This window comes from Marinisporobacter balticus (assembly GCF_004345705.1).
GTDB lineage: Bacteria > Bacillota > Clostridia > Peptostreptococcales > Thermotaleaceae > Marinisporobacter > Marinisporobacter balticus.
Map to the genome: position 1 here is coordinate 1 of NZ_SLWV01000033.1, position 40,703 is coordinate 40,703.

The 40,703-nt window shown below is 32.9% G+C and carries 44 protein-coding genes, 3 pseudogenes and 1 riboswitch; of the genes and pseudogenes, 30 read left to right on the forward strand and 17 right to left on the reverse strand.

The features are described 5' to 3' along the window. Nucleotides 1-371 precede the first annotated feature (371 nt). Nucleotides 372-794: a DUF6998 domain-containing protein gene (locus EV214_RS16215; RefSeq protein ID WP_132247647.1), complete on the reverse strand. Its 423-nt coding sequence runs from the start codon at nt 792-794 to the stop codon at nt 372-374. A 398-nt stretch (nt 795-1,192) separates the two neighbouring features. On the opposite strand from EV214_RS16215, the gene EV214_RS16220 reads away from it, so the two are divergent. The 4 genes from EV214_RS16220 to EV214_RS16235 all read left to right on the forward strand — a co-directional run bounded on the left by EV214_RS16220 (nt 1,193) and on the right by EV214_RS16235 (nt 3,816). Beyond that, entirely contained in the window at nt 1,193-1,744 is a 552-nt protein-coding gene (locus tag EV214_RS16220) for a CD3072 family TudS-related putative desulfidase (RefSeq protein WP_132247649.1), read from the forward strand. 478 nt (nt 1,745-2,222) lie between these two features. Continuing rightward, a complete protein-coding gene (locus EV214_RS16225) occupies nt 2,223-2,999 on the forward strand; it encodes an AraC family transcriptional regulator (protein WP_132247651.1) in 777 nt (258 codons plus the stop codon). A 32-nt stretch (nt 3,000-3,031) separates the two neighbouring features. Beyond that, nucleotides 3,032-3,298 carry a hypothetical protein gene (locus tag EV214_RS16230; protein ID WP_132247653.1) on the forward strand — a complete coding sequence of 89 codons (267 nt, stop codon included), beginning with the start codon at nt 3,032-3,034 and terminating at the stop codon, nt 3,296-3,298. Between the two features lie 110 nt (nt 3,299-3,408). Further along, nucleotides 3,409-3,816 carry a DUF2000 domain-containing protein gene (locus EV214_RS16235; RefSeq protein WP_132247655.1) on the forward strand — a complete coding sequence of 136 codons (408 nt, stop codon included), beginning with the start codon at nt 3,409-3,411 and terminating at the stop codon, nt 3,814-3,816. Between the two features lie 464 nt (nt 3,817-4,280). Here the strand turns inward: EV214_RS16235 and EV214_RS16240 are convergent, their stop codons facing one another. From EV214_RS16240 to EV214_RS16250, 3 genes are read right to left on the reverse strand one after another with little or no spacing between them, the layout of a single operon-like run. Further along, nucleotides 4,281-4,496 carry a DUF2922 domain-containing protein gene (locus EV214_RS16240; RefSeq protein ID WP_132247657.1) on the reverse strand — a complete coding sequence of 72 codons (216 nt, stop codon included), beginning with the start codon at nt 4,494-4,496 and terminating at the stop codon, nt 4,281-4,283. Nucleotides 4,497-4,533: 37 nt separating this feature from the next. Next, complete coding sequence (locus tag EV214_RS16245) at nt 4,534-4,758, reverse strand: DUF1659 domain-containing protein (RefSeq protein ID WP_132247659.1); 225 nt, start codon at nt 4,756-4,758, stop codon at nt 4,534-4,536. Further along, on the reverse strand, nt 4,758-4,982 hold the full coding sequence (locus EV214_RS16250; protein WP_132247661.1) for a Mor transcription activator family protein: 225 nt from the start codon (nt 4,980-4,982) through the stop codon (nt 4,758-4,760). The genes EV214_RS16245 and EV214_RS16250 overlap by 1 nt, the downstream gene beginning before the upstream one ends. 404 nt (nt 4,983-5,386) lie before the next feature. Here EV214_RS16250 and EV214_RS16255 point away from each other — a divergent pair, with 404 nt between their 5' ends. After that, the gene (locus EV214_RS16255) at nt 5,387-6,232 is read left to right on the forward strand and encodes a pentapeptide repeat-containing protein (protein ID WP_132247663.1); all 846 of its coding nucleotides are present in this window, start codon (nt 5,387-5,389) and stop codon (nt 6,230-6,232) included. Between the two features lie 267 nt (nt 6,233-6,499). On the opposite strand, the gene EV214_RS16260 is transcribed toward EV214_RS16255, so the two are convergent. Further along, nucleotides 6,500-6,838 carry a hypothetical protein gene (locus EV214_RS16260; RefSeq protein ID WP_132247665.1) on the reverse strand — a complete coding sequence of 113 codons (339 nt, stop codon included), beginning with the start codon at nt 6,836-6,838 and terminating at the stop codon, nt 6,500-6,502. Between the two features lie 42 nt (nt 6,839-6,880). Between EV214_RS16260 and EV214_RS19745 the strand changes: the two genes are divergently transcribed. Beyond that, nucleotides 6,881-7,054 (forward strand): helix-turn-helix domain-containing protein, encoded by a 174-nt coding sequence (locus EV214_RS19745; RefSeq protein WP_132247729.1) that lies wholly within the window; start codon nt 6,881-6,883, stop codon nt 7,052-7,054. A 90-nt stretch (nt 7,055-7,144) separates the two neighbouring features. Here EV214_RS19745 and EV214_RS16270 read toward each other — a convergent pair whose 3' ends face one another. After that, nucleotides 7,145-8,518 carry an MATE family efflux transporter gene (locus EV214_RS16270; RefSeq protein WP_132247667.1) on the reverse strand — a complete coding sequence of 458 codons (1,374 nt, stop codon included), beginning with the start codon at nt 8,516-8,518 and terminating at the stop codon, nt 7,145-7,147. Nucleotides 8,519-8,767: 249 nt separating this feature from the next. Here EV214_RS16270 and EV214_RS16275 point away from each other — a divergent pair, with 249 nt between their 5' ends. Further along, complete coding sequence (locus EV214_RS16275; RefSeq protein ID WP_132247669.1) at nt 8,768-9,745, forward strand: helix-turn-helix transcriptional regulator; 978 nt, start codon at nt 8,768-8,770, stop codon at nt 9,743-9,745. 34 nt (nt 9,746-9,779) lie between these two features. Here EV214_RS16275 and EV214_RS19750 read toward each other — a convergent pair whose 3' ends face one another. The 4 genes and pseudogenes from EV214_RS19750 to EV214_RS19225 form a co-directional block, all read right to left on the reverse strand. Beyond that, a complete protein-coding gene (locus EV214_RS19750) occupies nt 9,780-9,971 on the reverse strand; it encodes a transposase (protein ID WP_132247671.1) in 192 nt (63 codons plus the stop codon). A gap of 355 nt (nt 9,972-10,326) precedes the next feature. Further along, entirely contained in the window at nt 10,327-10,749 is a 423-nt protein-coding gene (locus EV214_RS19215; RefSeq protein WP_330571330.1) for a transposase, read from the reverse strand. Then, a pseudogene (locus EV214_RS19220) lies at nt 10,750-11,460 on the reverse strand (IS4 family transposase); the annotation flags it as partial. Between the two features lie 21 nt (nt 11,461-11,481). Beyond that, entirely contained in the window at nt 11,482-11,778 is a 297-nt protein-coding gene (locus tag EV214_RS19225; protein WP_243116699.1) for a hypothetical protein, read from the reverse strand. A gap of 261 nt (nt 11,779-12,039) precedes the next feature. Between EV214_RS19225 and EV214_RS16290 the strand changes: the two genes are divergently transcribed. From EV214_RS16290 to EV214_RS16330, 8 genes are all read left to right on the forward strand, one after another. Continuing rightward, on the forward strand, nt 12,040-14,034 hold the full coding sequence (locus EV214_RS16290; RefSeq protein WP_132247673.1) for a methyl-accepting chemotaxis protein: 1,995 nt from the start codon (nt 12,040-12,042) through the stop codon (nt 14,032-14,034). 286 nt (nt 14,035-14,320) lie between these two features. Further along, nucleotides 14,321-14,581: a hypothetical protein gene (locus EV214_RS16295; RefSeq protein ID WP_132247675.1), complete on the forward strand. Its 261-nt coding sequence runs from the start codon at nt 14,321-14,323 to the stop codon at nt 14,579-14,581. A gap of 508 nt (nt 14,582-15,089) precedes the next feature. Further along, nucleotides 15,090-15,185, forward strand: a riboswitch (guanidine-I (ykkC/yxkD leader). A gap of 83 nt (nt 15,186-15,268) precedes the next feature. Then, the gene (locus EV214_RS16305; protein WP_279233147.1) at nt 15,269-15,697 is read left to right on the forward strand and encodes an EamA family transporter; all 429 of its coding nucleotides are present in this window, start codon (nt 15,269-15,271) and stop codon (nt 15,695-15,697) included. 54 nt (nt 15,698-15,751) lie between these two features. After that, complete coding sequence (locus tag EV214_RS16310; RefSeq protein ID WP_132247679.1) at nt 15,752-16,462, forward strand: B3/B4 domain-containing protein; 711 nt, start codon at nt 15,752-15,754, stop codon at nt 16,460-16,462. Nucleotides 16,463-16,519: 57 nt separating this feature from the next. Further along, the gene (locus EV214_RS16315; RefSeq protein ID WP_132247681.1) at nt 16,520-17,209 is read left to right on the forward strand and encodes a radical SAM protein; all 690 of its coding nucleotides are present in this window, start codon (nt 16,520-16,522) and stop codon (nt 17,207-17,209) included. Between the two features lie 56 nt (nt 17,210-17,265). Then, on the forward strand, nt 17,266-17,592 hold the full coding sequence (locus tag EV214_RS16320) for a pyridoxamine 5'-phosphate oxidase family protein (protein WP_330571329.1): 327 nt from the start codon (nt 17,266-17,268) through the stop codon (nt 17,590-17,592). Nucleotides 17,593-18,019: 427 nt separating this feature from the next. Beyond that, a complete protein-coding gene (locus EV214_RS16325; protein WP_132247683.1) occupies nt 18,020-19,243 on the forward strand; it encodes a trans-sulfuration enzyme family protein in 1,224 nt (407 codons plus the stop codon). Nucleotides 19,244-19,273: 30 nt separating this feature from the next. Next, a complete protein-coding gene (locus EV214_RS16330) occupies nt 19,274-19,654 on the forward strand; it encodes a RidA family protein (protein WP_132247685.1) in 381 nt (126 codons plus the stop codon). 76 nt (nt 19,655-19,730) lie between these two features. Here the strand turns inward: EV214_RS16330 and EV214_RS16335 are convergent, their stop codons facing one another. Together EV214_RS16335 and EV214_RS16340 are read right to left on the reverse strand one after the other, a co-directional pair. Then, entirely contained in the window at nt 19,731-20,609 is an 879-nt protein-coding gene (locus tag EV214_RS16335; RefSeq protein ID WP_132247687.1) for a LysR family transcriptional regulator, read from the reverse strand. A 48-nt stretch (nt 20,610-20,657) separates the two neighbouring features. Next, on the reverse strand, nt 20,658-22,079 hold the full coding sequence (locus tag EV214_RS16340) for a sigma 54-interacting transcriptional regulator (RefSeq protein ID WP_132247689.1): 1,422 nt from the start codon (nt 22,077-22,079) through the stop codon (nt 20,658-20,660). Nucleotides 22,080-22,328: 249 nt separating this feature from the next. Here EV214_RS16340 and EV214_RS16345 point away from each other — a divergent pair, with 249 nt between their 5' ends. The 4 genes from EV214_RS16345 to EV214_RS16360 are packed head-to-tail and all read left to right on the forward strand — an operon-like array spanning nt 22,329 to nt 25,371. After that, the gene (locus EV214_RS16345) at nt 22,329-22,907 is read left to right on the forward strand and encodes a 2-oxoacid:acceptor oxidoreductase family protein (protein WP_132247691.1); all 579 of its coding nucleotides are present in this window, start codon (nt 22,329-22,331) and stop codon (nt 22,905-22,907) included. Continuing rightward, nucleotides 22,904-23,212, forward strand: coding sequence for a 4Fe-4S binding protein (locus EV214_RS16350; RefSeq protein WP_132247693.1), 309 nt, complete (start codon nt 22,904-22,906; stop codon nt 23,210-23,212). Before EV214_RS16345 ends, EV214_RS16350 begins: the two co-directional genes overlap by 4 nt. Before the next feature lie 14 nt (nt 23,213-23,226). Beyond that, nucleotides 23,227-24,408 (forward strand): pyruvate ferredoxin oxidoreductase, encoded by a 1,182-nt coding sequence (locus EV214_RS16355; RefSeq protein ID WP_132247695.1) that lies wholly within the window; start codon nt 23,227-23,229, stop codon nt 24,406-24,408. Between the two features lie 12 nt (nt 24,409-24,420). Further along, complete coding sequence (locus EV214_RS16360) at nt 24,421-25,371, forward strand: thiamine pyrophosphate-dependent enzyme (protein WP_132247697.1); 951 nt, start codon at nt 24,421-24,423, stop codon at nt 25,369-25,371. A gap of 802 nt (nt 25,372-26,173) precedes the next feature. Here EV214_RS16360 and EV214_RS16365 read toward each other — a convergent pair. Further along, nucleotides 26,174-27,253, reverse strand: coding sequence for a stalk domain-containing protein (locus EV214_RS16365; protein WP_132247699.1), 1,080 nt, complete (start codon nt 27,251-27,253; stop codon nt 26,174-26,176). A gap of 397 nt (nt 27,254-27,650) precedes the next feature. Between EV214_RS16365 and EV214_RS16370 the strand changes: the two genes are divergently transcribed. The 4 genes from EV214_RS16370 (at nt 27,651) to EV214_RS16385 (ending at nt 32,103) form a co-directional block, all read left to right on the forward strand. Further along, nucleotides 27,651-27,971: a helix-turn-helix domain-containing protein gene (locus tag EV214_RS16370; protein ID WP_132247701.1), complete on the forward strand. Its 321-nt coding sequence runs from the start codon at nt 27,651-27,653 to the stop codon at nt 27,969-27,971. A gap of 264 nt (nt 27,972-28,235) precedes the next feature. After that, nucleotides 28,236-28,640, forward strand: coding sequence for a VOC family protein (locus EV214_RS16375; RefSeq protein WP_132247703.1), 405 nt, complete (start codon nt 28,236-28,238; stop codon nt 28,638-28,640). Nucleotides 28,641-29,410: 770 nt separating this feature from the next. Further along, entirely contained in the window at nt 29,411-31,309 is a 1,899-nt protein-coding gene (locus tag EV214_RS16380; protein ID WP_132247705.1) for an endonuclease MutS2, read from the forward strand. Nucleotides 31,310-31,497: 188 nt separating this feature from the next. Then, nucleotides 31,498-32,103, forward strand: a complete 606-nt coding sequence (locus tag EV214_RS16385; RefSeq protein WP_132247707.1) for a GNAT family N-acetyltransferase — start codon at nt 31,498-31,500, stop codon at nt 32,101-32,103. 222 nt (nt 32,104-32,325) lie between these two features. On the opposite strand, the gene EV214_RS16390 is transcribed toward EV214_RS16385, so the two are convergent. The 3 genes from EV214_RS16390 to EV214_RS16400 all read right to left on the reverse strand — a co-directional run bounded on the left by EV214_RS16390 (nt 32,326) and on the right by EV214_RS16400 (nt 34,614). After that, a complete protein-coding gene (locus EV214_RS16390; RefSeq protein ID WP_132247709.1) occupies nt 32,326-33,069 on the reverse strand; it encodes an ABC transporter permease in 744 nt (247 codons plus the stop codon). Further along, entirely contained in the window at nt 33,056-33,787 is a 732-nt protein-coding gene (locus EV214_RS16395) for an ABC transporter ATP-binding protein (RefSeq protein WP_132247711.1), read from the reverse strand. The genes EV214_RS16390 and EV214_RS16395 overlap by 14 nt, the downstream gene beginning before the upstream one ends. Nucleotides 33,788-33,849: 62 nt before the next feature. Continuing rightward, nucleotides 33,850-34,614, reverse strand: a complete 765-nt coding sequence (locus EV214_RS16400) for a MerR family transcriptional regulator (RefSeq protein ID WP_132247713.1) — start codon at nt 34,612-34,614, stop codon at nt 33,850-33,852. A 522-nt stretch (nt 34,615-35,136) separates the two neighbouring features. Between EV214_RS16400 and EV214_RS16405 the strand changes: the two genes are divergently transcribed. The 4 genes and pseudogenes from EV214_RS16405 (at nt 35,137) to EV214_RS16425 (ending at nt 36,262) form a co-directional block, all read left to right on the forward strand. Continuing rightward, nucleotides 35,137-35,376, forward strand: a complete 240-nt coding sequence (locus EV214_RS16405) for an RNA polymerase sigma factor sigma-70 region 4 domain-containing protein (RefSeq protein ID WP_165916429.1) — start codon at nt 35,137-35,139, stop codon at nt 35,374-35,376. Nucleotides 35,377-35,451: 75 nt separating this feature from the next. Beyond that, nucleotides 35,452-35,667 (forward strand): annotated as a pseudogene (locus tag EV214_RS19755) (peptidoglycan recognition protein family protein); the annotation flags it as partial. Between the two features lie 135 nt (nt 35,668-35,802). Continuing rightward, nucleotides 35,803-36,033, forward strand: coding sequence for a hypothetical protein (locus EV214_RS16420; RefSeq protein ID WP_132247717.1), 231 nt, complete (start codon nt 35,803-35,805; stop codon nt 36,031-36,033). Further along, nucleotides 36,011-36,262 (forward strand): hypothetical protein, encoded by a 252-nt coding sequence (locus EV214_RS16425; RefSeq protein ID WP_132247719.1) that lies wholly within the window; start codon nt 36,011-36,013, stop codon nt 36,260-36,262. Before EV214_RS16420 ends, EV214_RS16425 begins: the two co-directional genes overlap by 23 nt. Before the next feature lie 385 nt (nt 36,263-36,647). On the opposite strand, the gene EV214_RS16430 is transcribed toward EV214_RS16425, so the two are convergent. After that, nucleotides 36,648-37,613, reverse strand: a complete 966-nt coding sequence (locus EV214_RS16430; protein ID WP_132247721.1) for a DUF6273 domain-containing protein — start codon at nt 37,611-37,613, stop codon at nt 36,648-36,650. Between the two features lie 988 nt (nt 37,614-38,601). On the opposite strand from EV214_RS16430, the pseudogene EV214_RS16435 reads away from it, so the two are divergent. The 3 genes and pseudogenes from EV214_RS16435 to EV214_RS16450 form a co-directional block, all read left to right on the forward strand. Then, nucleotides 38,602-38,876 (forward strand): annotated as a pseudogene (locus EV214_RS16435) (peptidoglycan recognition protein family protein); the annotation flags it as partial. Nucleotides 38,877-38,966: 90 nt separating this feature from the next. Further along, on the forward strand, nt 38,967-39,140 hold the full coding sequence (locus EV214_RS16445) for a LysM peptidoglycan-binding domain-containing protein (protein ID WP_132247725.1): 174 nt from the start codon (nt 38,967-38,969) through the stop codon (nt 39,138-39,140). 34 nt (nt 39,141-39,174) lie between these two features. After that, entirely contained in the window at nt 39,175-40,458 is a 1,284-nt protein-coding gene (locus EV214_RS16450; RefSeq protein ID WP_132247727.1) for a hypothetical protein, read from the forward strand. The last annotated feature ends 245 nt before the right edge of the window (nt 40,459-40,703 follow it).

Consider the following 40,703-nt stretch of genomic DNA (forward strand, 5'->3'; position numbering starts at 1 on the left):
TTTTATATTACAGCAACATGAAATATTTTACAATTCTAAATAATAATTAAGATCCTTGATCATCAGGAACTTTGTTATGTAACTGATTGTTATTTTTGTTGCATAGCAGTAGCAATTTATATTTTTTATAAAAAAAATGTTTTCAGAAAATTCTGTTGGGTATATATAAAACATACAAACGAAAAGGGGATGATTAAAAGAACTAAAATTTCTATAGTCTTAAAAATCAAACAGCTTAAAGAAATTTAGATAAAAGGGGTGAGTCCACCAAAATATGAATGATCCAAAATTAAATACAGAGTAAAAAAGACAACTCTACTAAGATCAGTAAAAGAGTTGTCTTTTTATGTACATATTTAAAAATATATAGTCTACAAGGATACATGAGGTAGGCGGTTACTTAAACAAATACTTTTCATTAGTTGAGTAAGTTTTGAAGTAGAAATGTTTTTTTGACCATTTTTCTGCATATTTCCAGAATTATTCCAAGCTATTTTCCCAGGGCCATTATAAAGTTCAGTAGTAGTACCATCTTTTAATATTTTTAAGACAATAAGATGCTCTGGTTCACTTCTAATACCAACACTTTTACCTTGAGTTACTTTAATCTGAACCATTTTTCCATCACATGCAACTGCATCATGTGTTTCTATTGAAGCAGGTAATAATTTCAAGTTATAATGTGCTGCTGCAAGAACTTCACCAATACTTCCAACTAGATGACCATCTGTAGTAAAATGACGTCCTGGAAAGTAAGATTCTAACTCATCCACAATAGCATAAAGCTGTTGTATTAACGGAGTTTGTCAAGAAAATCGTGGTTCTTTCCATACTTAGTTGAAACTGTTGGAGTTATAGCATATTTTTGAGTAACAATTACTATTTAAATATAATATAAATTAAAACTCACTTTATCTTGTCCTAATTATATTCTAGCACTAACATCATATAATCCTCATTTTGGCTATGACAAAGGCATTACAATATATCGTTTTGTAGACAATAAGTATTCTGCTTGTTATTCTAACAGCGTCATTGGGGTACAGCTCATTGTAACAATTTACGTATACATTCTATGTTAGTAGATTGCATATGTTTGTAAAAATGGTATAATATTGATAAATAGTAAGTCCTATAGGTAAAATATTATGTATGAAAAGTTAGTTGATCGTTAGAGAAGGGAGGGATTTCTATGTTTTCTGATGCTAGAAGTAAAAAAATCATATTAGTATCACATTGTATTTTAAATCAAAATTCAATTTCAGATGGTACAGCCGACTACCCAGGTACAAATGAAAGTATTTTAAAACTACTTATTCAATCAAACGTGGGGATAATTCAAATGCCATGTCCTGAAATATTATCTCTAGGACTTGATAGAGGTGATATTCATGGTGCAGAAAGAGAGATTGTTACAGAAAATACAAGAATTAGACATGCTTTGGAGGATCCAAATTCTATTGAAATAATTAATAATCTTGTGAAGCAAATCATATTTCAAATAGAAGAATATATCCGAAATGGATTCACGATATTAGGAATTATAGGAATTAATCGCTCTCCAAGCTGTGGCGTTAATACAACTTCAAAAAACAATCAAGAAGTTGATGGGGGAGGCATTTTTATTGAAATATTTAAAAAAGAGTTAGAAAAGAAACGTATTATTATAGATATGATTGGTATAAAAGCAACAGAAACCGATAAAGCACTAAAATCCATACAAAGATTGATAGATAAATATTAAAGTATGTCACCCGGAATGTTACTATCGAAACAAGAAGAGCCACATGTTGAAATTATTATCCAGCATGTGGTTCATTTTTGTACGTATGTCGGCTGTACGCCTTAGTACAGACGCAAACAAAAAGCAGCGTGATGGGGGGCGTATCAGCAAAGCTATCACTAAGGACAAAGTAAATAGTAAAAGCTATAAGTATGTATTGAAATGACTTTGTTTCATATAATTTATACCAAAGTAACAGAATCCTCTTTTTGATATTCCAGTTTTCTGTTCCGTTACGCTACACATACCCCTAAACTCAAAATCCTGCAATAATATACTATATGCTCTTTAAGGTTAAAATGTATAATTGATGATAATACTTTGAAAGGAGCTTGCTTCATGAATATTACATCTTTTTTACTATACTTATGGCAGCATTTTTAGTTTATTCAGCAATAATGGTATTGGGGGTAGTTGAACTAATTAAGAGGTGATTTATATGAACAAATTTATATATAAAAAATCAGCAGGTATTACTGCATTGTCAGCAAGCTTTACTGATTTTAAATATAAAAAACACGCTCACAAGGAATATGCATTAGGTGTAACATTGCGAGGTATTCAGCAATATAACTTGGATGGCAGCTTGCAGTCGTCATATCAAAATGGTGTTATGCTTTTTAATCCAGAACAGCCACATGACGGTATGGCATATGATAAGTCAGGTATTGATTATGTTATGCTATATATTGAGCCAATATTGTTTTTGGAGATTCTTGAAAAAAAGGATATACTCTGTTTTTCTTCTCCTATCGTGTATAATTACAGACTTGAACAAAGAATATTAAGTCTTTCTAATGCAATATTAAGAGGAAACGATGAAGCATTGTGCAGTGAATTACTTTTATCTCTTACCGATAGCTTTATTCAAACGAATCTTTGTATAAGTTACAAGAAAGATTGTGCGCTAATCAGAAAAGCAAAGGATATAATTCATTGTAACTTAGAAAATATACTAAGACTTGATGACATTTGTAAAGAACTGGATCTTTCAAAATTTCAGTTTATAAGATTATTTAAAGCGAATACTGGAATTTCACCATATCAATATTTTCTTAACTGTAAGGTAGAACTTGCAAAGCAGTTAATAGAAAAAAACAAAGATATTTATTCGGCAGTAGCCAAATATGGTTTTGTTGATTTAACACATTTAAATAAGCACTTTAAAAGTATATATGGAATAACAGCATTTGAATATATGTCACACTTAAATTAAGTAAAATAATTACAATTTTTTGTATTATCGTAATGTATGTTATATTACATATTACACCCACTATAGCATTAAGAACACATTTATTTATGACTGGACATCCTATTGTATCACTTAGTACAGGAATAGGCCCGGATGAATTTCATAATAAGATTGATAAGCAACTTCTTGAAAGTCAAAATGCGAAGTGCTATACACTAACAAAACCAGCATTTGAGAAAGCAACACAAGGTGAATTGAGAAATTATAAAGTAACTAAAAAAAGCTTCCTATTTTTTGCAGAATACTATGGTGAAGCATAACAGTCTTAAAAATATGTACGCCCTAACCTATACAAATTAAATAATAGACTACATTAATTATATATAGTCTATGCGTTAACGTAGTAAAATAAGAAGGAGGAATTTTCAAAATGGAATTTGATACTAAGATTGTCGTTATACTTAGAGATGACCTTTTAACATGGCAAAAACTAAATATTACAGCATTTTTAATGAGTGGGATTGGTGGCACTCAAAACATTATCGGCGAGCCTTATGTTGATGGTGATGGCGTAGCCTATTTGCCAATGTCGCAGCAACCGATTATGATTTATTCTGCCAGTGGTGAAGCGCTGAAAGAGATACTGAAAAAGGCTCTTACTAAAGAGGCCAACATGACTATCTACACCGAAGAAATTTTCAAGACCTATCATGATGTGGACAATCGTGCAAAGGTTGCAGAGTATAAAACGAATGACTTAAACCTTGTAGGTATTGGTATGATAGGCAAGAAAAATCATATTAATAGACTTACAAAAGGACTTAGCCTACACGATTAGATAAATATAAAATGTGATAGGTATTAAATCGCATCTTTCTTATATTATGTGGAAATGTACTAAGGGCAATCTATATTTTTATAAAAAAACTGTTTCAATCAAATTTCTATGGGTATATATAAAATATACAAAAGAAAGGGAGATGATAAAAAATTAGAACTTCTATAATTTTAGTTATCAATCAACTGAAAGAAATTTAGATAAAAGGGGTGAGTCCACCAAAACATGAATGATTCAAATTTAAATACAGCATAAAAAAGACAACGCTACTAATATCAGTGAGAGCGTTGTCTTTTTATGTTTTTGATTTCATTTAGATATTATTTCAGGATTAAAACATACATCCAATGTTTGCAACAGCAGCCATGAAATCTTCCAAAGTCATTCCCTCCCTTACAGTAAAAAAAGCCCCATCACGGGCTTTTTTTAGCAACGGAAAATACAAAGAACCTTCTTTGATTTTTTTATAAAATCATTTCTTCAATATCGGTTGTCACGATTTGTGCTGAATCAATTCCAGTCAATTCACCCTTTGTTGTTTCAAAGATGTTTGCAGTAATGATTGCATTCATTGCGGCTTTTATATTCTCTTGGGTAAGATCTTCTTTTGCATTGTCAACAATCAGTGTTGTCTTTGATCCCATTTGATTGGTAAAAACCATCTCTAGTTTTTTAGTCATGGGTTTCTACCTCCTTTCTTATTTTTTTCACGCTTTTCTATGCTTCTCTCAATTCACTTTCATCTTTTCGAAGGATCTCTAAAGCTGTATTACTTTGTAGTCCGATAAGAACTTTCGCAACGGCATGCATGTTTTCATTCGTTGCAGCTGATTTGACAGATGAATAGCTTTTGGTTTTCTTCTTGGCCTTACCCTTTTCATCCACCCCATTGTCAAAAACGATTGCCAAATGAGATGGTGCACTTTTAGCACTGATCGCCATTATTTTTTCCTCCCTTCTACAATATTTTTTATTTGCTTTTCACAAAGATCATACTTTTTGGCCAATTTTTTCGCATTGTATCCGTCGTATTCCTTAATGATGTTTGTATCTCTTTCGGATTTAAACCCTTCTTTTGGAATGTACAGGAGAGTTCCTCCAAATTCAAAAATCAGCTTTTTGGTATTCTCTTTGCCTATGATCTCGGCGACACGACACATCTGCATATTAACGCCTCCACCCTTTATTTGATCATACAACTTATCATTGGAAATTTAAAAAGGAAATTTACTTAAAAAAAATGAGTTGATTACACTGACGTTTTTACAATGGATTTCAGTTTCTTATTGTAAACGTCTCAATCGAAAAGCATCCTAGATTTCGTCTGTCAACAAAAATGTAGCACGTCTCAGTTCATCTGTTCTTAAATCATGGGGTAATCCTAGGGTAGCTACGATAAACCGCAAGCTCATTTCCTTTAAATGTAAATAGATTTATGATTCATCTATTTTTACTGTATAATTGTAAAAAATTACGACGCAAGTGCTATATAGATGTTGAAACCCATGCTGTATATGATATACTTTAAAAGCAAAATTTTTTATATTTAAAAGACATGAGGTAAATAAATATGATCTATACATATGAAGATAAGCTTAATAAAGAATTGCGTGTTGACTGTGAAAAATGTTTCGGCTTATGCTGTGTAGCATTGTACTTTTCAGCTTCGGAAGGTTTTCCAACGAATAAAGATGCTGGTAAGCCTTGCATAAACTTACAATCGAACTTTACCTGCTCTGTTCACAAAGATCTTAGAAATAAGGGGCTTAAGGGTTGTACTGCCTATGACTGCTTTGGTGCTGGTCAAAAGGTAGCTCAAGTTACTTATGGCGGACATGACTGGCGACAAGCCCCAGAATCTGCTAATCAAATGTTTGAGGCGTTCCTAATTATGAGGCAGCTTCATGAAATGCTATGGTATCTTACTCAAGCCTTTATCCTGCAAACGGACCATGGTATCAAAGATAAGATAAGTTCATTGCTGGACAATACTAAACGTCTTACTCTTCTTGATGTTAATTCTCTATTAGGACTAGATGTGGCAGCTCATCGAACCAAGGTTAATATGCTGCTTAAAAATACCAGCGAGCTTGTGCGTACTAAAGCCCGCAGTGGAAAGAATACGCCTTCAAGAAATCGGAATGCCCACTCTCGGCGATTAGATTATTTTGGCGCAGACCTAAGAAAAACCAATCTTAGAGGTGCAGACCTGCGGGGAGCGTGTCTTATTGCGGCAAACCTTAGCGGAGTCGATTTGAGTGGAGCGGATCTCATTGGGGCTGATTTACGAGATGCTAATCTTAGTGGCGCTAATCTCACAAATAGCATTTTTCTTACCCAAGCCCAGATCAACACGACTAAGGGTGATTCCAATACAAAGCTTCCCATGATGCTGGTTCGCCCAACCTACTGGTAAAAGTAATTAACTGTCTGACCGACATAAAAAATATTCTTAAATTATGAAACAATCAATGCCCTTAATTTTTGTTTCTTTACTAAACTTGGATTTTCTACCCATAAAAAAATACCTCCAAAGTCGATTAGTAATTTTAATTAATTACTGTGTCTACTTTGGAAGTATCATATTAGTATTAGGAGTTTTTTATAATGCAAGACTGCAAGTTAGAAATAAATTTTGAACTTGCACTCTTACTAAGTCTTTGGAACTTTCATATATAAAAATTTAAATTTTCCTATTGCTTCTGGTGGCAGCTATGTTCTTTATACCCCTAGTAGGAAGATTAAAAATTTTATTTAATTCCGATTCTACATCATTTTTATCTGGTATTGGTGGTATGTATGAAATTCTTGAAATACCTACTTTACCATTCCTTAATATTCCCCATTCAAGAGCTTCGTTTCTTGCAACTTCAGAATATACTTTACAAATATACTCTAAGTTCAATGGTTCTCCTATGGTTTTTAATATATATTTCCAATCATTTCTAAGATTAATTATACACTCAATATCACTTATACTTACACCAGAGACATTTACACCATTTAAAGTAGTAAATTCCATAAAATCACTTCCAAAATATGTATTAGTGTATGATATTATTAAATTGTTGAATATACCCCTTATTCAAAAAAAACATGGTCAGAACACCTAAATGTGTCCAGACCATCTTTATTTAGAGAATTAAAAATTCTCTGTACTCAACAAGTTATTCGCATCAGAAATAAAGAAATTCTTATCTTAAAAGAAGATGCTTTAATAGATATTTTGAATAATTAATCTTAAAAGCCCAGCATTTTATAATATTTTAAATTTTATATATAATTTTAGCTTCAGTCATTTTTCGTTATCATTATATTAATTTTCCATTCAATTTTGAAACTTTTCCTGTCTAAGATTTATTAGTTCTTTTTCTATTTTAATCGCCAGTACAATCGTAATTATCGTTGTAATGATATCTGCAACAGGTTGAGCATAGATTACTCCATTTAATTGAAAGAACTTAGGAAGTAACAGTATTACCGGAATTAAAAATAATCCTTGACGTCCAATGTTTAATACCCCTCCCCATAATGCTCTTCCTATTGACAGATATAAGGTAGAATAGGCAAACTGAAAACCAAAGGTAAAAAACATAATCGTATTCGCTTTTAATGCTTTTTCTGCAATAGCAATAACGTTTGTATCATTACTTAATAGAGATACGATTTGGTTAGCAAATAATACAACCACAAGCGTCCAAAGAACACAATAGATGGTTGTCAATTTCACACTTATACGAGTTACCTCCCTTAATCTCGTATAATTCTTTGCACCATAATTAAATCCTGCCATAGGTTGAAACCCTTTCATAAATCCAAATACAACATTTGTTCCAAGCGTAACAATTCTAAGTACAATCCCCATAGCTGCTACCGCTTCATCTCCGTAGTAACTAGCTGTCCTTGAAATAAGACTCATAGAAAAGCCAGTAAGGAATTGTAATAACATCATGGAAATTCCAATTTTAATTACTTGAGAATATATATCTAATTTGAGCTTAAAGTTTGATATTCCAATATGAATATAACTATTTTCCCCAAAGAAAAACCAAATATATATAAGTGATGTAATAATTTGCGAAATAAGCGTAGCAATAGCTGCCCCCTTGACCCCCATGTTTAAAGTGTATATTAACAATGGATCTAATATCATGTTCAAAACAGAACCACTTATCATAGCCCTTAAAGTAATATTGCTCGCTCCTTGTGAAATTGCAAGATTCCCCGCAGTAACATTTGCTGTACTAAATAACATACTAATAGTGAAAATTACAGCATAACACTTAGCATAAGGTAATATGGTATCTGTTGCACCCATAAACTTTAATATTGGGGTTAAAAACACCAAAACCATAATGACTAAAATCATGCCTATGATCAAACTTGTATATAATGATGTAGCAGCTACTTCATTTACTTTTTTATTTTCTTTTGCTCCTAAGAGTCTAGAAATATAAGATGCTCCTCCAACTCCAAAGGTTAATCCAATACCAGAAAAATATAAGGATAATGGAAAAGCTACAGATACTGCTCCTACTTGTTGAGTCCCTAAACTAGATACAAAATAAGTATCAACTACATTATAAAGAGCTACAACCAGCATACTAACCACCATAGGTATTCCTAATTTAAATAACGCTTTTGTTACATTTTCTTCTCTCATTAATATTAATCTTTTATTTTGTCCTTGCTTTTTATTCATTTAGCAAACCCCTCTCTTTTTAAATGTATTTAGATGCATCTAACTACATTTTTCATTATACGCTGATATAAAAAAATTTCTACCTTATCATGATTTTATATTTTTATTTTAAATATTACTTACATCATAGTAATTTCAATGGTATTATAAAATTATAAACATGTTATTTTGTAATATCGTGATAATAATTTGATTTATTATATCTATTTTTTATGATAAAATGATAGTATTAGAAAAGAGGGGAACAATATGAATCAATCTATTATAGAATACTTTCGTAATGCACCAGAACAACTACATTTCGTATATATTCCAGAAATTTCTAAACCTAAAGATAGATATTATAAAATGCTTTCAGAATATGGTAATGGTAATTTTCGTATTATTGATTTCAATCGTATGTTTCTCATAATCATGGCAAGTTTTACACCAAAAAAATCCTTCGAAAAAATTTCAAATATTCATCAAGATTATTTTGAAATCAGTCAATTTGAAACAAACACAAGTTCCTTTAAAGTAGGAGGAAGAAAAGCAAAAAACGTTGAGCAAGGCATTTGTTGTTATGTAAACACGAATAAAACAGTGCATGCATATTGCGAATCAGGAAAGCTTACGAAATTTACAAAAATAATTATTACAAAGGATTATTTTGATTCTTTTCTAAAAGCACGATATGGAGATAATTACGAAAATTTTAAGGATGCCATTCACTATGTATCCCCAAATCCAAATTCTTTAGAACTTAATTTCGTATTTCAACAAATTCGAGACTGTGAAGCAGTTGGTGCTTCACAACAACTTTACCTTGAAAGTAAAGTTTTAGAAATCCTTTCTCTTGTTACACATAATCTGAACCAATCTCTAAAAAGAACTAGACTTTCTGTTAAATTAGACAAAAAGGATATACGCTTATTAAGTAAAGTAATAACCTTTATGAGAAAAAATTTAGCCGCATATCCCTCTATGAAAGAATTGGCATCTGTTGCAAATATGAGCACAACCAGATTCCAAATGGCATTTAAACAAATTTATGGGACAACGCCTTACCAATATTTAAAAGAAATGCGTATGAATCATGCTTTATTACTTCTTCAAAATTCAGATTATAGTGTACAAACCATTGCAAACAAAGTTGGCTATAAGAACGCAGGTCATTTTGCAGGCATTTTTAAAACAACTTATGGAATTACTCCTAAAAAATACCGTGTTATTCATCACATTCCGTAACAAAAAAGAAGATATATAAATTGCATTAAAGATTTTACATTTGTAAACATATCCTATTAATTACCTGTTTGGAAAGCAAATTTATTGATCTGATAAATTTGCTAACTGCTAATTTTATTTTACAAGCATCTGTATAGAATACATTATTGATTATTTCAGCTTTTAACCAACCCCATAAGCCCTCAATCAGATTGAATTTGGGACTATGTGGTGGCAAAAAAAACAAACTCTAATACATTAGTGTATTTTAATAAAAATGGTTCAATCATTTTTGCATGATGAACTAGAATCATTAAGATCTTACCCGTAGGATATAATATCATAACTTTTTTGATGAATTTTAAAAAAATTCTTTGTAGGGGTAGTACCACATGCCCATCAAGCTAAGCTATTAAAACAGTTCTGCAAGAGTTGAAATGTCTATTTAGTGGACTGAAAATCTATCCTAAAGTGGAATTTCTATGGTTTTTATTAGCAATTCTAATAGTGTCATTGATTTTATGGTACAGCAAACAAACCTACGAAAAAAATTAAAAATTTTAAAGACATAGGACTCAGAATATATTATAATTAAATTGCTTTTATGAGGCGAATCTACATGTCTTTTCTTGGTAGTTGTGCAAAACTCCAAGAATTTCAAAAAAGGTTTTTTGACCTTTTCGGTGTGATTTTCGCCCATTTTTCTTTATACAATTAGATATTTCTATCAATACGCTATCAACCTTTGAAGGTATCTTTATGAGATTTAAATATATTTTTTCAATATACTGCTTTATGATCTCAGCACTCTTGATTTCACTTGCTTCTAACTGTTCTTTATGTAAAAGTTCATTTCTTATTTTGAACATTATTGCTGAACTTAGCACCAGTAAAATAAGTTTTCCATAGAGCTGACATTTGAATCTCTCTATTTTTACAGGCTTTACGTTTGAAATAGTAAATATAGATTTCCAAATTTTAAATATAATTTCCACTTGCCATCTCAAAGAATAAATTTCATATATTCAATTGTTAGGGATAACAGAACTGTCAGTATTTGTAATGTACATAGTTATACCAAGAAGTTTTATTGTATTTTCACTTTTTTTAATACCTTTCTTTTTAGCTGACTTCTTAACTTTTAACTTGCGTTCTTTTAACTGCTCGTGAGTTAGCTTGTATATGACTAATCGTTCTTTTCTTTTTTCAAGTCTCCCTATAAATACTTCCTTCAATTCTAAGATTTCACCTTCGATCATGTTCTTTGCTATATCTGCTAAATCAATTCTTTTATACATACTAGATTTTTTTATTTCACCATTCTTATAATACTCAACATCTTCATTTTCCAGATACACAGCTACATTGGGTTTGAGCCTTGAAACATAGGAAGCTTTTCTCTCATCCAAATCTTTAAAGTCTTTCAAACTGAAGTAACCTAAATCTCTTAAAAAGAGATCCTTCTCCTTAAAAGTATCTGCGATCTTATTTCCAAAGGTTTTATCATTGCCTTTTCCAGGACCTACATCGATGTGCATGAACTTGCCAGTTTTCAACGCGTATTCAAGTTGTATTTTGACCCCTGCAGGTTGTGAACTTCCGCCTGAGCCTTGGTATTCATTTTTATAGATTTTAGGGACTTGAAATGCTGTGGAATCAACTATTCTAATTCTATCAAAGTGTTCATCCCATATTGAAGGAATCTTAGAATCCGATAAAGCAACACTGTTTAAGAGTCTTGTAAAAAAGCTACAGTTTTAAGTTTTATCATTTAAACGTTGATCTATAGCCTGTGTAGATACCGCAGTAGATACTTTTGAATTTAAGTTGACATGCATTGCTACAAGTGTATTTTTAGATACATCTAGTCCCGAAAACGTACATAGATAAAGGAATTCCCACGCTTGAATTTTCCCCTGTCTTTGAATAAAACCAACTTCTCTTGCGATCTTTTCTATTTCTTCTTTTGAAATTATTTTAAGTATTTCTTTAATCATTTGTTGCATGCTACTTTTCATAGTATTTATATTTTTCAGTACTTTCGCTTTTGCCATTCTATACCATTGCCTCCTTAGAGACGTAAGTAGCATTAGTATACTATTTTTTGTCGAATGGGTGCAATGAATTTGATACTTGGCACCTTAGCTTTATGGGCATATTGCCGTACCCCATATTTGATAATGCATTTTTCTCAATATTTACTAAATACAACAATAAAGTGCATTATTTACCATTATCAAACAATATGATACAATATTAGTAAGATTTAGAAAATACATTTCATTAAACTAAAAGAAATAGTAAAGGAGACTGTTATGAAAAGTATAAAATCAAAACAAATCGTATTTTTTGGGCTTTTAATAGGCGTTGTCTGTATAGGTTTAGGTGTAGCTTCCTATATACATGCATCAAGGGCGCTAGATTCAAATTTACGCAAAACCCTTCCATTAATGGCAGAGCAGACAGCAAGTAATATTCAAGGCAGACTAGAGGGGCATTTAAGTGCATTGGAGTCTATTGCAGAAAGGCCTGAAATAAGAGATCCTAATATTCCTTGGGAAGATAAAGTACCCATTCTTATAGCGGAAAGCAAAAGAATTGGTAGTATTAAGCTAGGCATTTCAGATAAAAGTGGAAATGCTAAAAACATGGATGGAAAGGGTGCTAATATTAAAGAAAGAAAGTATTACCAAGAGGCTATATCTGGTAAAAGCTATGCCTCAGACCCAATTATAAGTAAGGTTGATAGCTCTGTAATCGTTTTATATGCCGTTCCTATTAAAAATAATAATGAAATTGTAGGGATACTCATTGAAACAACAGATGGAAATAAATTAAGTGAATTAACTAACCAGGTTAAAATTGGGGCAACGGGTTATGCCTTTATGATAAAAAAAGATGGGACAAACATTGCTTATCCTGATAAAAACATGGTTCTTAAAATGTACAATCCTATTGAAGAAGCAAAAAAGGATGCTAGTTTACAGACTTTAGCTTCAATAGAGAAGAAAATGATGGCAGGAAAAACAGGAATAGGTGAATATTTCTATAATAAAGTAGATAAATATATAGGCTATGCTCCTGTTAAAGGAACTGAATGGTCTGTAGGCGTTGTAGTAACAAAGAGTGAAATCTTATCTGAGTTAAATAGTCTAAAAGTCTCTATTTTAGCATTCTCCATATTATTTATATTCATTGGATTCATAACTATTTCTATTGTTGCTAATAGTATATCTAAAGGAGTAAAATCAACTTCAAAACATTTAGAGTTATTAGCAGAAGGGAATCTATGCGAAGATGTGTCAACTGACTATCTACAATTTAACGATGAGATTGGATATATGACCCAATCCATGAAAGCAATGCAAGAAGCACTAAGAGGAATGATTCGCCGGATAAAAGAAAATTCTGTAAGTATTAATACCCAATCAGAGAATTTATCCTCTATTTCAGAGGAAATAGCCAATTCCTCACAAAATGTTACAGGTGCTATAAGTGAAATTGCACAAGGGACAAGTGCCCAAGCGGAGGATTTAATAAAAGTAATAGATATACTTAATAACTTTAGTGCTAAGCTATCTGAAATGGTAGGTGAAATAAAAGTTGTAGATTCAAATTCTAAAGAAATTAGCTTAATGGCAAAAGATAGTAGTCATGACATGAGTGCGTTAAATCATTCTGTAACAAAAGTTAGTCATTCATTCAAGACTTTTAATAGTAAGATTACTGGACTTGGAAAAGATATAAATGAAATAAATGATATTACCAATATCATTAATAGTATTGCAGAACAAACAAATTTATTAGCATTAAATGCAGCGATTGAAGCAGCTAGAGCAGGAGAATCTGGAAAAGGATTTGCAGTGGTCGCAGATGAAATAAAAAAACTTGCAGAACAATCAAAAATGTCATCAGAAGATATAAGTAGATTAATTAATCAAATATCTGAAAATACAGATGTTATCGTTCAAGATTCTGCGGAAATGGATGAAGAATTAATAAATCAAGTTAAAATTATAGATAGTTCACTAATATCTTTCAAAAATATTATCGCAGCAGTAAGTGAAATCATTCCTAAAATTGAAATAGTTAAAAATTCTGCAGAAAATATAGACAGAGATAAAAACGCGATTTTAAACAGTGTAGATGGTGCGTCTTCAATTTCACAGCAAATTTCTGCATCTTCACAGGAAATTTCTGCAGCCTCAGAAGAAATGAGTGCTTCTACAGAAGAAGTAGCAGCAGCTTCCCAAACACTGAGTGCTATGACTAAGGAAATGTTGGAGGAAGTAAATAAGTTTAAAATTTAAAGATTATGAAACAAAGGTATATGCGGTTATGATATTTTTTGCTATCCATTGATTCGTTTTGAAGAAAAGGATAGCATCCTCCTCAAAATTCAATGGAAGAAATACCTATAGTAATAGCAATCATTTCAAAATTCACTCTTATATGAGGAGTAATAACTCCTCATATATCATCAAGAATATAACCGTCAACACTTAAATCATAAGGAATATTGTATGTTGTTCGATTTAAAGTGATTTTACGGAATTTAAACTTGACTAAAGCTGCTGTATATAAGGAGAAGCAATAATGGATCATTTAAAGTTTCTTATAGGATCGACGATTACGACTCTTATAACTTACAATATTTTAACTCGTATATCTAACATTTACAGAATTAAAGAAAGCGTATTAGAAAAAGAAAAATTAAAGTATTTAGTGAATAGTATAGTTTTTATTCTTCTTGTAACTATTGTAACAGCTGGCTTGATGATTACAAAAAATCATCTACTTAGAGGTATAATAGTAGGATTTGGCAGTAGTTTTTATGCGCTTATAATAAGAGAATAATATACAAGAGTGAATCATATTATTTCTAATCTCTTTATTGCCATACAATCCTGCATATCCTGAAATATAGACATGATTAACGTTTTTTTTGTTTATATGCTTATAACCACCTGAAGCTTGTGGACGATCATGATAAGTAACTTGCTAACAATATGTGAATCAACGTTGTAATAAGGGGTAGTACCACATGCCTTTTCTTGGTAGTTGTGCGAAACTCCAAGAATTTCAAAAAAGGTTTTTTGACCTTTTCGGTGTGATTTTCGCCCATTTTTCTTTATACAATTGAAACGGCTGATATACAGCATAAAGGTGGATAAGGGGCTGAAACTAATAATACACTTTCACTCGGGAATTGTCATGACGGAGAAAGTGGACTACTATGAGGAATAATAAAAAAATATAACGATTTATAAAACATAGATTAGTTATTTAAATGTTGACATATGTTTTACTATGTGCTAACATTTAAAATAAGTTGCAACTTTAATTGAACGTATAACTAAATATTGAGTCAGTTTTCTAGGGTTCCGCAGTTTATACTGGTCTGGTCCAAGAGAAAACGCACAGGGAGCTGTGTACACGGAAGGATAAAAGCCTGGGAGATATTGTTAAAATATTTCCTTAGGCTTTTTTTTATTTTCATTTGTTATTTATTTAGTTTCCCGTAAAGGAGGCAGTATCATGTCTATGAAATTTATTCCGATTATACTGGTGGTTTTGTCCAGTACCTGCTACCATGTCAGTCAAAAGGCAACGCCATCTGGCATAAGTCCAATTGTGGCTTTGATTGTGACTTATGTGACAGCATCTATTGTATCCATCATTTCTTATTTTGTATTTGTACCAAAGTCAGATTTCGTGGGTCTTATGGAAGCAGTCAAAACAGCAAACTGGGCCAGCTTCTTGCTTGGATTTGCTGTGGTTGGTTTAGAATTAGGGTTTTTGCTGGCTTATCGAGCAGGGTGGCAGATCAGCGGAGCCAGTCTTTTATGCAATACCTTGGTTGCGTTAATGTTGATCCCTATAGGCCTTCTATTTTTTAAAGAAACCATATCCTTGACATCTATAATGGGGGTCGTCATATGCATTACAGGATTGGTCTTTATTTCTAGGTAATGGGGTATACAAATAGTATTAATGTTTAAATACAAAATATGAGGAGGAAAAGTTATGAAAAACTTTATGATTGAAGATGACTTCTGGGAAGTGTTCCCCGATACCAAAATAGGAATCATCCTGTGTAAGAATATAGACAACACAATCAAGGATAATGAATTATACAAAAACATGCTAGCAAATGCAGAAAAAGAATTAGCAAAACATTTAAAAGAAGAGGAATTTAGCAATAATAGGGTCATTAAGGTTTGGCGTGATGCTTTCCAGAAATTTAAAACAAAGAAAGGTGCCAGATCCTCTATTGAGGCATTGTTGAAACGAGTTTACAACGGCAAGCATATTGGCACAATCAACCCTCTTGTGGACATGTACAATTCAATCTCTTTAAAATATGCACTACCTTGCGGAGGTGAAGACATAGATACTTTTGTAGGCCATGTCAGACTGACAAAGGCTGTAGGTGATGAGCCCTTTGTGACTCTGGGAACAGATGAAAATGCGCCACCCTATGAAGGTGAAATTGTCTATAAAGATGCAGTCGGTGCAATTTGTAGATGTTGGAATTGGCGAGAATCGGTAAGAACCATGCTGACCGAGGAAACCCAAAATGCCTTCTTATGCATTGAGCTCGTGGACGATCAAAGAATAGAGGAATTTCATAAGGCATTAAATGAATTGGCAAAAAATGTAGAAGAACATCTGGGAGGAACGTATCAAATTTTTGTGTTAGATAGGGATCACAGAATGATTAAGATTGGCGAATAGCATCAAGGCAAAAGTTTGGCACTAAAATTAAGAATAACAAATTCAGGAGGTCGTTAGATGGGAAATTTTACGTACAAGGATATTTATATAGAAGATGGGAATAAAGTACTTGAAATCAATGTCCTTCCCGAAAAGTATTGCAACTTTGATTGCATATTTTGTCCAATTGGGCGATCTAATCATAAAACAGATCAGCCAATTAGTTTCAAGGATTTTCAGAAATCTATGTCAGAACTAGAGACTAGAATAAATCACTTAAAGCCGGATTTAATTTTTATCAATTCAAAAGGTGAGGCGTTTGTTAATGATAAGCTTACTGAAATAATTGAATTTATCAAGGGGAAAGGTTTAAGGGTCAGACTGCTTTCAAATGGGTATCTACTGGGTCAAGAACCTAATAAAGAAATAGCCAATATGTGTGACGAGGTCATCGGAGAAATTAAAATCATTAAAGATGAGGATTTTCAAAAAATTCAAAGACCCATGGACGGCTATACTCTAGAAGAATATATTTTAAACATGTCATCATTTGTAAAGCAATATAAAGGCAAATTCATCTTTGAAATTACCATTGTAAAAGGCTACAACGACGATTTTACATCGGTTCAACAACTGAAAAGAATCATTAAATTGCTGTCCCCTAGTGAGGTTCAGGTGGTTCGAATTGATGATGAACCATTTAAGAAAAAGCTCGGCATTTCAGATGAGCGATTAGAAGAGATTACAAAGATGCTGCTGGAAAAATAATGTGCAGTAGGGTTGGGGTAATAAATCCATGAAAATCGATAGGATGGAGGGCCACGATGTTTAGAGAAATGAGAAGAAAAGATCGGTTATTAGACAATGATGAAATACACAAAATTTTGGAAGATAACACTTATGGCATTTTAGGGACAGTAAGTGAAGATGGATATCCCTATGGCGTTCCAATAAGCTATGTTTTTTACAATAAGGCCATCTACATGCATGGCGCTACTAAAGGACATAAATGGGATAATATTTCATTTAACAACAAGGTTACCTTCACCGTTGTTGGAAAGACAGAATTGTTACCTGACCAATTTAGTACCAGCTTTGAAAGTGTCATCGCATTTGGTAGAGCAGTTGAAGTTTCAAATGAGGAAAAATAAGAGGTACTTCTAGAATTTATTACTAAATATTCTCCAAATTTTCTTAAGGAAGGAAAGGACTATATTGATAAGGCTAGCAAAGCAACTAAGACTATAAAAATAGAAATTGAATATATTACAGGTAAAAAGAAGTAGGCAATAAATTCAATCAAGCAAAAAAATATAAAAAAGATAAGCTAAAGCTAACTTGAGCGGTGTTTTCACAGTACAAGTTAGCTTTTTATGATTAGAATAAGTCCTTAGAGGACAAAAAATATGAATGAATAATTATAGATGATTATTATTCAATTACATAATGATTAAAATGCGTTTTACTCAATTAGATTTAAAGCTTATACTTAAGATAATTAATGAAAAATTTATTTTGAATATGGCGTGAGGCTAAATATGAGAAATTGGAAATCATTATTTTAGGAGGAGTATTAAAATGGCTAAATCGAACACGGAGAACCAACTTTTCAACACAAAGGCAATTCATACAGGAAGCGAACATTGTCCAGTTACAGGCGCACACATAGCACCAGTATACAGAACGTCTACATTTGTAATGAAGAATGCTGAAGAAGCTATAGCTGCAGGCTATGGAGATCCAGAAGGAAAACATTATGCTTATACAAGGTATGGCAATCCAACCGTTCATGCAGTTCAAAGAAAAATTGCGGCATTAGAAAATGCAGAAGCGGCATTGATGGCGGCATCGGGAATGGGGGCAATAACAACAGCCTTGATGGCCGTACTTAGCACTGGAGACCACATCGTTGCAGCAGACACAGTTTATGGTGGCACATTCGGTTTCATGAAAAAAATTCTTCCGCGTTTTGGAATTGAAGTAACCATGGTGCGGGTTACAGGGGATTCTGTAGAAAATATCCGCAATGCCATGAAACCAAATACTAAAATTGTATACGTTGAAACCCCTTGCAATCCAACTCTTGCGATTACAGACTTGAAAAGAGCTGCTGAAATTGCACATGAAGGTGGTGCCCTATTGTATGTAGATAACACCTTTGCGACACCTTATTTACAGCAGCCAATTTCCTTAGGAGCAGATATCGTTCTTCATTCAACCACTAAGTATTTGAATGGGCATGGTGATATGATTGGTGGTGCAATTGTAGGTAGTAAAGCCCTCATTCATCATTTTGATAGTGATTATTTAAAGTGGATTGGTGGCGTTATGTCTCCAGCAGATGCGGCAGGCCTGTCAAAAGGAATTAAGACACTTGGCGTTCGTATGGAAGTTCACTGTGCCAATGCAAAAAAAGTAGCTGAATTTTTAGAACATCACGATATGGTCGAAAAAGTCCTGTACCCAGGTCTTGAGTCCCACCCGGGTCATGAGATTGCGAAAAAGCAAATGAAAGATTTCGGTGGAATGATGAGTTTTAATGTTCGCGGCGGGTTTGAAGCGGGTAAACTACTGATGGATAGTGTCAAGCTGTTCAGTCTAGCGACTTCTTTAGGCAATGTGGATTCCCTTATTCAGCACTCTGCATCTATGAGCCATGCTTCCTTAAGCAAGGAAGAAAGAGAAAGTGTTGGGATTGCCGATGGTCAAGTTAGACTCTCGATTGGGATTGAAGATGTAGCGGATATCATAAATGACCTTGATCAAGGGCTTCATCATGTTAAAAAGGAATTGTGTCTATAATATTATTTTAATTAATGAGGAGGTCGTGAAATGAACAGAAAAGCATATACTTCGCCAGGGGCAGTCGTTGTTGGACCTTATTCACAAGCGGTAGAATCTGGGGATATAGTGTTTATATCAGGTCAAACACCTTTGAATCCAGAAACAGGCTTGCTAGTGGAGGGTGGAATTGAACAACAAACAGAACAGTGCTTTATTAATCTAATCAAGGTTTTAGATGTTGCAGGATTGACCATGGATCATGTAGATAAAGTAAGTGTCTATTTAACTAATATGGATAACTTCTCTGGAATGAATGCTGTTTATTCAAAACAGTTTAATAGTCCTTATCCTGCTAGAACAACACTAGGAGTAGCTTCGCTGCCTATGAATGCTCAAATAGAAATTGAATTAATTGCGAGAAGAAAATAAATTTAAAACAGTTAAAGGGTTCTAGAGAAAATCTAGAACCCTTTCATTATTGACCCCAGTCTAAATAGAAATAAGATTATTTAACATGCTTGTTAATATAGGCAATAATGTGATTGTAGAGTTTTTTAGTGGCAGGTGAAAGCATTTGTTTTTGATTAGTGATAAGCCCAATCGTTCTAAATTCATTGGGCTTAAAGGGATATACTTTAATATCAAAGGATACCTTCTTTAAAATTAGTTCTGGTACCACACTAATACCTAAGCCGCTTTCAACAATTGCCAGAATAGATTGGTCGTCGTCAATAAAGAATTCAGGTTGTATAGAGATGTTGTATTTTTTTATAAATGAGATTGTGTCTGCGTTGTATCCTTCACGCTGTAAAACAAAGGTTTGATTTTGCATATCATCAATGGTGACGTATTGGGGGTTCTTTGGTAAAAAATCTTTTGGGGTAATACATAATAAGCGATCTTCAAAGAGAGGGTTTGCATGAAGGTCTTCGTTCACCGGTAAGCTGGCAAACCCTATATCTACAATGCCTACATTTGTCCAGTGGACAACATCTTCATAATCCCCTTGCATAATATTTATGTGAATCTTGGGATAGAGCTTTCGAAAGGATTTAACGATGCCAGGAATCCAATTGCTGCACACGCTACTGAAAGTTCCTATGACAACAGTTCCTTGTTCAAGTCCGTTAATTTGTGCGGCAACTTGTTGTAATTGCTCTTCTGCTATTAAAACAGATCTTACAGTGGGAATTAAATTCTCACCTTCTCGTGTAAGTTGAACACCTTTTCGGCTGCGTATAAAAAGCTGAAATCCTAAGGATGTCTCTAATGCAGCAATAGATCGACTTACGGCAGAAGGCGTTAAATTGACACTTTCAGCTGCCCTCATAAAACTTTGGTGTCTCACGACGGCATCGAATATTTTATATGAATAGAGTGACATAGAACGACTCCTCCTATTAAAATTTTAACAAATAGAAATTAGAAATAATTATCGATGATCGAAAGTCTTGGCAGTAGTTTTCTTTTTTAAAAAATACGCTATTTGATAATACGCAATAAAAATATCCTCTTCTTTTAACTTTGCTGAAATCTTTCTTGGCCCCAAGCCTTCTAAATTTAAACTAATAATCTTCGCCTGGACCTCTTCGTCAATCCTATATTTTGGCTTAGGCATTTCGACGCTATTGACCTCCTCAAATAATTCAAAAGGAAGATGTTTGGTTTCAACTAAGGTCGTAATCTTGTTTGTTTTTCCAATGTCAGAGATGAGTGGGGCGGCAGAATCGATACTAAAATTGATGACGTCACGAAACTGTCGTATATTTCTCGGATATTTGGCCTTTATGAGAATGTCTTTTGCTTCATCTGAAAAGCAAAGCTGATAAGTGATGGTGTGAATTTTTTCCACGGCTAGTCTATATTTATTGACAAAATGATCAAAAAGCAATTTTTTTTCATCCAGATCGCGTTCATCAAGAGATGGTATATGAATAGCATATTGTGCAAGTCTTTGATAAAGCTCAGGTAGCAGATGTGTTTTTAGATCTCTTGTTGAAGCAGCAATGATGATAACATCTGCTGGAATTTCATAAGTGCCACCTATTCTTCGAGTCGTTCCAGACTCTATGGCTTTGAGCAACAAATTTTGATATTGCTCCAGAGCATGGGCTTCATCTAAGAAAAGAATGCCACCATGGGCTTGTTCAAACAAGCCCTTTTTTTGACGAGAACCTGTATAAGCCCCAGCTTCACTGCCAAATATTTCAACTGCTGCTATGTCGGGATTGGTGAACTGAGCACAATTGACCTCAATGAAGGGCGCTTTCTTGTCAATGACACCGACTTGTTTCGCATAGTTATAGATGAGTTTTGCAAGCATCGTTTTCCCTGTCCCTGATTCGCCGCTAATAATGCTATGTCTTGGACCGCCTAAAGAGCCTACGGTACGTTTTGCTTGGGTGATGATACTGTTTAAACTGCCTTGTTTGCCAATAATGTCGAGAATGTCTTTCTCGGGTTTATTGATTTCTAAATGTACTTCAAGATAGCTTACTCGCTTGTTGAGTTCTTCAATATCACGGATATCTTTAAAAACGGAATAAGCGCCAATGAATTCACCATCACGGATAATCGGATAGGAGTTCACAATATACTTTTTATTGTTTACATAATGAATTTTCTCATCTAGAACAGGTTTTTGGGTTTTCAAAACCCGTAGCAAGACAGCTTCTTCATAAAAGTCCGTAATGGGTTTCCCAATCATATCCCTTGCCGTGGTATTGGCGTACTGGGCAGACATTCGATTGGCATAAATCACAAGGCCATTAGGATCAACAACATTAAATCCATCGTTGGAGTGATTAAGAATTTCTTCGAAAAGTTCACAATTATAAAGTTCGCTCATGTGCATTTGTGCCTCCTAACTATGAGTCAACATAATGATCAATCAAATGGAAGATGATGATTATTATTGTTAGAATTTTATTTTATTATTCGATTATACAGATATTATAACATTAATTCTAACAAAATGCTTAAAAACATGCTGGAAATCCTTGAAATTACACAAGTCTGTAATTGGCATAGATATTGCATATTAGTATAGTGAGTACTCAAATTTCAAAGCATGCTAAGTCAATCAATACAGGAGGGTTAAGGTGTGGCAAAAACAGTAGAAATTAGATGGCATGGAAGAGGTGGGCAAGGGGCCAAAACGGCATCATTACTTTTGGCTGAAGTGGCTTTCAATGCAGGAAACTTTGTTCAAGGATTTCCAGAATACGGGCCAGAACGGATGGGAGCGCCAATAACGGCGTATAACCGAATTAGCAATGAAAAGATAAGAGTTCATTCTAACATTTATGAACCGGATTATGTTGTGGTTGTAGATGAGACTCTTCTTGGCTCAGTAGATGTGACCGCGGGCTTAAAATCCAGTGGCGCAATCATCGTTAATACAGAGAAGTTACCAGCAGAAATACAAGGGCATCTTAGCGGATACATGGGAAAAATATGCACAATAGATGCACGAAAGGTCTCTCTAGAGACGTTGGGGAAGTACTTTCCAAACACCCCTATGTTAGGGGCAGTTGTAAAGGTAAGTGGCGTTATGGAAGAAGAAAAGTTTCTTAATGACATGAAAAAATCCTTTGCGCATAAATTTGCAACGAAACCTGAAGTCATTGAGGGCAATATTAAAGCAATTGAGATGTCCATGAAGGAGGTAAACGGCATATGAGAAATAAGCAAGGCAAGCTGATTACGTCTGAAATTAGTTGGAAAGATATCACCCCTGGAGGCATGGTATTTGAGTCAGGAAGTGCTAGGTATTTTAAAACAGGGGATTGGCGGACGATGAAGCCTGTTTTCAAAGCAGATCAATGTAAGCAATGTTTACTTTGTGTACCAACATGCCCTGACAGTTCAATTCCTGTTACAGCAGGAAAAAGAGAAGATTTCAATTTTGAACATTGTAAGGGTTGTGGTATTTGTGCAAAAGCATGTCCATTTGATGCAATCGATTTTATAAAAGATCAAAAGTAGGAGGGGAGGACTCAATGGCTATTAGAGAAAGCTTGTCAGGAAATGAAGCAATTGCTTTAGCAATGAAACAAATTAACCCAGATGTACTACCAGCATTTCCAATTACACCATCCACCGAGATTCCACAGTATTTTTCACAATATGTTGCAGATGGATTGGTGGACACCGAGTTTGTGACCGTAGAATCGGAACATAGTGCAATGTCAGCTTGTATTGGTTCTCAAGCGGCAGGGGCAAGAACATTTACAGCAACATCCTCTTGTGGATTGGCATTAATGTTTGAAATGCTTTACGTTGCAGCATCGTCGAGACTTCCGATTACCATAGCATGTGTCAATAGAGCCTTAACGGGACCTATCAATATCAATGCAGACCATAGCGACACCATGGGCGCAAGAGACTCAGGCTGGATTCAGTTGTATAGTGAAAACAATCAAGAAGCTTACGATAATTTCATACAAGCCGTAAGAATTGGAGAGCATAAAGATGTGATGCTTCCAGTGATGGTCTGCCAAGATGGATTTATAACGAGCCATGCAGTAGAAAATCTTGAACTGCTGGAAGATGAAGTTGTCAAAAAATTTACGGGGGAGTATGAACCAGAAGATTTTTTATTAAATGTTCAAAGACCAATCGCTGTCGGCCCATACGATACTGCAAATTTCTATATGGAACACAAACGACAGCAGGCAGAAGCTATGTCAAATGCCAAAAAAGTCATTCTTGAAGTCGCAGAGGCGTATAAGAAACTAACGGGACGAAACTATGGTTTCTTTGAAGAATATAGAATGGAAGATGCTGAAGCAGCCCTTGTCATTATCAATTCCACTGCAGGAACTGCAAAAGAAGCCATTGATAAAATGCGAATGGAAGGAAAAAAGGTTGGTCTTATTAAAATTAGAGTATTCCGTCCGTTTCCATTTGATGAAATTAAAAGTGCACTTCAAAATGTAACGGCTATTGCTGTAATGGATAGATGTGAAGGCTTCTCAGCTGCAGGTGGCCCACTATTCGTTGAAGTTCGTTCTGCAATGTATGATAGTTTAAAAAGACCATCCATGGTGAATTATATTTATGGGCTTGGGGGCCGAGATGTACGGGTTGAAGATATTGAAACCGTTTACAATGACTTGTTTAAGATTATTGAGTCAGAAGCAGTAGGGCAAATCTATCGCTATTTAAGTGTTAGAGAGTAGGAGGCGAAAAGAATGGCGTATAATTTTAAAAGTGAAATGAATAAACCAGAGCGATTGACGGGTGGACATAGAATGTGTGCAGGATGTGGAGCCCCAGTAGCAGTAAGAGGCGTTTTACGAGCATTAAAAGAAGAAGATCATGCAGTAATCGGAAATGCTACAGGCTGTCTTGAAGTGTCAACGTTTATGTATCCTTATACAGCATGGCAGGACTCTTTTATTCATAGCGCATTTGAAAATGCAGGTGCAACCATTAGTGGTGTTGAAGCTGCCTACAATGAAATGAAACGTAAAGGTAAAATTAAAGATACGCACAAATTCATTGCCTTCGGAGGCGATGGCGGTACTTATGATATCGGATTTCAATCTCTTTCAGGCGCCATGGAAAGAGGCCATGACATGGTTTATGTGTGTTATGATAATGGCGCTTATATGAATACAGGGATTCAACGTTCATCTGCTACACCGAAATATGCAGATACAACCACTTCGCCAATAGGAAAAGAAATAAATGGAAAGCAGCAATACAACAAAGATTTAACCGATATTATTGCTGCCCATAATATTCCTTATGTAGCACAAACAACTTTGTTCAAGAATTTTAAAGATATGCATGAAAAGTCTAAAAAAGCGATTTATACAGAAGGTCCGGCTTTTATGAATATTCTTGCACCTTGTCCAAGAGGCTGGAGATATCCAGAATCTGAACTGATGGAAATGTGCAGACTTGCTGTAGAAACTTGTTTCTGGCCATTGTTTGAGGTGATAAATGGGGAATGGAAATTAAATTACAGACCCCAAAACAAATTGCCGATTGAAGCGTTTTTAAAACCTCAAGGGCGATTCAAACATCTGTTTAAGCCTGGTAATGAACCTATGGTAGAAGAAATTCAGAAAGAAGTCGATCGCAAATGGGAAAAATTATTGATCAAATGCGGAGAACCTTTTGAACTTGGTATATAGTGTGATAGTGGCCTTATAGTTAAGTAGTTCGTTTTGTATAAATAGATATTTTAGATATTGGAAAATGGCAAATACTATCCCTTATCAATGAGGGTGGATTTGCCATTTTTTTATCAAGCGAAGTTGGGGTAGTACCACATGCCCATCAAGATAAGCTATTAAAACAGTTCTGCAAGAGTTGAAATGTCTATTTAGTGGACTGAAAATCTATACCAAAGTGGAATTTCTATGGTTTTTATTAGCAATGCTAATCGTGTCATTGATTTTATGGTACAGCAAACAAACCTACGAAAAAAATTAAAAATTTTAAAGACATAGGACTCAGAATATATTATAATTAAATTGCTTTTATGCGGCGAATCTACATGCTTTTTCTTGGTAGTTGTGCGAAACTCCAAGAATTTCAAAAAAGGTTTTTTGACCTTTTCGGTGTGATTTTCGCCCATTTTTCTTTATACAATTAGATATTTCTATCAGTAGTTTATAAACCATTGACGATGTTTTTATGAGATTTAAATATATTTTTTCAATATACTGCTTTATGATCTCAGCACTCTTGATCTCACTTGCCTTTCTTTTTAGCTGACTTCTCAACTTTTAACTGCTCGTGAGTTAGCAACTTGGAATGCTGTGGAATCAACTATTCTAATTCTATCAAAGTGTTCATCCCATATTGAAGGAATCTTAGAATCCGATAAAGTAGCACTGTTTAAGCGTCTTGTAAAAAATTTTGTTTCTATGAATTTAAGATCTAAATACGGTCAAGTTAAAAAAGGCTTTGCAGTATTCTGCAAAGCCTTTTTTAAAAGCTGATATAAGAGCTTATTTTATTAGAAGGAGTTTTCCAATAATAATATATACCGTCTGAAAAATGTATTAAAAAATCAAAGTCTATAAAAATCACATCATCTTTAACATCAATTTCTATATTACTTGTGTTACTCATATTAAAATCTCCAGTATTATCGATGATCTTTTTTTCTGGCAAGGATATTTGTACTTTATTTCCATCTTTTAATAATGAAATTATTTTATTGCTTTTATCAAATTGAAAATTACATCCTACATATTCTGATATTATTTTAAGTGGGACCATAACAACATGATCATTAATGGATTGTTTAATATAAGGAACTTCATTCTTTTGTATGAATAGTAATTGATTATTTATATAAATACTAGGTGCATTTCCATATAAGTCTTTAGGGTCATAATATTGTATATCTGAATTCTCTAAAGGGAAACTTTTACAAAAGATACTTAGATGATCAAATCCTTTTGGTTGATAGGATGTTTTAAATGGTTGTATACGAGAATCCCAAAACATTGAATTAGTATCTTTTTGTTCATATAACGAAGAGCCGTCTGAAATTATCAAGGAAAATCTTCCATCTGTAAGAATGTTGCCTTTTTCTTCTATATAAATTCCCGTTCCATATAGCCAATTAATTAAAAAGTCTAAATCTGTAAATGCAATACCATTTTTTATAGATATATTTTTTCCTTTAAGATCAGATCTAAAATATAAAGAAATATAATGGTTATCCATTCTTACCATTTTCTTTTCATCTTTTTCATCTACGAAAAATTCTATCGTCCTATTATTTTTTGTTGCTAATATCTTTCTTTCTTTTTCAATCCATGAAACCTTAAATGCTAGGCTTTCAAAAAAATTTTTAATAGGAAACATTAACACAACTTTATCAGCTTTAGGATCCACAGTACTAATTAGTTTGAATGGTTTTTCATTGTTATTTAGATATATTAATTTATTATTAATAAAACAAGGATAAGGATTGTTATTGTCATTAGCAAAAGAAAAAATATTATAATTACTTAATAAAGTAAATGCTATAATTGTTAAGAAAAATTTTTTTAACATAAATAAACACGCCCTTCTATGAAATTATTTTAAAACACTAGGCTTACCTTTGAAAAATCATAAAAAACCAATTTGAATTCTAAATAGCTATATTGTTCATCATTAACCATTAGTTTTGTGCCTAATCAATGTTTAATTATATCACAAACTCATCCCAATTATTAACATATTTTCAACTTTTATAGGTATGTTCATCCTATCGAAAAAAGCCGAAAACATTATAAATACCAAATTATAAAAATAAAATGCCTAAAGATGTTATATCTTATATTGCAAAGCAGCTTGGACTTAAACATACTCTCTTTGACAAATACGATTGGCATGGCCGTTCTATTAAATATTATAATATACTCAGGTAGTTAGACACAAAATCTAAAAAATAAGATAAACTAGAAACATGACTACTAAACGAAAAAACTGGATCCCAGAAGAAAAAGCTAAGATTGTACTTGAAGTTCTTCGAGAAGAAAGTACCTTGGCCGAAATCGCAAATAAATATGGTACAAGCCAACAATTAATCAGTAGATGGAAGTTCGAGTTTCTTTCCAATATGGCTATTGTCTTTGACAAGAAGACCAACGGGATTGAAAAACTTAAACAAGCGCATGAGGCAGAAAAGGAGGTCCTCGTAAACAAAATTGGACAACTTACACTGGATGTTGATTGGCTTAAAAAAAAACAAGTTCAAATCTCGGAAATGAAGACAAGAAAGCGCTAATCGAGAGGGCAGGATCAAAGTTGACCATGAAGCGTTATAACTATGAACGTGGCCATCAAGGTCTTGATAACTACACCCCGAGTGATCTTTATGATTCAATACAAAAAATCGCTGTATAGCTTACTAAAACACGAGAGGAGGATTTATCTTAAAAAATCGATTTTCGTGTCTTGACAAGCGGGGACATTATACACAAGTTGTTTCATACTTGTATAAAACTACGAAACAATATTTTGCAATTAAGTTACTTAAGGAGATGTTATTATGCGCATAAAAATGCTGCATCATGTATGTATTCAAACGGAAAAATATGAAGAATCACTTGAATTTTATACTAAAATTTTAGGCTTTGAATTAGTTAAAGAAACTGCAAATTTTCATAAACGAGATTTCAATACATGGTTAAGATTGGGAACATTCATGATTGAATTACAGACTGGCAAAAAGGGAGATAAATTAAAAAATTGGAGTCCATTGAATGAAGGAATCGTCCATATGTGTTTTTTAGTGGATAATGTTCAAGAAGAATTTGATAGGATAAAAAAATTAGGATATACAACCTTCAAGATTAAAAATGGAGAGATCGTATATAAAGTTGAAGATGGCTATTTATTTAAAATTAAAGCACCAGAAGGTACAGAAATTGAAATAAGAGATTTACCCCTATAGCGTAGTACCCGAAGAGCTGTCACGAAGGGCAAAGTAGATTACAAATAATGTGAATATAATCTGCTTGGATGTATTAAAAACATGCTTCTGTTACTTTGATATAAATTGCGTGTAACAAAGTTATTTCAATGCATTCATATATTTTGAACGAAATAGTAAAATGAAATTATATTCATATTTAATATATTTATGAATGTAAAATTTGATCAGATGCAAGATAATCAGGTATCACTACGAGCATACCGTTTGTGTTGGAATATTGAAATAATTTTTTATCAACATAAATTTGCTATTGAACAGTATGCAACCAAACAACAAATTGACAATCTACAATTTGTTAGTATATACTATAGATAAATATAAGAGGAGGTTGTTTTGTGAGTGTAGTTGTTCTTAACTAAATGAATTTAATAAACATCTTAAAATTTTGAAAACCCGTTTACTTGGGTCTATTTGTTGTACGTTTAAGATGTGATTAAGTTAAGAACACGGATAGCTAATCTTATAAAACATACCCTTAATAGGCTTTATTTTAAGGGACTCTTTATACTATTATTTGCTATTAAAGCCGTGCTTTGCACGGCTTTTTTTATGCAAAAAAATACTATAAAAAATGAAATGATATAAGGCTATAGGTGTATTCTGTTTACCTATAGCCTTTATTTTTTGGAGGGATGAACGATGTTAGATGTTAAAAAGGAAATTTTAAAAAGTACAAGAGGTATTAATATGATAATGAATACTAAGATTAAATCTAGGGAGGGAATGCAATGAATGCGTCTACATTTGAAAAACTACAATTAAATGAAGTAAAGGAATTAGTAAAAGTGCATTGTGCCAGTTCACTTGGCAAAGAACTAATCGATAAGCTCAATCCCAGTGGTAAAAAAAATATCGTTAAACAAAGATTAAATGAAAACAAAGAAGCCAGAAAGATAATAGAAAATAGCAATCACATACCCTTAGAAGGTCTATCCAATGTAAATACACTTATAGATAAGATTGAAAAAGGGATGATCTTAGACCCACATGAACTTATAAAAATACAAGATTTTTTAAGAGGCAGTAGGAAAATACAGTCCTTTATGTTTGATATGCAATTTTATGCACCTACATTAAGTGCATATGCTTTAAATATAACAGGGTGTGAAAATATAGAAAGTGAAATAGACGCTTGTATAAAGGGAAATAAGGTAGATTCACAAGCTAGTAAAGAACTGAAAAAAATAAGAAGAAATATAGAAGTAACTGAAAATAAAATAAAAGAACGATTAAATAAATTCTTAATGGCCAGTGGCAACAAACAGTATATTCAAGAGTTTGTTGTAAGCAAAAGAAACGGTAGATATGTCATTCCAATAAAAGCATCTTATAAAAATGAAGTGAATGGCGTTATACTAGATACCTCAGCAAAAGGAAATACCGTATTCGTAGAACCACAAAATATATCCAAGTTTAGCGTAGCGTTGATTTGTTTACAAAGTGAAGAATCTATAGAAGAAAATAAGATATTGTCTTATTTAACAGAGCTAATATTTGCAGAAATAAAAAATATTAAATTAAACATAGAAGTAATAGCAGCGTACGACATGGTCTTTGCAAAGGCGAAATATAGCCAAAATATAAATGGAATGACACCAAAAATAAATGATCAAGGCTATATAAAAATAGTTAATGGGAAACATCCCTTGTTAAAAGGAGACATTGTACCCCTTAATGTAGAAATAGGAAAAAATTATAGAAGTTTGCTAATTACAGGGCCCAATGCAGGAGGGAAAACCGTTTCGTTAAAAACCGTAGGCCTTTTGACATTAATGGTTCAATGTGGATTTGATATATGTGCAAGTGAAGATACTGTAATCAATGTATTTGAAAAAGTATTCGTTGACATAGGCGATAATCAAAGTATAGAAAACGCCCTTAGTACCTTTTCTTCACATATACAAAATATTGCACAAATAATGAATTTAACCAATCATTGCACCCTTGTTTTATTGGATGAGATTGGAAGTGGCACTGAACCAAATGAAGGTGCAGCACTTGCTATAGCCATCCTTGAAGAAGTTTACAAAAAGGGATGTATCACCATGGCATCTACCCATTATGGAGAAATCAAAAAGTATGCACAACTTCATCCAGAATTTGAAAATGCAGGTATGATGTTTGATAAAGATACATTACAACCACTATATAAGCTAACCATAGGAATGTCTCAAGATAGTAATGCCCTTTTTATCTCTAAAAAAATGGGTATCAAAGATAAGGTATTAAAAAAAGCGAAAGAATATATGGATGATAAAAACTATCATTTTGATTTGGTTAAAAGAAGTAAAATAGAGTCATCTGAGAAAAAATCTGAAGAAGAAAAAGAGATCCCTGTTTATGAAATAGGAGATAAAGTGAAATTATTAGATGAAGATGATTTTGGGATCATCTATGCGCCTGTAAACAAATTTAACAATGTAAAAGTTCTATACAATGGTAAATTTGTAGAGTTAAATGTAAGAAGAATAGCGCTACATTTAAGGGCTACAGAGCTATATCCAGAAGGGTATGATTTAAATAGTTTGTTTGTAAGTTATAAAGAAAGAAAACTAGATAGAGATATTGAAAGAGGATCTAAAAAAGCGTTGAAGAAAATTCAAAAGGAAATGAAACAAAAGAGATAGGTATAACCAGAAGAATTTAACAAAGTTATGACAATTTTTCTAAAAAATTAATTATATACAAACTACTTCCCAATTAAATATATAGCAGGGGTGTAAGGATATAAACGTTATTCCTTATTATATAATTGCACCCTTTTAGATTAAAGGATGAAATAGTTTCTATATATATTAAAGGAGATAGATTAAAAATGAATAGATCAATTAGATTAGAAAATCAAAATGATTTTAGAAATGTAGAAAACATGACAAGAGAGGCATTTTGGAATTTATATCGACCTGGTTGTGTGGAACATTTTATTATTCATAAAATCAGAAAGATAAGTGCATTTATCAAAGAATTGGACTTTGTTGCATGTGATGAAGATATAATTGTTGGCAATATAATTTACTCAAAAGCAAGGGTCGTTAATAAAAATAAGGAAGAATTTGAAGTTCTATGTATGGGGCCTCTTGGAGTATTGCCTACTTATCAAGGTAAAGGAATTGGAACTTTACTTATGAAACACTCTATTAAAGTTGCCAAGACATTAGGCTTTAATGCAATTGTTATTTTTGGTAATCCAAATTTTTATCATCGCTTTGGCTTTAAAAATGCTAAAGAGTATAATATTCAAACATCTTTAGGGGCTAATTTTGAAGCTTTTATGGTATTAGAATTATATGAAGGTTCTTTAAAAGGAATTTCAGGCAAGTACTACGAAGATTCTGTTTTTGAAATAGATAATGAGGAATTAAATATTTTCGATAAACAGTTTCCCTATAAAGAAAAACGAATTACGGATACTCAATTCTGATGGTTGATAACAAGTTGTAAAATAGTTAATTGATAATATTTAAAGTGCGAATTTGTAAGTTATTCGCACTTTTCTTAAATTGTGAACTAAATTTAAAATTAGTCACCATTATTGTACAGTTTACCGTGTTAGTAGCGAGGGATATAGTTTTACTACATCCCTTCTTAGAATTGTATATTAAAAAAATCCAATCTTATTTCTGAAATAATACGATATTTGCTATTATTCCCATTTGAAAAATCGAAGCGCTACACCCGTACATATTACCCCAAGCGCAATCATTACAATAATGGGCATCATCACACTATCTACCGTCAAACCAAGTGAAGCCGCCTTTAAAAGCTTTATTCCTTGTGTTAAGGGTAATATATTGGAACACTTTTGAAGTGCTGTTGGCATAATTTCATAGGGCAGCGTTGCTCCTGAAAAAATCAACATAGGAAAATATAATATACTTGCTGCAACACTTGCTGTCTTTAAATTGGGAGCAATTCCTCCTACCATAATGCCTATACTAAACATAGATCCCATTACCAAGAAATAGGCACCTAAAAACTGAAGCCAGGAGCCATTGAAGCGAAACCCAAAGAAAATCGCTGCGGTGGCATAAACAAGTATAAGTGAAGCAATAGCATAAAATGCATAAATTACTACCTGCACTGCTAAAATTACAGCAGGACTTATAGGTGTTACTTTAAACCTCTTTAGAATTTTTTTATGACGATAGTCGGACACCACCAGTGGTAATCCCATGACACCCCCTGCACATATTGCAATTGTAGTGATAGCTCCAAATGATTGTTCTAAAAAAGTGTATCCTGCACCATCAAAGACTAATTTATTTCCGTAGATAATACCAAGAAGTATTGTTACCACTACCGGCATGCAAATTGCAAAAATAAACATATCCATCCCTCGAAGGGACAATTTCAGTTCTGTTTTCAACATGGTTCTAAATGCTCTCACGATCATCTTCCTCCTCGTCTGTATACCATAAATAAGCTTCCTCAAATTTTTCATATGGGCTTTCTACAATTGCTTCCTGCACCGTTCCATAGAAAATACTTTTTCCTTTTTTAAGAATACAAATCCTATCACACAATGCTTCTACCTCATCCATAAAATGCGAAGTTAAAAAGATAGTAAGTCCTTTCTTTTTTAAATCCAACAGTCCTTTCCATACCGCTCTCCTTGCTCTAGCATCAAGTCCTGTTGTTAGTTCATCTAAAAACACAACTTCTGGGTTAGGAATTAAGGCAAGTATAATAAATAAGCGCTGCTTTTGCCCTCCTGAAAGCTCACTCACTTGATTTTTACATTTATCCGAAAGACCAAACTGTTTTAACAATTCTAAATAATCTGCTGGCTGTTTGTAAAGGGCTTGTGTTACTTTACAAAGTTCTGCTACTGTTAGTTTATCTTGATAGCTTGATTCTTGAAATTGAACTCCAACTTTCTGATATAATTTCTTTCTTTGTTTTTGTGGATGCATTCCTAAAATAGAAATTGAGCCGCTATCAAATTCCTTTGTACCTAAAACACATTCAATGGTTGTACTTTTTCCAGCTCCATTAGCACCAAGTAATCCGAACACTTCTCCGCTTTTAACTGATATGCTAACGTTATTTACAGCCTGTATATTTCCATATGCTTTGCATAAGGCATGAATTTTAACTGTTTCCATGTATAAACCCCCTCCTATTTTTTAATATATAAAAGAGAATAACACCATAATAAAGTCTGGTGTTAAACTGTAGGGTTTATATTAAATTTTTCTTGCATGTCTTTTAACTGACTTAAAACACAATTTGCATTTAATTCCGCGTTACTTAGCGAAGTAAGAAGCTTATCGCATGCTGTTACAATATCTTCATCAGCTTTTGGTGTATTGAGAACCTCTCGTACATCGATTTCTGAATTATTCGATAGGGCACTTACCATACGCAAAATTGCTGCAAGTGAATAATTTGCACAACGTAAAGAGCGTATTATCTTTAATAATTGAATATCATTTTTAGTATATACCCTATATCCATTTTGTTTTCTTTTTACAAAAATCAACCCATTCATTTCCCAATTTCTTAACGTATCTATGGTAACTTTTAAGGAGTCTGCAGTTTGTTTTCTTGTGAAAGCTATCTCCTTTTCTTTCTCTTGTATACCAGAGAGTAATTTTTTTGTAATTTCTATAGCCTCTTCTGCATTCTTCTGTTCTATTTTAACTTGATTTATATAGTTATTTGTATATGCAATTGCCTTTTTAAATTTACCTTGGGCGGATAATTTAATAATATTAATTATATTTTTCCTAAGACCACTTTGCAACACCTCAACTTTAAGTGCTGTCCTGGCCAGCTTAAATTGTGCAATATGAAAATCCAAAAAAACTCGATATCCATTGGATAATCTTTGAGGTTTAGGTATTAATTCTAGTTTTTCATATAACCTCACTGTATTAGGGTGGATGCCTATTACCTTTGCTACCTGTGCTGTCTTATATTTATTTTCCATAACATCTTCACCTCCATTTATCCTTATTATAATACAGGTTTAAAGTCTGGTGTTATAGTGTATACTTTATCATTTACAAACTTATCAAAGAATCAGATACATAAAATCTATATTTGGGGTAGTACCAGCGAAGCTGTCACCAGGGGCAAAGTATTTTACATAAAATGTAAAAATTCAATTCTATAACAAATTAGCCTTCTCCTTCATTTTTTCCTTATCACCTTTTCCACTTCTGATGCTCATTTCTCTTGCTGTTAAATTCAAAGCTTCAGATATTCTAAGTCCTGAGTAAGTTAGTAGCGTAACGATGGCATAATCTCTTTTATATCCTTTTTACTAATATCCGTAGGACTCGCTCCAGTGGATTGACTCTTTATGTGATCCTTCTTTGAAACGATCATATGCTCCTGTATGTTTTCATCTACCAAAAATTCATTAAATTTAATAAGGGCTGCTAGTTTTATACATAAGTATTTAAGAAATAGATCATTAGATTTATTTAGAAAATATGAATTAAGATATATGCCTTGGGTTGAAATGAATGATGACCTATTAAGTGATGAAAACATACCAGATATAGAAAGTACTGTTTTTATATCTATGTTACTAGACGCTTTAATTCCACTTCAGAGAGAAGTTATTCTTAGAAAGTTCATATATGGATTTTCTGACGCTGAAATAGCTGGAAGAAAAGATAATAGAACTGGCCGGAAGGAATGGTATATGGGCAAGTCTACAGGGGCAGGCCTGAAAACACCATAGGAGCTCACTATAAAGACTACAATCAAAGTTCTTTAGGAATATGCCTACAAGGGGGTTAATTTTGAAGTAGAAAAAGTATCTAAGAATCAATTAGAAGCTCTTATACAACTATGCCAGTACCTATGTAACAAATATGGTATACGCACTATAAAAGGTCATAGGGAGTTAAAATCTACTTCCTGTCCTGGACTAAACTTTCCGTTAGCGGAAGCTAAACAAATGGTATTCAGTGTCTTAGTGAGCGATCGTAGCTTTGATACCTATACTGTAAATCCAGGAGATACCTTATAGTCTATATCAAAATCATTTAACATGACAGTTGATGAACTCATGCAGTTGAATGGTTTGAAGGGTAATTTGATCTATCCAAATCAAGTATTAAGGGTTATATGAAAAATAAAAAACAAATGAAAAGGGGAGATTTGAATGATTTCAAACAGTTTTGGAAAATATTCATACAAAAAAGAATATGTATACAATGGCATATATCGATACAAAATAACAAAAGGAAGTAAAACTATTACAACCCCACTTATTCAAGATGACTACAGCAGTAATGATAGCGCAACTAGGAGAATAGCAGAGCATGCTAAAAATTTCAAATATTATGTGGATAATGGAAGAAATGCAGCCGGTGGCTGGATGGATGGATGCTGAAGGGCTTTCCTTATTTGGAAGCAATGAAAAATTAGCAACAGCATTGTATGTTATAACACATGCCGTTAATGATGAAAAAACAACGTCAGAAAAAGTAATCGACATTCTAAAAGGGACTATATCATTTATTCCCGTTCCAAATGGATTTTATTGGGGAGATGTAGCTGTTTCGATAGCAAACCTACACAATCTTTCAGTTGAGTTTGATAGATTAAGAGATTTAGTATAAAAACAATAAAAACTGCTGTACGATAATTTTAAAATTATCGTACAGCAGTTTTTATTTAAACATTACATGGTATAATAGTATATATTTGTAATTTTATAAGGAGGATTACTCTTTAGTGGATATTTCTTTATTTTAAAATTTTTATTCATTATTTTAGGATTACTAATGCTACAAATTGCTGTAAATCACTTTATTTTTCCAGGCAAATTAAGATGGTTTCCTTATTTCAATAGGCCATTTAAAAAAGAGCACTCTCTATCAGAATCAATAATTTTAGGAATATTTTCTGTTATTCTAATGCGTTTATTATTTTTTTTAATAATAAAATTATCTTAAATATAATTCTGTACATTCTTATCCGGGATCATTTTTCTTGTAGTAACTCTTACCATTCTTTCTCTCCAGAAACCCCTTTTGCTACATATGGATCTGACTTAATACCAGAACCAGATTGGAAAATTGCAGATGATATATTCAATGATAGCGCTGGTCTAATCCCTCCACGTCCACCAAAAGATGCAAAATAGTCAAAGATAGAACCATCGTTTTTGACCATACGTACAAAAGAAGGGCCAGTAGGGGCATCACTAGGAGTCCGCAACCAATAGCTCCAGTTATATTTAGCATCTAATTTAATATCTTTTATTGGAGAATGATTAACTGCTTCTTTAGTGGGCTTTCCTATATAATATTCTTTTCCCAATATTCTTCTATTTTTCCATACGTAGTCATGCAATTCCTTTACAGATAATAAAAATACATTGTCTTCTACCATTTCATAATATACATTATCATAATTTTGCACTACTGAGCCTATTTTAGAATATAAAGTAAGCATACGCTCTCCACCGTTTTTTTTATCTTTATCTATATTATCTAATAAAGATTTATGAATAATTGGTTTTATAATATTTCTCTCATTTACTGTAAAGTTTTCATCTGCCAAAAATCCTTGTTCATTTTCATAAGGACTATATCCATCAAACATATTTTCCTTTGATGGTGGATTTTGTATCCAGTTTATTGTATTTGCTTTTTCGTCGCTATTTAACCATTGTCTAATATTTGAATTTTTCCAATAGTTACTACCATTACCTTTTCTACACTCATCACTATGATAATTACCGGCTGCATCAAATGCTTTTAAAGATATTATTTTATCTGAAAAAAGCAAAGGATCACCATTTCCATCTATGTTTATCACTCTCCAAAGTATCGGGACATCGTTGTATTTTCCAAATTGTATATAATCTCCTGTTTTCAGATCTATAGCTTGCTGATGCCCACATCCTGCCATAAAGCCAGAAATAAGCAAGATGCATAGTATACTTGCAACAAATTTCTTTTTCATAACTGCTCCTTTCGATTTTAAAAAGACTTAATACTCACCAAACATTAGTTTAACATATAAATTATTCAAATCTATTTTAACATTATCACCAAATATCAGCTCAAAAACATAATACGAATGAAAAGCCTAAAAATGTAAACAAATTCAATAACTTCGAACAACGGTCTTCTAAATACAGCAAAGAAGAATTAGAAAAACTGTTTAGAAATAATAAATAAATTTGCCCCTAGATCACCCTAGGGGTTTGCTTATACCCTAAATCTTAATTAATTTCATCCTACAACCTCATAAAATTATTTTAAGACCTTTTCTAAACGTGACAATATTTTGTATACATTGTCATATTTCCATGCCTTATAGGGGCGGAATATGCATCTCAAGTACTATTGTGTTACTATTGGAGGTTTATTACACAGTCCATTTTTTTAGTGATTTTTCAAAAACAAACATTTATATTTGTAAACGAGTTTAAAATGTTTAGGGGGTGGTTTGGAGAATGCCCCTCCATCATAAAGCCCTTAACCAACTATCTTTTGAACTTGCTAGGATCTTAAGTTATTGAATGTATTGTGATCCATATCAACTACTGATCAGTGTAATAAAAAAAGTTTCATGGAGCGGCACGAAACTTTTTAAAATAACTCTAACAACATATTCTATAAAAAATAATGTTATGTTGTATTCAAATCGTTGAAGATATAAAAAATTATGTTTTTAAAAAAATGCTTAGGATAGGTATTTTACTTGACTGTAGCAATTAATTTCTAATTTTTTAAAAAAAATTTAAATTAGAGGTTTACATTTTGGCTCTAAAAGTTGTCTTTAATAGATGTAAGGTACTTAACCGGTTAAACCTTTCAAATGAAAAAGGTGTGTGAGCAGGATGAACATCATAGAAACAAACTTAGGATTTAAAAAGGGTGGCGCCAACGAAATCAAGTCTGATTTCCGTTGCTTAAATGATCTTAAAAAAATGAATAAGCCTTCTATGATCGTCATTCATCATGCTGCACATAGTAGTGCAACTGTAGATGATATACATAGGTGGCATAAACAAGAAGGATTCCGTGGATTTGGATACCACTTTCTTATCACGAAAGATGGACAAGTCTACAGGGGCAGGCCTGAAAACACCATAGGAGCTCACTGTAAAAGCTACAATCAAAGTTCTTTAGGTATTGCCTACAAGGTAACTTTGAAGTAGAAAAAGTATCTGAAAATCAATTTGAAGCTCTTATAGAATTATGCCAGTACCTATGTAACAAATATGGTATACGCACTATAAAAGGTCATAGGGAATTAAGATCTCCAACTTGCCCTGGACTAAACTTCCCTTTAGCGGAGGTTAAACAGATGGTATTGAGTATCTTAGGTAGCGATCGTAGCTTTGATACTTATACTGTGAAGGCAGGAGATACGCTATGGTCTATAGCAAAATCATTTAACATGACAGTTAATAAACTGATGGAGTTAAATGGTTTGAATAGTAGTTTGATCTATAAAGGTCAAGTATTAAGGATTATATGAAAAATAAAAAACAAGCGAAAAGGGGAGATTTTTAATGGGTAATTATTCAAGCGGACCAGATCCATATATTCGTAGAATTAAAACTTATGATGATGAGCCATTTACAACAGGACAGATTGCTGAATTTGCTGTTTGGCCTAGAAATTATGGAAATAAAGCTGCTAAGAATTGTAAAGTAATTATTAGCGGTGAGAATATTAATACTATTACACTAGAGGCTAAGACATTAGGGCCTGAGGGAGAGAGTAAAAAGTTACCTGTAGATATTACAGGATATAAACCAGGCACATTTAAACTAAAATTTGAAGTAATATGCGACGATGAAAAAAGTAAATATAAAGGTGATAACGTAGAATACAAAGAGTATACATGGGTAGGTGCTGATATGTCTCATATGTTGGATAATAACAATGGGAATGACGACGATGATGATATTAGCTTTGAAGTAATTGAAAAAACAACTAGAAATGAGAGTGAAGAATTTTCTCAATTAATTGAAGATGATAATGATGTTGATGGAAGAGTAGATGATCGTGGAGATGTCGATTGGTATAAGGTGAAATTCAAAAAGAGTGGAAAAGCAAATTTTTGGGTAAGACCAAGACATGAAGATTTAGATGTAGATATTGCTATATTTAAGGCTAAGTCCAGTAATGGAAGTTTATACAATGGTATTGAACCTGCTGGTAAAGATGGCGAATCAAATAGGTCTAGAAAGAAAGCAGGAGAAGATGATTTAGTAAGTATTACTGTAGAAGCAGGAATGTATTACTATATAAAAATATCACATTATGGTAAGATTCCATCAGGTAGTAAGGGTGATAAATACTGGTTAAGATGCAAATTAAATGACGGAGAAGATACTAGCAATAGAAGTAAAAAAACATATAACTCTATTATTGATGGATTTAAAGTTGAAACAAATCCTAAGTATCAAAAGAGAAATGGAAATACTTATTGTAATGTATTTGCTATGGATATTATGGATGCAATGGGAGTTCCATATGGTGGACATAAAAATGCTAATGGATTAGCTGATTGGTTTAGTAAGGAAGGACATAGTAATGGATGGAAAAATGTAACACCTAAAGAAGCAGCAGCATCTGCAAACATGGGTAAGCCTACTATAGTCATATGGAAAAATCCTGATGGGCATGGTCATATCTCAGTAGTTAGACCGTATAACCCTAGTCAACCAAAACATTATTCAGGAGTTTATATTGCTCAAGCCGGAACTTCTAATTTTAATTATAAACCGATAACATATGGTTTTGGTAAGAGTAAAATTCCTCAATTAAAATACTATACACACGAATAAGCATATTTATAACAAAAGGGCTGTCTTGAAATGAGACAGTTCTTTTGTATCTCATTGAAGGGAAATAGTAAAAAATAAAGAATATGGTATAGTGATAAAATATTGTTTACAGGAGGCTATCAATGTTAAAAAAAATTAGTATAATTGTTCTACTATATATATCGTATAAATGAAACTACATGCGGACGCACAATCTATTGATTACAGTTTTTGGTATTTGATTTGCCCAATTGATAAACCATTGT

Bases quoted from the DNA above. Each gene is read 5' to 3' on its own strand.
- EV214_RS16250 (WP_132247661.1), bottom strand. From the start codon at position 4,982: ATGCAGATGTGTCGTGTCGCCGAGATCATAGGCAAAGAGAATACCAAA.
- EV214_RS16305 (WP_279233147.1), top strand. From the start codon at position 15,269: ATGAAATTTATTCCGATTATACTGGTGGTTTTGTCCAGTACCTGCTAC.
- EV214_RS16350 (WP_132247693.1), top strand. From the start codon at position 22,904: ATGAGAAATAAGCAAGGCAAGCTGATTACGTCTGAAATTAGTTGGAAA.
- EV214_RS16400 (WP_132247713.1), bottom strand. From the start codon at position 34,614: ATGGAAAATAAATATAAGACAGCACAGGTAGCAAAGGTAATAGGCATC.
- EV214_RS19225 (WP_243116699.1), bottom strand. From the start codon at position 11,778: ATGGCAAAAGCGAAAGTACTGAAAAATATAAATACTATGAAAAGTAGC.
- EV214_RS16275 (WP_132247669.1), top strand. From the start codon at position 8,768: ATGAATCAATCTATTATAGAATACTTTCGTAATGCACCAGAACAACTA.
- EV214_RS16430 (WP_132247721.1), bottom strand. From the start codon at position 37,613: ATGAAAAAGAAATTTGTTGCAAGTATACTATGCATCTTGCTTATTTCT.
- EV214_RS16380 (WP_132247705.1), top strand. From the start codon at position 29,411: ATGAATGCGTCTACATTTGAAAAACTACAATTAAATGAAGTAAAGGAA.
- EV214_RS16295 (WP_132247675.1), top strand. From the start codon at position 14,321: ATGGATCATTTAAAGTTTCTTATAGGATCGACGATTACGACTCTTATA.
- EV214_RS16220 (WP_132247649.1), top strand. From the start codon at position 1,193: ATGTTTTCTGATGCTAGAAGTAAAAAAATCATATTAGTATCACATTGT.
- EV214_RS16355 (WP_132247695.1), top strand. From the start codon at position 23,227: ATGGCTATTAGAGAAAGCTTGTCAGGAAATGAAGCAATTGCTTTAGCA.
- EV214_RS16365 (WP_132247699.1), bottom strand. From the start codon at position 27,253: ATGTTAAAAAAATTTTTCTTAACAATTATAGCATTTACTTTATTAAGT.
- EV214_RS16395 (WP_132247711.1), bottom strand. From the start codon at position 33,787: ATGGAAACAGTTAAAATTCATGCCTTATGCAAAGCATATGGAAATATA.
- EV214_RS16225 (WP_132247651.1), top strand. From the start codon at position 2,223: ATGAACAAATTTATATATAAAAAATCAGCAGGTATTACTGCATTGTCA.
- EV214_RS16310 (WP_132247679.1), top strand. From the start codon at position 15,752: ATGAAAAACTTTATGATTGAAGATGACTTCTGGGAAGTGTTCCCCGAT.
- EV214_RS16370 (WP_132247701.1), top strand. From the start codon at position 27,651: ATGACTACTAAACGAAAAAACTGGATCCCAGAAGAAAAAGCTAAGATT.
- EV214_RS16450 (WP_132247727.1), top strand. From the start codon at position 39,175: ATGGGTAATTATTCAAGCGGACCAGATCCATATATTCGTAGAATTAAA.
- EV214_RS16330 (WP_132247685.1), top strand. From the start codon at position 19,274: ATGAACAGAAAAGCATATACTTCGCCAGGGGCAGTCGTTGTTGGACCT.
- EV214_RS16245 (WP_132247659.1), bottom strand. From the start codon at position 4,758: ATGGCGATCAGTGCTAAAAGTGCACCATCTCATTTGGCAATCGTTTTT.
- EV214_RS16320 (WP_330571329.1), top strand. From the start codon at position 17,266: ATGTTTAGAGAAATGAGAAGAAAAGATCGGTTATTAGACAATGATGAA.
- EV214_RS16375 (WP_132247703.1), top strand. From the start codon at position 28,236: ATGCGCATAAAAATGCTGCATCATGTATGTATTCAAACGGAAAAATAT.
- EV214_RS16335 (WP_132247687.1), bottom strand. From the start codon at position 20,609: ATGTCACTCTATTCATATAAAATATTCGATGCCGTCGTGAGACACCAA.
- EV214_RS16360 (WP_132247697.1), top strand. From the start codon at position 24,421: ATGGCGTATAATTTTAAAAGTGAAATGAATAAACCAGAGCGATTGACG.
- EV214_RS16260 (WP_132247665.1), bottom strand. From the start codon at position 6,838: ATGGAATTTACTACTTTAAATGGTGTAAATGTCTCTGGTGTAAGTATA.
- EV214_RS16315 (WP_132247681.1), top strand. From the start codon at position 16,520: ATGGGAAATTTTACGTACAAGGATATTTATATAGAAGATGGGAATAAA.
- EV214_RS16270 (WP_132247667.1), bottom strand. From the start codon at position 8,518: ATGAATAAAAAGCAAGGACAAAATAAAAGATTAATATTAATGAGAGAA.
- EV214_RS16325 (WP_132247683.1), top strand. From the start codon at position 18,020: ATGGCTAAATCGAACACGGAGAACCAACTTTTCAACACAAAGGCAATT.
- EV214_RS16240 (WP_132247657.1), bottom strand. From the start codon at position 4,496: ATGACTAAAAAACTAGAGATGGTTTTTACCAATCAAATGGGATCAAAG.
- EV214_RS16445 (WP_132247725.1), top strand. From the start codon at position 38,967: ATGGTATTGAGTATCTTAGGTAGCGATCGTAGCTTTGATACTTATACT.
- EV214_RS16235 (WP_132247655.1), top strand. From the start codon at position 3,409: ATGGAATTTGATACTAAGATTGTCGTTATACTTAGAGATGACCTTTTA.
- EV214_RS16405 (WP_165916429.1), top strand. From the start codon at position 35,137: ATGCCTTGGGTTGAAATGAATGATGACCTATTAAGTGATGAAAACATA.
- EV214_RS16255 (WP_132247663.1), top strand. From the start codon at position 5,387: ATGATCTATACATATGAAGATAAGCTTAATAAAGAATTGCGTGTTGAC.
- EV214_RS16420 (WP_132247717.1), top strand. From the start codon at position 35,803: ATGATTTCAAACAGTTTTGGAAAATATTCATACAAAAAAGAATATGTA.
- EV214_RS16340 (WP_132247689.1), bottom strand. From the start codon at position 22,079: ATGCACATGAGCGAACTTTATAATTGTGAACTTTTCGAAGAAATTCTT.
- EV214_RS16290 (WP_132247673.1), top strand. From the start codon at position 12,040: ATGAAAAGTATAAAATCAAAACAAATCGTATTTTTTGGGCTTTTAATA.
- EV214_RS16230 (WP_132247653.1), top strand. From the start codon at position 3,032: ATGTATGTTATATTACATATTACACCCACTATAGCATTAAGAACACAT.
- EV214_RS16385 (WP_132247707.1), top strand. From the start codon at position 31,498: ATGAATAGATCAATTAGATTAGAAAATCAAAATGATTTTAGAAATGTA.